Below are 56,137 nucleotides of genomic sequence, written 5' to 3'. Positions count from 1 at the left end.
CTGGCCCAGCTCGCGGTGGAGCGCCGCCGCGCGCAGCTGGGCGTCGCGGACGCCGTCGTGGAGGGCCGCGCGCAGCCCGCCCTCGGGGCCCCGACCCGCGAGGCGCCCCAGTTCACCGGCGTGCGCCTGCCCCACAAGGTGCAGCACGACGAGGCCGACGCCCAGGCCGCCCTGGACTTCGTGGACGCCGACCGCGAGGTGACGATCAACATCGGCGACGCCACCGACGGCCTCGCGGCGGCCTTCGCCGCGGGCGTCGGCGAGGAGATCTCCGACTTCGACAAGGGCAACGTGAAGGCCCGGCTGCGCATGACCGCGCAGTACGCCGTGGCCGGCGCGCACGGGCAGCTGGTGATCGGCACGGACCAGGGCGCGGAGTCCACCACGGGCTTCTTCACCAAGTTCGGCGACGGCGGTGCGGACATCCTGCCGCTGTTCGGCCTCGACAAGCGCCAGGTGCGGGCCCTCGCGAAGGAGATGGGCGCCCCCGAGCACCTGTGGGACAAGGTCCCCACCGCGGACCTGCTGGACGGCAAACCGGGCCAGACGGACGAGACCGAGCTGGGCACGAGCTACGAGCACATCGACGACTACCTCGAGGGACGGGAGATCCCCGAGGAGGTCGCCGAGCGGCTCGAGGGCATCTGGCTGCGCTCCCGCCACAAGCGGACGACGCCGGTGACCATCCACGACGACTGGTGGCGCTGACCCCTTCGTTAGGCTGGCCGGGTGAAGATCGCGACCTGGAACGTCAACTCCCTCCGTGCCCGCGCCGACCGCGTCGAGGCCTTCCTCGAGCGCCAGGACATCGACGTCCTGGCGATCCAGGAGACCAAGTGCAAGGACGAGAACTTCCCGTGGGAGCTCTTCGAGCGTGCCGGCTACGAGGTGGCCCACAACGGGATCTCGCAGTGGAACGGCGTGGCCATCGCCTCCCGCGTGGGCCTCACGGACGTGCAGCGCGGCTTCCCCGGCCAGCCGCACTTCGGCAAGGGCGGCGTGGACCCCCAGGAGGAGTCCCGCGCGATCGGCGCGACGGTGGGCACCGAGGCGCGCGACGGCGTCGCACCCGTCCGCCTGTGGAGCCTCTACGTGCCCAACGGGCGCGGCCTGCAGGACGAGCACATGCCCTACAAGCTGGAGTGGCTGCGGGTGCTGCGCGAGCACGCCGCCGAGCGCCTCGCCGCGGACCCCCAGACGCGCCTGGCCCTCACCGGCGACTGGAACATCGCCCCGCAGGACGAGGACGTGTGGGACATCGACCTGTTCGTGGACGAGGGCTACACGCACGTCTCCCCGCCCGAGCGCGCCGCGTTCCACGCGTTCGAGGAGGCCGGCCTCCAGGACGTGGTGCGTCCGCGCCACCCCGGCCCCGGGGTGTACACCTACTGGGACTACACGGGCCTGGCCTTCCCCAAGAAGAAGGGCATGCGCATCGACTTCCAGCTGTGCTCCCCCGCGCTCGCCGAGACGGTCACGGACGCCTTCATCGACCGTGAGGAGCGCAAGGGCAAGGGCGCCTCGGACCACGCGCCCGTCGTCGTCGAGCTGGGCTGAGCCGCCGGCATGCCGCACCGTGGCACCGCGCACCTGCGCGTCTTCCAGCCGCTCACCGCGTACCCGGACGCGGTGCAGGCACGGCTGATCGCCGGGACGCACCGCTCCCGCGTCGAGGTCGAGGCCGAGGCGGACGAGCGGGCGCGGCAGCGCCTGGTGCGCCGCGCCGCGGACCCGTTCCCCGAGCCCGGCGAGGACGAGCTCGTGCGCGTGGTGACGGACTCCCACGGCTCCGCGTTCTACTGCCCGGACGAGCTCGGACTGCGCGCCGAGATGGCGGCCGCCCTGCTCGAGGGCGCCATGACGCCGTCCGCGTTCGAGGCCGCGATCCCGACGGCGGCCCGCGCCATGAACCGCGGCCGCGCGCTCGTGCAGCTCGAGGACGAGTGGGGGCTCTCCCCGGACCCGGACGAGCCGCACGGCGAGGGCGGCCACCACCGCGTGCAGACGCGCACCGCCACGTGGGGCGTGCCGCACGGCTGGCTCGCGGCGTTCGACCCGGAGGAGCCCGTGCAGCGGCTCGTGGACGGGGAGACGGTGGCCTGCCGGCGGGCGCGCGTGACGGTCGCCCGGGAGCGCTGCGCGCACGCGGCCGCGGTGCTCGCCCGGCACGCCCCGGAGTCCGAGCTCCTCGGCGAGCTGACGGTGATGGGCGAGTGGCTGGGCTCCTTCCACCCGGACTCCGTGCTCGAGCTGGACTACGGAGCGCTCACGCCGCACGTCTGGCCGGACGACTCCGTGTACGACCTCTGGACGCTGCTCGACGCGCTCGAGGAGGGCGACGCCGCGACCGGCGGCGTGGCCCAGGAGCGGCTCAACCGGCGTTGGGCGGCCGTCGGGATGCTGGCCCGGGCGAACTGAGCACTCAGGGCCTTGGAACGAGGTGTCATGAATTGTTGGTATCCGGGCCGGATACCAACAATTCGTGACACCTCGACGGCGTGAGGGGGCGGGCGTGGGTGTCGCGGCGGGCAGCTCAGCCCCGCGGCATGCGGGAGAGGAACGGCGCGGGGTCCAGCGGCGGGCGGTGCGAGGAGGCGAGCTTCGCCGTGAAGGCCGGGTCGACGTCCCCCACGTACAGCCAGCCCAGGAGCAGCTCGTCCTCGCCCAGGCCGTGCGCCGCGCGCACCTCGCCGGCGTTCGTGTGCGGACCGGAGCGCCACATCACGCCCCACCCGGCCTGCCACAGCGCGAGCTCGAGCAGGTGCGCGGCGCCCGCGGCCGTGGCGTCCTGCTCCCACGGCGGCACCGCCGGGTGCTCCGTCCGGCTCGCGACGACGGCGATCAGCAGCTCCGCCCGGAACGGCTTGGGGTTCACCTCGCCCGTCGCGCGGGTGACGCCCGCGGCGGCGTCGAGGGCGTCGGCGAGCACGCGCCGGTCCTCCCCGCGCAGCAGGATCAGGCGCCAGGGCCGCAGCGCCTTGTGGTCCGCCACCGGGGTGACGGCGGCCAGCAGGCGGGCGACCTCCTCGTCGGACGGGGTCTGCGGGCCCACCTTGGAGACGGACCGGCGCGAGGCCATGGCCTGCAGGACGGGGTCGTCGAAGAGCTTCATCCGCCCATTGTGGCCGCTAGCGTGGACGCAGTGAGCACCACGGAGAAGATCTACTCATGCCTGGTCACCCGCAGCCCCGAGGCCGAGGCGAGGCTCCCGGAGCAGGTCCGCCGCGACGTCCCGGCCAACGGCCTGCGCCTCGTGGGCGCGAACACCCTGCAGTCCTCGGGCGACCAGATCGTCAACGCCTCCACCGTCCTGCCGTGGCTGTTCGCGGCGCTCGGCGTCCCGCCCGCGCTCACGGGCCTGCTCAAGCCGATCCGCGAGTCCCTCTCCATGCTCCCGCAGGCGTTCCTCACCCCGCTCGTGCTGCGCGCGCGGCGGCGCAAGCGCGTCTTCGCCCTCGGCGCGCTCGTGCAGGCGGGATCCGTCGCCGCGATGGCCGCCACCGCCGCACTCGGGACGGGGCTGGCGGCCGGCGTGCTGATCCTGGCGGCCCTGGCCGTCTTCTCCCTGGGGCGCTGCCTGTGCTCGATCTCCTCCAAGGACGTGCAGGGCCGCGTGGTGCCCCCGGGCGAGCGCGGGCAGATCACCGGGCTGGCGACGACGGCGTCCGGGCTGGTGGCGATCACCCTCGGGCTGGGCATCCGCGGGCTCGGCGGAGGCTCCCTCGACGCCGGGGCCCTCGCGGGGCTCCTGACGGTCGGGGCGGCGCTGTGGGTCGCAGTCGCCGGGGTCTCCCTGACCCTGCGCGAGCCCGCCGGGGACCCCGAGGAGGGTGGCAAGGAGGCCGACGACGACGGGGATGACGGACCCCTCGCCCGCCGCTCCTGGGCCCTGCTGCGCGAGGACCGGGACTTCCGCCACTTCGTCACCGTGCGCTCCCTGCTGCTGGTCTCCTCGCTGAGCCCGCCGTTCATCGTGATGCTGGCCCTCGACGCCGGCACGGACGCGCTCGCCGGCCTCGGCGGCTTCGTGATCGCCTCGGGGGTGGCCTCGCTGGTCGGCGGCCGCATCTTCGGCCGGTTCGCGGACCGCTCCAGCCGGCTGCTCATGGCGGTGACGGCGGCGATCGCGTCGGCGGTGATCGTCGTCGTCGTGGTGCTGGCGGCCCTGCCGGCGTTCCGGGGCGGGAGCGGGGCGGGCGGCGTGCTGCTGGTGAGCGCCTACTTCCTGCTCACGCTCGCGCACACGGGCGTGCGCGTCGGCCGCAAGACGTACCTCATGGACATGGCCTCCGGGGACACGCGCACCGTCTACACGGCGGTGTCCAACACCGCGATGGGCGTGATCCTGCTGGTGGTGGGGGCGGTCAGCGCCGCCCTGGCCGCCGCGAGCGCGACGTGGGCGCTCCTCCTCCTCGCCGCGCTCGGGGCCGCGGGCGTCGTCGCGGGCCTGCGCCTGCCGGAGGTCTCGAGGGGCTGAGACCGACCCGCCGACCGCCGCCGGCTCTAGGCTGGAGCCCATGACCACGCCATCCCCCGCCATGCGCCTGACCACCCCGCCGTCGGAAGCCCGCAACCGCCCGACCACGCCGTGGTGGGTGGACGCCGTGATCTACCAGGTGTACCCGCGCAGCTTCGCGGACGGCAACGGCGACGGCATGGGCGACCTGCCCGGCGTCACCGCGCGCATGGACTACCTGCAGACCCTGGGCGTGGACGCGATCTGGCTCTCGCCCTTCTACCTCTCCCCGCAGCACGACGCCGGCTACGACGTGGCGGACTACCGCGCCGTCGACCCGCGGTTCGGCACGCTCGAGGACGCGGATGCGATGATCGACGCCGCCCACGCGGCGGGGATCCGCGTGATCGTGGACCTCGTGCCCAATCACACCTCCTCCGAGCACGCGTGGTTCCAGGCGGCGCTGGCGACCTCGCCCGGCTCCCCCGAGCGAGCCCGCTACCACTTCGCCGAGGGCCGCGGCGAGCACGGGGAGCTGCCGCCCAGCAACTGGCTCTCCACCTTCGGCGGCGGCGCGTGGTCCCGCGTGACCGAGGCGGACGGGACGCCGGGCCAGTGGTACCTGCACCTCTTCGACACCACGCAGCCGGACCTGAACTGGGAGAACCCGGAGGTCCGCGAGGAGTTCGAGGGCATCCTGCGGTTCTGGCTGGACCGCGGCGTGGACGGCTTCCGCGTGGACGTGGCGCACGGGCTCATCAAGAAGCCCGGCTACCCCGACTCCGAGCACACCCGCATGGGCATGGTGGTGGACGCCGGCGAGGACGACGACCCCACGTTCGACCCGGACACCTTCGAGCCCCTCATGCCGTTCATCGACCAGGACCGCGTGCACGAGGTGTACCGGCAGTGGCGCCGGGTGCTGGACTCCTACGACCACGAGCCCATGATGGTGGCCGAGGCCTGGGTGGCCCCGCTCTCCCGCACGTTCCGCTACGTGCGCCCGGGGGAGATGCACCAGGCCTTCAACTTCACCTACCTCGTGGCCGGCTGGGACGCGGAGTCCCTGTCCTCCGCGATCGAGCGCTCCTTCACGGCGGCCGAGCGGGTGGGGGCGCCCAACACGTGGGTGCTCTCCAACCACGACACCGTGCGGCACACCTCCCGCTACGGCCTCACGGATCCGAGCTCCTACCCCGCCGGGATCACCGCCGACGACGAGCAGCCGGACGAGGAGCTGGGCCGCCGTCGCGCCCGAGCCGCCGCCCTGATCGAGCTGGGCCTGCCCGGCTCGGCGTACATCTACCAGGGCGACGAGCTCGGCCTGCCCGAGCACACCACGCTCGCGGCCGAGCACCGCCAGGACCCGTACTTCTTCCGCACGGACGGGGAGGAGCCCGGCCGGGACGGCTGCCGCATCCCGCTGCCCTGGGAGGCGGACGCCCCCGCGTACGGCTTCTCGGCCACCGCCGATGACGACGGCGCGTCCACCGCGCCCGTCTCCCCCTGGCTGCCCCAGCCGGAGTCCTTCCGGGCGCTGGCCGCGGACCGCCAGGTCGGCGTCGAGGGGTCCGTGTTCGAGCTGTACCGCCGGCTGCTGGAGATCCGCGGCGAGCTGGACCTGGGCACCGGCACGTTCGCGTGGTCCGAGCACCACGACCCGGAGCGCGGCGTGCTCGCGTTCACCGTGACCAACGGCGGGGGCCACCACCTCGGCTCGGGCGAGCCGATCCCGGCCCGGACCGTGCTCGTGATCGCCAACCTCGGCGCCGAGCCCCTGGACCTGCCCGCCGGCCACGCGAAGGCCCTGTCCTCCCTCGAGGACCCGGACGCACTCGCCGACGGCCGCCTGGCCCCCGACTCGGCGGCCTGGCTGCTGCAGGCCTGACCAGCGCAGATCCGAGGGTTGCCGGGGAGTGGCAGACATTTGCCACTCCACTGTGGAGTGAGTCACCATGGCATGTCATCTCATTCACACCCTGAGCGGAGACCCTTCTCGTGAACGCAACCCCCTCCGGCGCGCATGCCGCAGGCGCCGCCCCGGCCGACGGCGGTGAGAGCCAGCTGCACCGCGGGCTGAGCCAGCGCCACATCATGTTCATCGCCCTCGGCACGGCGATCGGCACCGGGCTGTTCTACGGCTCGGCCGGCGGCATCCAGACCGCGGGCCCCGGCGTCATCCTGGCCTTCCTCATCGCGGGCTCCGCCGTGTACCTCGTGATGCGCGCTCTCGGCGAGATGACGCTGCGGGAGCCGGTCTCCGGCTCGTTCGCGGCGTACGCCTCCCGCTACCTCGGCCCCTTCGCGGGCTACCTGACCGGCTGGACCTTCGTGTTCGAGCTGGCCGTCGTGATCGTGGCGGACACCGCCGCCATCACCACGTACATGGCGTTCTGGTTCCCGGACGTGCCCGGCTGGGCGTGGGTCGCGGCCACCATCCTCGTGATCGGACTGGTCAACCTCACCCACGTCGGCAGCTTCGGCGAGACCGAGTTCTGGCTGACGCTCATCAAGGTCGGCGCCATCGTGGCGATGATCTTCGGCGGCCTCATCCTCATGTTCACGGGCGCCTCCTTCACGGACGGCACCCCGGCGGGCCTGAACAACCTCGTGGACCACGGCGGCTTCCTGCCGATGGGCTTCGGCGGCGTCCTGCTGGCGCTGACGATCGTGACCTTCTCCTTCGGCGGCATCGAGACCCTCGGCGTGGCCGCGGGCGAGGCGAAGAACCCGGAGAAGGTGCTGCCGAAGGCCATCAACACCGTGCCCGTCCGCATCCTGCTCTTCTACGTGCTGACCATGGTGGTCATCATGTCCCTCATGCCGTGGACCGCCGTGGACGGCAAGACCAGCCCGTTCGTGCAGATCTTCGAGGGGCTCGGCGTGCCGTTCGCCCCGCATCTGCTGAACTTCGTGGTCCTGACCGCCGCGATCTCCGCCATCAACGCGTGCATCTACGCCGCGGGCCGCCTGCTCTACGCGATGGCGCACGACGGCCAGGCGCCGCGGGCCTTCACCCGCGTCAACCGCGGCGGCGTGCCGTGGCTGAGCATCGTGGTGATGCTCGGGGTCATGGTGCTGGGCGCGATCCTCATCACCGTGAACCCGGACGCGTTCGTCCTCGTGGCCGGCGTCGCCTCCTTCGCCGTGGTCTTCACGTGGGCCATGATCTTCCTCTCGCACCGCGCCATGCAGGCCCGCGTGAAGGAGCAGGGCGCGGCCCCCTCGGTGTACCCGATGCCGCTCGGCGCCCTCGGCACATGGCTCGGCCTGGCCTTCGTGGCCACGGTGGTCATCACCATGGCCACCGTCCCGGAGTCCCGCCAGGCCCTGCTGATCGGCCTCGTGTGGGTCGCGTGCCTCACCGCCGCATGGTTCCTCACCGGCGTCCGCACGTCCGCCGCCGTGCACGACCGCACGGGCACCCTGCCGGTGGTCCGCCAGCACGACTGACCGCCGCGCGGAGCGGCACAGACACAGGCGAGCCCTGCGCCGCCGTCCTCATTCCTTCCGGATGAGGGCGACGACGCAGGGCTCGTCTGCGTGCGGGGTCGGGTCTGCCGCGGGGTCAGCCCGCGGCGGTCGAGCCGCCGGGGGCGTCCGCCGAGGGTCCCCGCGACGGCGCCACCGGCGTGCTGCCGGCCGGCGTGCCGTCGGCGAGTCGGATCTCGTGGTCCGCACCCGGCGAGGCCACCTGCGCGATCCTGTGCTGGCGGTCGCGGCTCAGCGAGGCCCACCACTGCGAGGCGGCCACGGGGCCGCCGTCGACGACGTCCGGATCGTCCGTCTCGAGGCCGAGACGGTCCTTGATGGAGGCCAGCATGGCCGCGCGGCGCACAGCCTCCACGCGGGCCACGGAGTAGCTGAGGATGCGGAACGTGGACAGGCACATCACGAGCATCATGATGCTGAACGGCAGGCCGATCGTGATGGCGAGCGTCTGGATGGCGCTCAGGCCGCCGGCCATGAGCAGCGCGGCCGCCATGAACGCGGTGGCGATCGCGAAGAAGATCCGGATCATCACCTTGGGGTTCACGTCGCCGCCCGTGGCGAGCATGCCCATCACGAGCGAGCCGGAGTCCGAGGAGGTCACGAAGAACACGGCCGAGAGGAGGATGAAGCCGACCATCATGACGCTGCCGGCCGGCAGCTGCTCCACGACCTGGAACAGGGCGGTGTTCGCATCGATCGAGCCGTCGGCGCCGACCACGGACTCGTAGCCCGCGGGGCGGACGGTCTCCATGTAGATGGCGGTGCCGCCGAGGATGCCGAACCACAGGATCGAGATCAGGGTGGGCACGAGCATCACGCCGGCGATGAACTCACGCACGGTGCGCCCGCGGGAGATGCGGGCGATGAAGATGCCGACGAAGGGGGTCCAGGACATCCACCAGCCCCAGTAGTAGGCCGTCCAGCCGGCCTGCCACGCATCGCCCTCCGCGCCGAAGAACGCGGAGACGTTGAGGGAGTTGGCGAAGTAGTTCTGCAGGTACGCGCCGGTGGACTGCACCATCTCCTTGAAGAGGAAGGAGGTGGGTCCCACGATCAGCAGGAAGAGGAGCAGACCCGCGGCGAGGATGAGGTTGAAGTTGGAGAGCCACTTCATGCCGCGCTCCACTCCCGAGACCACCGTGTAGAGGACGACGCAGGTCACGAGGGCGATCATCACGTACTCGAGCCACGCGCTGTCCTCAGGGACGAACCCGAGGGCACGCAGCCCGGCGGCCATCTGGGTCACACCGAGGCCGAGCGAGGTGGCGACGCCGAACACGGTGCCCACGAGGGCCAGGGTGTCGATGAGGTGGCCCCATCCGCCGCGGGTGCGCTTCTCGCCGAGGATCGACTCGAAGGCCCAGCGCAGGGAGAGGGGACGGCCGCGGCGGTGGATGGCAAGGCCCACGGCCACGCCCACGACGGCGTAGATCGCCCAGGGCTGCAGGCCCCAGTGCAGGAACGTGGTCGCCAGGGCGTTCTGCGAGGCCTGGCCCTGGGTGGGGTTGGTCGCCGCGATGTCCGGACGCGGCGAGACGAAGTGCATGAGCGGCTCGGTCATGCCGTAGAACACGAGGCCGATGCCCATGCCGGCGGCGAAGAGCAGGGAGAACCAGGACAGGGTGGAGAACTCGGGCTTCTCGTCCGGCTTGCCCATCGTGATGGCGCCCTTGCGGGAGAACGCGAGGTAGACGCAGAAGAGGACGAAGAACAGCGCGACGGCGGCGTACCACCACGAGAAGTTCGTGATGATGGCGCCCTGGACGGCCGAGATGGCGGTGGTCATCTGGTCCGGGAAGAACAGCGTGGCGAGCACGAATCCCAGGACGATGACAGCGGTGGGCCAGAAGACACCCGGCACGAGGGCGCGCCCCGCGCTGGTGGAGGCGTCGGCGGCGGTGGTGGGAACGGGGTCGTCGGATCGGGAGGCGGTGGGGGCGGACACGCCCGGCGGCGTGCCCCTGGTCGCGGGCGGAGTGTCGTCGATCATGCCGTCCACCCTACGGGGGAGCCGGCGGCTGGGCGCGGAGAGGGACGGAGGATCGTGCCCGCTCTCACGGCAGCTCGTGACGGCGCACACACGACGGCGGGCCTCGCCCCTGGGCTCGAGCGGGCGCCGACCCTACGCTGGAGGGGAGGGAGTCCCGGAGCACCCGGGCCCCCTCGATCCGGCTCCGCACCGGGACCGGGGATCCCCTCACAGGAGGTCAGCCCATGAAGGCCATCGTCTACCACGGTCCCGGCAAGCGCGTGTGGGAAGAGGTCCCGGACGCCACGATCATCGACCCGACGGACGCCGTCGTGAAGGTGGAGACCACCACCATCTGCGGCACCGACTGCACATCCTCAAGGGCGACGTCCCCGCCGTCACGGACGGACGCATCCTCGGCCACGAGGGCGTCGGCGTCGTGACCGAGGCGGGCGCGGAGGTGAAGGACGTCAAGGTCGGCGACCGCGTCATCATCTCCTGCGTCTCCACGTGCATGGACTGCTCGTACTGCCGCGAGGGCCTGACCTCCCACTGCCAGGCCATGGGCGGCATCGGCTGGGTCTTCGGTCACCTGATCGACGGCACGCAGGCCGAGCTGGTCCGCGTCCCGTTCGCAGACAACGGCCTCATCCCGCTGCCCGAGGGCGTCACCGCCGAGGAGGGCGTCATGCTCTCGGACATCCTGCCCACCGGCTACGAGATCGGCGTGCTGGCCGGCCAGGTGGCCGAGGGCGACAGCGTGCTCGTGGTGGGCGCCGGCCCCGTCGGCCTGTCCGCCATCATGACGGCGGCCGCGAAGGGCGCCTCGACGGTCATCGCCGTGGACGGCAACGAGTTCCGCCTCGAGTCCGCGCGGAAGTTCGGCGCCACGCACACCTTCACCCCCGGGGAGGACACCACGGCGAAGGTCAAGGAGCTCACCGCGGACGGTCTCGGCGTGGACGTGGCCATGGAGGCCGTGGGCATCCCCGCGACGTTCTCCGCGTGCCTCGACGCGATCCGCCCGGGCGGCCACGTGGCCAACCTCGGCGTGCACGGCAAGCCGGTGGAGTTCCCCATCGACCGCGAGTGGATCAACAACATCACCATCACCACGGGCCTCGTGAACGCCACCACGGCCCCCGAGCTGCTGGGCCGCATCCAGGACGGCTCCATCAAGCCGGAGGAGTTCGTGACCCACCGCTTCACGTTCGACCAGTGGGACGAGGCCTATGAGACGTTCGCCCACGCGGCGGACGAGAAGGCGCTCAAGGTCATCGTCACCGCCCCGTGACGGGCACCGCCCTCAGACCCCCGAGAGAAGGAGAGCACCATGACCACGGATCCGAACGAGATCGAGCTGGAGGCCGACCTCCTGGCCGATCCCAACGCCGCCGGCGACCCCGACCCGCTGGACGGCCGCGACGGTCAGCCGGCCCCGGGCAGCTCGGACGACCCGCAGGACTGGCCCCTGGACGGCCGCACGCCGGACGACCTCCGCGGCGCCGAGTCCGAGGCGATGCACGTCCTGGACCCGGCCGAGGAGGCCGAGGACCTCTCCTGAGGCCCGTTCAGCCGGTGGAGGCCCCCGCCACGGCGGGGGCCTCCGTCATGCCTCGGCCCTCTCGGATGCCGGCGTGGTGCTGATGGGCGAACGCCTGGATGGCGGTCTGCTCGACGCAGAAGGCCCCCCGCTGCTGCGGGGGGCCTTCTCCACGTGGTGGCTCCGACCGGCGTCGATCCGGTGACCTTACGATTTTCAGTCGTACGCTCTACCAACTGAGCTACAGAGCCCGGCGGGGGTTCCACCGCCTGGACCATGTGTCACCGGACTCCGTTGCCGAATACCGGTGATCGGATGATCCGAGCGACCCTGACGAGACTTGAACTCGCGACCTCCGCCGTGACAGGGCGGCGCGCTAACCAACTGCGCTACAGGGCCTTGCTGTGCTGCTTTCCTTCTCTGCAACGAGTTGAAACTCTATCAGAGCCTCGCGTCGCCGCGCAAATCGGGTGGAGCGTGAGCCTGAGCACACGCCGCGTGGCCGATCCTGCGTACCCCCAACGGGATTCGAACCCGTGTCGCCGCCGTGAAAGGGCGGTGTCCTAGGCCACTAGACGATGGGGGCAGGTCCGGGTCGAGATTCCCGAGGTGGACCCACGAAGTCTAGAGTGGCCCCACACCGCCCGGCAAATTCCTCCCAGGAGCCTCCGTGACCGAGCAGGACCCCGCTGACTGGATGTCCGAGGACGAGTTCGACGCCGCCGTGTCCGCCGCGCTCACCCGTGTCCCGGACGAGCTGGCGCGCCTGCTGACCAACGTCGTCGTGGTGGTGGAGGAGGAGTACGAGCCCCAGCACTGGGAGGACCCGGACACCGAGCTCTTCGGCCTCTACGAGGGCGTGCCCCTCGGGGAGCGGGCTGAGGTGCCGTGGCAGATGCCGGACCGGATCGTGGTGTTCCGCGGCCCCCTCATGCGGCACTGCCGGGACCGCGCCGAGCTCGAGGAGCAGATCACCGTGACGGTGCTCCACGAGGTGGGGCACTTCTTCGGGATCAGCGAGGAGCGGCTCCACGAGCTCGGCTGGGGCTGAGCGGGGACCGGCGGCTCAGGCCTGCGGCTGCTCCCGCACCGGGCCGTGGTCCGCGCGGCGGCTCAGCCGGACGTCCTCCCGGAACGGGACCACCATGACCGGTCCGCGCGCGTGGTGGGCCACGCCCTGGCTCGTGGAGCCGAGGAGGGAGCCGGCGAACCCGCCGAGACCGCGCGTGCCGAGCACCGTCAGGCGCGCCGTGCCGGTCTGCTCCACCATGACGTCCACGGGGCTGCCGTCCACGAGCTCGCCCGTGACCTCGAGGCCCGGGTACTCGGAGGAGAGCCAGCGGGCGCCGGCGTCCACGAGCTCCTGCATGTCCTTGGCCCGTGCCTCCTCGTCCAGGCTCACGGCGAGCCACGCGGCGTTGGCGCTCACGGGCGGCACGGCGACCACGAGGTTCAGGGGCGCGCCGCGCAGGCGGGCCTCCTCGGCAGCCACGAGGGCGGCGGCGCGGCCCTGCTCGGAGCCGTCCACGCCCACGACGACGGGCACCCCCGCCGCGGCGCGGGAGGCCTCCACCCCGGCGGGGATGATGGCCACGGGGCAGTGCGCGTGGCCCGGCAGCGCCGAGGACACGGAGCCCAGCAGGCGGCCGAGGAAGCCCCCGCGGCCGCGGCTGCCCGAGACGAGCAGGGACGCCTGCTCCGAGAGGTCCACCAGCACCCCGGCGGCGTCCCCGACCTCGACCCGCAGGGTGGGCTGCACGCCGTCGGCGTCCAGCTGGCCCGCCACGTCCCGCAGGAGGGCTTCGACGCCCTCGCGCAGGCGGTCGTCGTCGGGGTAGGCCGCACCCGCCTCCGCCCCGTACCCCCAGAAGGTGGGCATGGTGTAGGCCGTGACGAGGGTCAGGGGCTCGCCGCGCAGGGACGCCTCGCGCTGGGCCCAGCGGGCGGCGGAGACGGACTGCTCCGAGCCGTCCACGCCCACCAGGACGCCGAGCGGGGCGGCACCCGTGCCGGGATCGGTGTGCTGGGATGCGGTGGGCATGCGAACCTCCTGGAGTCGCTCCCCGACCCCCGGACGGGGCCGGTTCGATGCCACCAGTCTAGTCCTCGGGGGTCGCCCGGAGCGGGGTCCGGCCGGCGGGGAGCCCGGCGGTGAAGGCCCGCGGATCCTCGGCGAGGCGCGCTGGGAAGGCGTCCATCCGGAGGTCCCGGGCGAGGCCGTCCCGGGGGTCGGCGCCGGCATGGGCGGCCGCGGCGGGGCGGGCGATCGGGGCGTCCGAGGCCGCCACGATCACGTTGCCGCGCCGGCGTCCCTTGAGCATGGGCGGGTCCGCGATCACCTCGAGGTGGTCGAAGGCCCCGACGACGGCGGCCACCTCTGCGCGCACGGCGGCCAGGTCCGGGCCTCCGCCCACGTTGAGCACGTACAGCCCGCCCGGGGCGAGCACGCGCGCGGCGGACTCCGCGGACGCGGCGCCGGTGAGATTCGGCGGCGTGACGTGGCGGGCGCCCGTGGGGTCGTCCGGGTCCGGGGCGAAGACGTCGCGGATGAGGAGGTCGCGGGAGGCCGGGTGGGCCTCGGCGAGGACGTCGGCGGCGTCGGCCACGCGGATCTTCAGCGCGGGGGCACGCGGCAGGCCGAAGTGCTCGCGGGCGAGGGCGGCGAGGCCGGCGTCGATCTCCACCGCGGTCTGGTGCGAGCCGGGGAAGGCGTGGTCCACCCAGCGGGCGAGCGCGCAGCCGGCGCCGCCGAGGTGCAGGGCGCGCAGCGGGACGGGATCGGGCCAGTGCGCCTCGACGGCCGCGGCCGCCCAGCGCATGTACTCGAAGCCCATCCGCTCCGGATGCTCGGGGTCCAGCGGCGAGGACTCCACCCCGTTGACGAGCAGGGTGAACGCACCCGGCGTGAAGGGGTCCTCGACGATCTCGGCCGTCCCCGAGGAGATCGCGTGGACGCCCGGGACGATGTCGGCGTCGACGGCGGCCGTGGCGGGTCCGCGGCGTCGCGGCGCCTGCCCTCGCCTAGCCACGGCGCACCATCAGCTGCTCGTGCAGCCCGGCCCACGCGCCCTCCATGGGCTGGGGGGCGCCGTCCTCCACGAAGCCGTGCTTGCGGTAGAACGCGATCGCGCGGGGGTTCTCCGCCAGGACGCGCAGGACGGCCGGGCCGTCACCGGCAGCGGCGCGCATCAGGCGCGCGCCCACACCGGTGCCGTACGTCTCGGCGAGGATGTAGAGGACCATGAGCTCCCGTCCAGGCATGCTCGGGCTCGCGGGGCCGTCGTCGGAGGCGTGCGAGGCGTCGGAGGCGTGCGAGGCCTCCGGTTCCCCGCACGCCGGACGCTCGATGCGCGACGGCCCGGCGAGGGCGACGCCCACGAGCCGGCCGCCGTCGGCCTCGGCGACCCACAGGTCCTTGTCGGATCCGATGAGCGCGGCCCAGGCGGGGACGTCCTCGGGCACGCGCGCGTCCACGCGGTCGAACACCTCGGCGGCCAGGAGCGAGCCGTACGCCTCGCGCCAGGACCGCGCCTTGACGCGCAGGAGCGCCTCGACGTCCTCGGGGCGGGCGGGGCGGATCACGGCGGCCACGGCGGGCCTCCTCTCGGGGTCGTCGGTTCCCGCTTCGTCCACGAGAGCGGTGGGGGGAGGGGGGGGAACGCCCGTCTCGTCCATGGAACCGGGGGTCAGCGGCCGTCGTCGTCCGCGGTGGCGCGGGCCGAGGCCGCGGTGCCGAGCCCGAGGTCGCCCGCGGCCGCAGCTCGCGGCCCGCCCTGCTCGGCGAGGGCGGCCTCGAGGCGCTCGAGCTTGCCGTCCAGCTCGCCGACGTGGCCCGGGCGGATGTCCGCCTTGAGCACCAGCGAGACGCGGGAGCCGTACGGCTCGACCGCCTCGACCGCGGCCTTCACCACGGCCATGACCTCGTCCCACTCCCCCTCGACCTCGGTGAACATCGAGGAGGTGCGGTGCGGCAGCCCGGAGGCCCGCACCACGGCGACGGCGGCCGCGACGGCGCGGTGCACGGAGGCGGTGTCCCCCTCACCGGGGACGTGGGCGGCGTCGGCGGGCTGGCCGGAGGGGGCGACGGAGAAGGCGACGATCATGGCACCAGTGTGCCGTGCCGTCGCCCTCTCGGGCACCGGCCCGCCGGGTCAGCCGAACAGCGGCTGCAGCGCCTTGACCAGCTCGTTGACGCCGATCGCCACGAACACCAGCGCCGTCAGGCCGAGCAGCGCGTTGCGCAGCCACCCGTTGCGGAACTGCGGGGGCACGTGACGCGCGTTGTTGAGGAACAGCAGCGTGATGGCCAGGAAGGGCATGAAGAGGGCGCCGAGCGTGCCGTAGAGCAGGATCAGGAAGATCGGGCGGTCCAGGAACAGCAGGGACATGGGCAGGATGGTCAGCCACAGCAGGAAGAAGCGGCCGGGCTTCGAGGCGAGCGACGGCGCGTCGTCCTGGTCGATCTCGGCCGCGGGGCGGCGGAAGTTGGTCCAGAAGTCCGCGAACATCAGCGACACGCCGTGCCACACGCCCAGGAGCGAGGAGAAGGACGCCGCGAAGAAGCCCACGAGGAACACCACCGAGTACGTCTCGCCGTAGCGCTCGGCCAGGACGTTGCCCACGTCGAGCAGGCCCGCGTCGCCCTTGGAGATGGCCAGGCCGGCCGAGTGCAGCAGCTCGACGCCCATGATCATCGTGGCGATCACGAAGATGCCGGTGAGGATGTAGGAGGTGGCGTTGTCGAACTTCATGACCCGCATGTACCTGGGGACGTTCCAGCCCTTCTCGCGCAGCCAGTAGCCGTACGCGCCGAGGGTGATGGTGCCGCCCACGCCGCCGGCCAGGCCGAGCACGTAGAACATGGCGTCCGGGTCGTTGCCGGGCAGGCGCGGCACGAGGCCGGAGAGGATCTCGCCGAGGTTCGGGGCGGTCAGGGCGGCGGAGAGCAGCACGGTGACGAACATGATGCCGATCAGCACGGTCATGATCGTCTCGATGAGGCGGTACTTGTTCAGCCACACGAGGCCCAGGCCCACGAGCCCCGCCCCGATCGCGAAGACCTTGCTGTCCACGCCCGGGAAGAGCGCGGCGAGCGGCAGCGCGGTGGAGGACATCGCCGTCGCGCCGTAGACGAAGCCCCAGATGAGGATGTACAGGCCGAAGTACCAGGACGTCCACGAGCCGAGCGAGCGCCAGCCCTGGAAGATCGTCTTGCCGGTGGAGAGGTAGTAGCGGCCCACGCCCTCCACGAGCACGATCTTGAAGATCACGCCGAGGACCACGGCCCACAGCAGCATGTAGCCGTAGCGCGAGCCGGCGGTCAGGGTGGCCACGAGGTCGGCGGCGCCCACGCCCGTCGCGGCGGCCACGATGCCCGGGCCGAGGGAGTTCCACTTGGGGCGGATCGGCGTCTCGTTGAGCTCGGCCTCCGTGAAGCCGACCACCGCCGGGTTGTGCACGGGATGGCGGGGATCCGGGGCGTGCCCGGCGGCGGCGGTGGTGTGGGACATGGTGCCTCATCGGGGGTCGGCGCGCGGGAGGCGACGGCGACGGCCGCCCCGGGTGCACGGGCTTCGGTGCAGTGTGAGTGCGCTCACTATAGCGCGGAGGCCCCCGCCCGCCGCCGCCCAGACCGCGCCGTGGACGGGACGCATCGGTACGGTGGAGGGGACCGCTTGCACGCACGCGAACCGCCACGCGAAAGGGCCCCATGCCGCAGGGAATCTTCGTCTCCACCACCTCGACGGGCGCGGGCAAGTCGCTCGTCAGCCTCGGCCTCGCCGACTCCCTCTACAAGCGCTCCGGCGCCGTGGGCTACTACCGGCCCATCGTCCCGGGGAACGACGTCGAGACCGACCCGATGGTGCTGCTGATGCGGGAGCAGTTCGGCCTGGGCCCCGAGCAGGCCCGCGGCGGCCTCACGGCGGCCGAGGCGCGCACGCTCATGGCCGAGGGCCGCGGCGACGAGGTGCAGGAGCGCTGCGTCGAGCACTTCGACGCGATGTCGCAGGACGCCGTCGTGGTGGTGGAGGGGACCGACCTGATCAGCGCGGACCCGTCCGTGGACCTCGACCTGAACGCCCACCTGGCCCGGAACCTGGGCACCCCCGTGATCGCGGTGGCCTCGGGCGCGGGCCTGACCCCGGCCCAGGCCGCGGACGCCGTGGACCTGGCCCGCCGCTCCCTGGACGAGTCCGGCGTCGACCTGCTGGCCGTCATCGTCAACCGGGCCGGCGCGGGCCTCGCCGAGCAGATCCGTGCCGCGGTGCGCCCGGGCCGCCACGCGTGGCCGGTCTACGTGATCCCGGAGCTCCCCGAGCTCACGCACCCCTCCGTGGCGGAGGTGGCGGACCTGCTCGGGCTGGAGCAGGTGGCCGGCGCGCAGACCCTGGACCGCGACGTCGCCGAGGTCAAGGCCGTCTCCATGGAGGGCGGCAACTTCCTTGAGATCCTCGAGGAGGGCGCCCTCGTGATCGTCTCGGGGGACCGCTCCGACGCGATCCTGGCCACCGTGGCCTCCTCGCTCACCCCGGACTTCCCCACGCCCTCGGGCATGATCCTCACAAACGGGATCCTGCCGAACCGCCAGCTGCAGCGCCTCTACCTGGACGCCTCCTTCCCCGTGCTCGCCACCCACGACGACACGTTCACCGCCGCGGCCAAGGTCTCCCGCGTGCGCGGCGAGCTCTCCAGCGCGCAGCCCCGCAAGACCGCCGCGGCGCTCGGCGCCTGGCACCAGAGGGTGGACGGCGACGAGCTGCTGCAGCGCTTCGACCTCCCCCGCTCCTCCACGGTGACGCCCCTGCGCTTCCTGCACGAGCTGATCTCGCGCGCCCGCGCCGACCGGCAGCGGATCGTCCTCCCCGAGGGCGAGGACGCCCGCGTGCTGCGGGCCGCCGAGATCCTGCACCGCCGCGACGTGTGCGACCTCGTGGTCCTCGGCCCCTCCGCCGCGGTGAGGGAGCTCGCCTCCCGCGAGGGCATCGACCTCACGGGCATCGAGCTCGTGGACCCCGCCGAGTCCCCCGACCTGGAGCGCTACGCCGAGGAGTACGCGCGGCTGCGCGCCCACAAGGGCGTGGACGTGGAGCGGGCCCGCGAGGTCATGCAGGAGGGCGCGTACTTCGGCACGATGATGGTCCACCTCGGCGACGTGGACGGCATGGTCTCCGGCGCCGCGCACACCACGGCCAACACCATCCGCCCCGCGCTCGAGTTCGTGAAGACCAAGCCGGGCGTGTCCATCGTGTCCTCCGTGTTCTTCATGCTCCTGCCGGACCGCGCGCTCGTGTACGGCGACTGCGCCGTGAACCCCGAGCCGAACGCCGAGCAGCTCGCGGACATCGCCGTGGCCTCGGCGGCGACGGCGGCCCAGTTCGGCGTGGACCCGCGCGTCGCGATGCTCTCCTACTCCACGGGCGCCTCCGGCTCCGGCGAGGCCGTGGACAAGGTGCGGACGGCCACCGCGCTGGTCCGCGAGCGCGCACCCGAGCTGAAGGTGGAGGGCCCGCTGCAGTACGACGCCGCCGTGAACGCCTCCGTGGCCGCGTCCAAGATGCCGGGCTCCGAGGTGGCCGGCCAGGCCACGGTGTTCGTGTTCCCGGACCTGAACACCGGCAACAACACGTACAAGGCGGTGCAGCAGTCCTCGGGCGCGGTCGCCGTCGGGCCGGTGCTGCAGGGCCTGAACAAGCCCGTGAACGACCTCTCCCGCGGCACCACGGTGGAGGACATCGTCAACACGGTGGCCATCACCGCCATCCAGGCGCAGGGCTGAAAGGAATCCCCATGACCGACGCGATGAGCTCCGCTCCCGTCACCACCGCGATCCCCACCGTCTCCGCCCGCGAGCTGCCCGAGGAGACCCTCCTGGTGCTCGTGGTGAACTCGGGCTCCTCGTCCCTGAAGTACCAGGTGCGCGAGCTCACCCTCGACGGCGAGGACGCCCCCGATCCCGTGGTGACGAAGGGCCTCGTCGAGCGCATCGGCGTGCCGGGCTCGGGCGTCGCGGACCACGCGGCCGCCCTCGCCCAGGTGGAGGAGGAGATCGCCGCGGTGATCGGGGACCGCCGCCTGGCCGCGGCCGGGCACCGCGTGGTGCACGGCGGGGAGCGCTTCCACGCGCCGGCCCTCGTGACCAACGAGGTCATCCGCGCGATCGAGCGCCTGGCTCCCCTGGCTCCGCTGCACAACCCGGCCGCGGCGCAGGGGCTGCGCGCCGTCGCCCAGCGCTGGCCGGACCTGCCGCAGGTGGTGGTGTTCGACACCTCGTTCCACCAGTCGATGCCGCGGGAGGCCTGGCAGTACGCCCTCCCGGACGAGCTCTACACGGAGCACGGCATCCGCCGGTACGGCTTCCACGGCACCTCGCACGACCTGGTCACGGGGCTCGCGGCGCGGCACCTGGGCATGGAGCGCCGGGCGTTCGACGGCGTCATCCTGCACCTGGGCAACGGCGCGTCGGCGACGGCGATCCGGCACGGCCGCTCGATCGACACGTCCATGGGCTACACGCCGCTGGCCGGGCTCGTGATGGGCACCCGCTCGGGCGACGTCGACCCCTCGATCATCACCCATCTGATCACCACCCACGGCTACACGGCCGAGCAGGTGGACACCCTCCTCAACAAGGAGTCCGGCCTGCTGGGGCTCTCCGGCAACGCGGACATGCGCCAGGTGCTCGAGGCCGCGGAGGCGGGCCACCGCGCGTCCCGGCAGGCTCTGAAGATCGCGTCCTACCGCCTGGCCAAGTACATCGGCGCCTACCACGTGGCCGTGGGCGGGGCGAAGGCGATCGTGTTCACGGCCGGCATCGGGGAGAACTCGGCGCCGTTCCGCGCCCGCGTGCTGGACCGCCTCGAGCCGCTCGGCGTGACGTACGACCCCGCGCGGAACATGGAGCGCGGCGACGACCCCCGGGTGATCTCCGCCGACGCCTCCGCGATCCCCGTGCTCGTGGTCCCCACGGACGAGGAGATGGCGATCGCCCAGCTGGCCCACACCGTGGTGGAGCGCGAGCAGGCCTGGCCGCTGCAGGACTGACCCGGAGCGCGGCAGGTCAGGCGACGTCGCCGATCTGCAGCTCGTTGCCGGGGATCGAGGCCAGCAGCCTCCGCGTGTACGGATGGCGCGCGTTGGTGAAGACCTCCTCGGAGGAGGCGGCCTCGACCAGCTCGCCGTCCTTCATCACGCACACGTAGTCCGAGATGAGCCGCACCACCGCGAGGTCGTGGGAGATGAAGAGGTAGCTCAGCCCCAGCTCCGCCTGCAGGTCCTTGAGCAGGTCCAGGATCTGCGCCTGCACGAGGACGTCGAGGGCGGAGACCGGCTCGTCGCACACGATCAGGTCCGGGTTCAGCGCGAGCGCGCGGGCGATCGCCACCCGCTGACGCTGACCGCCCGAGAGCTCCGCGGGGTAGCGCCGGTGGAAGTGCGCCGGCAGGGCCACCTGCTCCATGAGCTCCAGGGTGCGCGCCCGCCGCTGCCTCGCCCCGCCGCGGCGGTAGGCCTGCAGCGGCTCCTCGATGATCCGCCCCACCGTGAAGGAGGGGTTGAGGGAGGAGAAGGGGTCCTGGAAGACGGCCTGCACCCGCTGACGGAAGTCCTTCAGGTCGGCGCCCTTGAGGGTCAGGACGTCCTTGCCCTCGAAGGTGATGGATCCCGACGTCGGCTCGATGAGCTTGAGCAGCATGCGTGCCGTGGTCGTCTTGCCGGAGCCGGACTCGCCCACGATGGAGACCGTCTTGCCCCGCGGGATCTTGAGCGAGACCTCCTTGGCGGCGTAGAAGTCGTCCTGGCCACGGCTCGCGTACACCTTGGTCAGGTCGGTGATCTCGACCAGCGGGGTGAGGGCGGACTTGTCCAGGGCCACGGTGGTCAGGGCACCGGTGGCGTCCTCGGCCAGGGGCGCCGGCGCGGCCGCGTAGGACTCGGGGAGGAGGCGTGCGGCGGCCACCGACGGCGCCGCCTGCACGAGCGAGCGCGTGTAGGCGTGCTGGGGGTCCTCGAGGATCCGCTGGGCGTCCCCGTGCTCCACCACCGTGCCGCGGTGCATGACCACGAGGTGCTGGGCGCGCTCGGCGGCGAGCCCCAGGTCGTGCGTGATGAGCAGGACGGAGCTTCCCAGCTCCCGGGTCATCTCGTCGATCTGGTCCAGGATCACCTGCTGCACGGTCACGTCCAGGGCCGAGGTGGGCTCGTCCGCGATCAGCAGCTGCGGCCGGCAGGCCAGGCCGATCGCGATCAGCACGCGCTGGCGCAGCCCGCCCGAGAGCTCGTGGGGGTACTGCCTCGCCCGCTTGCGCGGGTCCGGGATCCCCGCCCGCTCCATCACCGCGAGGACCTTCTCCTCCACGTCCTTGCGCGTGGCCAGCCCGTGGGTCAGGAGGGTCTCCCCGATCTGCTGCCCCACGCGCGTCACCGGGTTCAGGTTGGACATCGGGTCCTGCGGCACCAGGCCGATGCTGCGGCCCCGGATGCGGCGCATCTTCGCGTCCGGCATGCCCACCAGCTCCTGGCCCGCGAAGCGGATGGAGCCGCCGGTCACGCGTCCGTTCTGCGGCAGCAGGCCGATGGCCGCCATCGCGGTGGTGGACTTGCCCGAGCCGGACTCGCCCACGATGGCCAGCGTGCCGCCGGCGGGCAGGGTGAACGAGGCGCCCTCCACGGCCTTCACCGTGCCCTGCTGCGTGGAGAACTCCACGTCCAGGCCGCGGATCTCGAGCAGCGGCCCGCCGACGGCGGGCGCGGGCGAAGGTGCCGCGGGCGCGGCAGAGGGTGCCGAGGCCGCGGGGACGGGGCCCTCCGCTCCGGCCACGTGGGAGCCGGAGCCGCGGGCGACGTCGTCGTGCTGGGGGTCCATGGTCAGCGCCTCCGGGAGGTGGGGTCGAGGGCCTCGCGCAGGGACTCTCCCAGCAGGGTGAACCCGAGCGCGGTGACGGCGATGCACAGGCCCGGCAGGAAGGCGAGCCACGGGTTGATGCCCAGCTCGGCCTGGGCGTAGGTGAGCATGCGGCCCCACTCGGCGGTCTCGGGCCGGCCGCCGCCGAGACCCAGGAAGGAGAGGGCGGCGGCGTCGATCACGGCGGTGGCCAGGGTGAGGGTGGCCTGCACGATCACGGGGCCCAGCGAGTTGGGCAGGATGTGGGACATGGTGATGGTGCGCCGCGAGAGCCCGAGGGTCTGCGCGGCCAGCACGTAGTCCGAGCCCTTCTGCGAGAGCATCGAGGAGCGCAGCAGGCGTGCGAACACGGGGACCTGGGCCACGCCGATCGCGATCATCACGGCGGAGGGCGTCTGTCCCAGGATGGCCGCGATGGACACCGCCAGCAGCAGGTGCGGCACGGAGAGCAGGATGTCCACGAGGCGCATCACCACGCTGTCCACCCAGCCGCCGAACCCTCCCGCGAGCAGGCCGAGGATCATGCCGCCCACGAGGCCGAGCGCTGTGGAGACCACGCCGATCAGCAGGGACGCCTGGGCGCCCCACAGCAGCTTGGAGAGCACGTCGCCGCCGAAGCGGTCCAGGCCGAGCGGGTAGCCGGCCACCTCGCCGGGCCCGGGCACGCTCGTCGGGCGGATCTCCCGCATGCCCGGCGTCTCCGTGCCCCCGTACGGGGCCAGGAGCGGGGCGAGGACCGCCACGAGCAGGAAGAGCGCCACGATCACGGCGCCCGCGATGGCCGCGGGGTTGCGGCGCAGCCGCTGGAAGGCGGCCCCCCACACGGAGGTGCCGCGCGCCTCCCCGCCCGGCTCGGTGGTGGCCTGCGTCCGGCCGGGGGCGACGCCGACGGCCTCGACCCCGGGGGTGTCGACGGCCAGCGGGGTGACCGCGCCGTCCGTGGCCGGGTACAGCTCGTCCTCGGCGCCGCGCGCTGCGGGGCCGCCGGAGGCGGGGGGCAGGTTCGCCGTCACTGGACACGCACCCTCGGGTCGATGAGGCCGTAGGAGACGTCCACGACCAGGTTGATGAGCGAATACAACAGTGCGATGAGGATGATGAAGCCCTGCAGCACCGGGAAGTCGAGGTTGAAGATCGCGTCGCGCAGGAACCGGCCGATGCCGTTGAAGGCGAACACCGTCTCGGTGAGCACCGCCCCCGAGATCAGCAGGCCCAGCTGCAGGCCCAGCGTGGTGAGCACGGGGAGCATCGCGTTGCGGAGGATGAAGCGGTTCCGGATGAGCCCGGGGGCCAGGCCCTTGGCGCGCGCGGTGCGCACGTAGTCGGCGTTCTGCACGTCCAGGACGGCCGCCCGCGTGATGCGGGCGATGATGGCCAGCGGGATGGTGCCCAGGGCGATGCCGGGCAGCACGAGGTGCGTCAGCGCATTCAGGGCGGCGTCCCACTCCCCCGTGCTGATGCCGTCCCACACGTAGAGGTTCGTGTAGTGCGTCGCGTCGATCCGCGGGTCCTGGCGGCCGTCCGTGGGGAGCCAGCCGAGCCGCACGGCGAAGACCCACTTCAGCAGGAAGGCCAGGAAGAACACCGGCACCACCACGCCCAGCAGGGAGAGCACGACGGCGAGGTTGTCCTGCCACCGGCCCACGTTGCGGGCCGCCCAGTAGCCCAGCGGGATGCCGAGCACGACCGCGAAGAGGATGGCGAACACGGACAGCTCGATCGTGGCGGGGAAGCGCTCGGCGAACTCCTCCAGGACGGGCCGGTTGGTCATGAGCGAGTTGCCGAAGTCACCCCGGACCAGCCGCCCCATGTAGGTGAGGTACTGCTCCAGGATCGGCTTGTCGAAGCCGTACGCGGCGTTCACGCGGGCCACCGCCTCGGGGGTGGCCCGGTCGCCGAGCAGGGCCGTGGCCGGCCCGCCGGGGAGGCTGCGCACCCACGCGAAGAGCAGGATCGAGAGGCCGAGCAGGGTGGGGATCAGCAGCAGCAGGCGCTTGCCGATGAGTCTGAGCACGGGGAGTCCTTCATCCCAGGCCCGTGGGCCCGTCAGGTCAGGGGACGGCGGCGGCGCAGCGGGTGCGCCGCCGCCGTCGGGTCAGCGAGGGGGCCGGTCAGCCGCGGGGGCGCCGGTTCACTCCGTGAGGTCGACCTGGTTGAAGACCTCGTCGTTGACCGGGCTGGCCGGGTAGGAGGCCACGCGCTTGTCGAAGGCGAGCGACGGCGCCGGGTGCGCCAGCGGGACGGCCGGGACGAACTCGGAGATCTGCTGGTTGATCTCCTCGTACTCGGGCGTCTGCTCCTCGATCGTGGGGATCTGGCGCGCCTTCTCGAGGGCGGTGAAGAGCTCCTCGTTCTCGAAGCCGAACTCGGGCTTCTCCTGGCCGAAGAACACGCCCACGAAGTTGTCGGTGTCGTTGTAATCGCCGGTCCAGCCGAGCAGGTGGATGCCGTGGTCGGCGGTGCCCTGCACCTGGTTCAGGTAGTCCGGGCTCCACTTGGCGGGCTTGGCGTTGACCTTGATGCCCACCTCCGCGAGCTGGTTGGAGATGTTGGAGAAGGCCTGCTCCGGGGTCGGCATGTAGGGGCGGGAGACGCCCGTCGGGTAGTTGAAGTCGATCGTGAAGCCGTCGGGGTAGCCCGCCTCGGTCAGCAGCTGCTTCGCCTTCTCCGGGTCGTAGTCGTAGGTGGTGACGTCGTCGCTGTAGCCGTTGACCGAGTCCGGGATGAACTGGGTCGCGGCCTTGGTGCCCTCCGGCAGGGTCTGCTGGATGAGCGCGTCCTTGTCGATCGCGTGGGCGATCGCCTGGCGGACCTTCACGTCCTTGAGCTCCTCCTGCTCCTGGTTCATGCCCAGGTAGAGGATGGTGAACGGATCGCGCTGGATCACGTTGAACCCGGCGTCGGCGAGGGCCTTGGTGTCCGCGGGGGCCACGAGGTCGTAGCCGTCCACGTCCCCGGCCTCAAGGGCCTGGCGGCGGGCCACCGGGTCGTCGATCACGCGGAAGGTCACGTCCGTGACCTCGCCCTTGTCCCCCCAGTAGTCCTCGAAGGCGGAGAGCTTGATGTCCGAGCCGACGCTCCACGAGTCGAACTTGTACGGGCCCGTGCCCGTGGGGTGCTCGCGGGCGTACTCGGACATCTCCGGGGATTCGGCGGTGCCGCCGATCTCGTCCGCCTTGTACTCCTCCATGGCCGTGGGGGACTGCATGCCGAAGGCGGGAAGCGAGAGGGAGGGGATGAACCCGGCGAAGGGCTGGGCCAGGGTGACGGTGGCCTTGAGGTCCTCGGTGGCGTCGCACGACTTGTACACGGCCTTCTCCGGGGAGTCCGCGAAGCCGCGGAACAGCTTGCCGTAGTAGTAGGAGACGGTCTCGGCCTGCTGAATGCCCTCGAAGTTGTACCAGCGGTCGAAGTTGGCGCACACGGCCTCGGCGTTGAACTCCGTGCCGTCGTGGAACTTCACCCCGTCCTTGAGCTGGAACGTGTGGGTCAGCCCGTCCTCACTCGACTCCCACGACTCGGCCAGGAGGGGGGCCGGGTCCGCCGTGCCGGGCTTGGTGCCCACGAGGCCCTCGAAGATCTGCCGGGACACCCGGAAGGACTCGCCGTCCGAGGCGAAGGCCGGGTCGAGGGTCTTCGGGTCCGAGGAGGCGGCGAAGATGAACGAGCCGTCCACCTGCTGCGCGTCGGAGCCGGCCGCGGAGCTGTCCGCGCCGGTGTCCGAGCGCTGGCTCTGGGCGCATCCGCTGATCAGGAGGGCGCCTGCTGCGGTGAGGGCGGCCGCGGAAAGGAAGCGTCGCTGAAGGGGGGAAGCCATGGGGTCCTCCTGGGGAGAGCTCGAGGAAGGTCTCACGTGCGAGTGAGGCACCTCACAGGGGAGGTGTTGATCGGGAGTGTAACCCTGATCACAGACGGATGCGGCATCGACACGGCGTCCCGTCATCTCCGGGACGCCGGCGGCCTCAGACCCCCGCGCGGTCCCGCCGACTCCGCCGCTCGGCGACGGCGTCGGCCGCCCAGCGCAGCACGTCCTCCGGCCGGTTGGTGGTCAGCTCCTGCACACCCTGGGCCAGGAGGAATTCGACGTCCGCGCGCGCGTCCACGGTCCACACGCGCAGCCGGCGCCCGGCCGCGAGCCACGCCTTCACGTCAGCGAGGTGGGTGCGCACGTACTCCACGGACGGGCCGGCAAGGCTCGCCCGGCCGCGCCACACCATGGCCTCGGAGTCCGCGAGGGTCTGGCGCACCGTGGCGCGCACGGCGGCCCGGGAGAGCGGACCGCGGGCGATGCGGGAGGGGATCTCGGCCGGCATCACGTCCACGAGCGGGCACAGCGCGTCCGGGCCCGTCAGCGGCGCCACGTACTGCAGCGCTCCGGGGTGGAAGCTCATGAGGGAGACGCTCACCTGCCCGAGCAGGCCCGTCTCCGGGTCCCAGCCAGAGGTGAGCAGCTCGCGCAGCACGCGCTCCTCGAGCTCGTGGCCGTACGGCGAGGGGTGCTTGAGCTCCACCGCGAGGCGCAGCGGACGGTCCGCCGCCGTCGCGATCTCGAAGAGCTCCCGCAGGGTGAGCACCTGGTCCTCCGGCGCGCCGTACACCGGGGGGATCTGGCCCGCCTGCGCTCCCGGCCGCGCCCCGTCGCCCGCGCGAGGCCCGCGCGTCGCGTGCCACGAGGTGACGTCGAGGCCGCGCAGCCGCTCCAGGGTGTGGTCCGCGAGCGCGCCGGAGCCGTTCGAGGTGCGGTCCACGGTGGGGTCGTGCCAGCAGACGACCTCGCGGTCCTTCGTGAGCTGCACGTCGCACTCCAGGCCGTCCGCGCCCACGGCGAGGGCGTGCAGCATGGCGGCGCGGGTGTGTTCGGGGAAGGCGGCGGACGCACCGCGGTGGGCGATCACGAGGGGGAGCACGCCCAGAGCGTAGGAGCGGCGGGTGCCCGGAGCCCTGACGCCAGGCGGCGGGCTGGTTAACTGGAGGGGACCATTCGGTTCACCCCGGCGTCCTCTCCGCCCGGTCCTCCGTTCCGCCCGCTCCAGGAGCCGCACGTGTCCCTCTCCGCCGCCTCGGACCAGCAAGTCCTCAGCGCCGCCTCCCTCGAGCGCGCCGCCGGGCTGCGCCGCATGAAGTCGGTGGCCACCGGCCTGCTCGTGGCGCTGGCCGTCGTGTTCGTCATCGCGTTCCCACTCCAGGAGGTCCATCCCGCGTGGGGCTTCGTGCGCGCCGCGGCGGAGGGCGGCATGGTGGGCGCGCTCGCCGACTGGTTTGCCGTCACCGCGCTGTTCCGCCACCCCGCCGGCATCCCCGTGCCCCACACCGCCCTGATCCCTCGGAAGAAGGACCAGCTCGGGGCGGCGCTGCGCGAGTTCGTGCAGGAGAACTTCCTGGACTCGGACGTCGCGCGGGAGAAGGTGGCCGGGCTGCAGGTCGCGCACGCGGCCGGCGGCTGGCTGCGCCAGGACGCGAACGCCCGGCGCGTGGCCGGGGAGGTCGCGACGGCGGCACGGCACACCATGGCCGCCACCGACGATGAGGCCGTGCAGCGCCTGCTGCAGCAGCTGATGCAGAAGCACATGGTGGAGCCGGACTGGTCCCCCACGCTCGCCGGCGTGCTGGACTCCGTGCTGGCCGGCCGGCACCACGACAAGGTGGTCGAGCTCGTGGTGAACCACACGGGCGACTGGGTGGCCGCCCACCCGGAGATGTTCATCGAGACGGTGCGCCGCCGCTCCCCCGAGTGGAGCCCGGACATGGTGGACCGCCTCCTGGCGGAGCGCCTCCACGCCGAGACCCTGAAGTACCTCGCCGGCATCCGCTCCGACCCGGACCACGAGGCCCGCCGCTCGGTGGATGACTGGCTGGACCGCCTCGTCCGTGACATGCGCGAGGACCCGGACACGCGCGCCTCCGTGGAGCGCTTCAAGGCGAGCCTCTTCGCGGACGAGCGCCTGCGCGGCTGGGCCTCCCGCGCCTGGACCACCCTGCGCGACTCCCTGCTGGACGCCCTCGCCGACCCCGCCTCCGACCTGCACCGCGCCCTCGTGGCCGCCCTGCAGGACCTCGGCGGGCGCCTCCAGGACGACGCCGAGGTGCGCGAGCGCGTGGACGGCTACGCGCAGCGCGCCGCCGCCTACGCGCTCAGCTCCTACGGCCCGCAGCTGACCGGCGTGATCGAGGAGACCGTGGAGCGGTGGGACGGCGAGCAGACCTCCCGCACCCTCGAGCTCCTCGTGGGCCGGGACCTGCAGTTCATCCGCATCAACGGCTCCGTGGTCGGTGCGCTCGCCGGCCTGGCCATCCACACGCTGGCCACACTGCTGTTCTGATCGCCCCCGCCCACGACGACGGCGACGCACCCCGCGTGGGGGAGCGTCGCCGCCGCGGGCCGGCAGGAGAGGACGTCAGGACCTCGTCGAGTCCTTGTCCTTGCCGCCCGGAAGGGCGCGCAGCAGGCCGCCGAGGAAGCCGCCGTCGTCGTCCTTCTCCGCCTGCACGGACTCGCCGCGCAGCTCGCCGGGGATCACGGCGGGCAGCGGGCCGAAGAGCTGACGCGCGTTCTCCACCACGGCCTTGCCCATGGCGCGGTTGCCCACGCCGCCGATCACGGCTCCGATGCCGAACGGCACGGCACGGCCGATCATGCCCGCGCCCTGACGCACGAGGAGGCGCTTGAAGAAGCGCCGCTTGAGCTGGTCCATCATCATCGCGCCCACCCCGGCGCCACCGGCCGCGCTCGAGGTTCCCATCAGGGCGTTCAGGCCCGCCATGGAGTCCTGCTTCGCCCCGGCCTTGCCGGCGGCCTCGCGCAGCAGCTCCTTGGCGTCGTCGCCGAGCATGAGCGTCATCACGACGGCCCGGGAGCGCTGGGGGTCCGCGGTGCTGATGCCGTGCAGCTCGGCGAGGGACTGCCCGTAGAGCGCGGTGGCCTCGAGGAAGCCCACGACGGCGGCGGCCGACAGGCCCAGCGCGGCCACGGTGCCGACGCCCGGGATGATCGCGGTGCCGCCGACGGCGGCGCCAGCGCCGGTCACGGCGTTGAGGTACTGCTCGCTCAGGCGCTCCGCGAGCTGGTCCGGGGTGTCGCCGGGGTGCTTCTCCCGGAGACGCTGGATGTTCTTCAGCACCAGCGGACGCTGGATGTCCAGCGTCTTGAAGACCACCTTCTCGAACGCCTCAGTGGGGTTGCCGTCCTCGTCGAGCGCGGACTTGAGGGCCAGGTTCGTCGCCTTGTCCGACGCGAAGCGGCCGATCGTCGAGTTCTTTGCCATGCGGACCACCGTAGTGGCTGCGCACGGTGTGCGTCAGGATCCCGGCGGCGCGGCGGCGAGGGTGTAATCGAGGAAGATCCGCACGTCCCGCACCTCGTCCGGGTGGGTGGCGTGCAGCATGCCGGGGTAGGAGCGCACAGTGAGCAGGGTGTGCGCCTCGGCCCACCCGCGGGTGTGCGCAACGGCGTCCGGGTTGATCACGGGGTCCTCGACGTCCCGGCCCCAGAAGAAGGGGCGGGGGCCGGGGCCTTCGACGGGCGAGTCGAGCATCGCCAGCAGCTCGTTGTCCACGGCGAAGCCACTGAGGCCCACCCCGCACGTGAAGGCCTCGGGGCGCAGCCGGATGACCGTCGTCGCCATGGCCATGCCCTGGGAGAAGCCGAGCACGGAGACGGAGCGGAAGCCCGCGTCGGCCACCTCGGGCGAGCCGAGGACGTCGAAGACGCGGTGGGCGGCGGCGAGCACCTGGGCGAAGTCGGACTGCAGCAGCAGGTCCAGCAGGAACCAGCCGTGCGCGCCCGGGTCTCCCTCGCCCTCCGTGGCGGACGCGTCGATCTCGAAGCCGCCGCGCACGGCCAGGCCGGTGCAGCGCTCCGGGAGCATGGGGAAGAAGGTGCGGGCGGCCCGGCGCTCGTTGGAGCCGTAGCCGTGCAGCACGAGGACGAGGTCCGTGCCGGAGCGCTCGCCCGCCGGACGGGACCACGCCACGGCATTTCCTGAGCTGAGCGTCTCGATGTCTGGCGTGGAGGCGGAGGCCATAGTTCCATCCTAGGTGGGAAGCCCGTCTCCCCGCCGCCGGCGCCCCCGTTCGAGCGCTACGCCGCCGCGCTCGCCGCCCTGCCGGCGGACGAGCGCTCCCGACCCCTGGGCCTCCTGGACCTCGACGCCTTCCGGGCCAACGCCGCCGCTCTGCACGCCCGCGCAGGCGCCGTGCCCGTCCGCGTGGCCACCAAGTCCGTGCGCATCCGCCGCGCGATCACCGAGGCGCTCGACCAGCCCGGCTTCACGGGGATCATGGCGTACTCGCTCACGGAGGCCCTGTGGTGGGTCGAGTCCGGGCGGACGGACGTCCTGGTCGCCTACCCCACCACGGACGAGGCGGCGCTCACCGCGTGGCAGCCGCTGCGCCGCCTGCGCGTGGGGGCCCGGCGCTCGGCCGTGCGCACCCCGGAGCAGGCGCGCGCGCTCGCCGAGCGGATCACGCGCACCCCGGGGCTGCGCCTCTCCGGCCTCCTGGCGTACGAGGGACAGGTGGCCGGCGTGCCCGAGGGGAGCGGCCCGCGCGCCGCCGCGATCCGCCTGGTCAAGTCCCGCTCCATCCGGGACCTCTCGTCCCGCCGACCGGCCATCGTGGCGGCCGTGCGCGCGGCGGCCCGTGCCGCGGGCGCGGACCTGGACTTCGTCAACGGCGGCGGCACCGGCTCCGTGGAGTCCACGGTGGCCGAGGGTGCGGTCACGGAGATCGGGGCGGGCTCCGGGCTCATGGGGCCGGCCAGCTTCGACGGGTTCCGCGGCCTCGGGCTGCGGCCGGCGAGCTTCTTCACGCGCCCCGTGGTGCGACGCCCCGCGGCCGATGTGGTCACGGTGGCCGGCGGCGGCTGGATCGCCTCGGGCGTGCCCGGCGCGGACCGCTCCCCCACGGTCGCGTGGCCGGCCGGGCTCTCCTACTCCAGCCAGGAGGGCGCCGGCGAGGTGCAGACGCCCCTGCGCGGACGCGCCGCCGCGGGCCTGCGCCTCGGCGACCCCGTGTTCTTCCGCCATGCCAAGGCCGGGGAGCCCGCCGAGCACCTGCACGCCGTCGCGGTGTACTCTCGGGGCGAGGACGCCATCGTGGACCTCTGGCCCACGTACCGGGGCGAGGGCAGGATGTTCTCATGACGCGCCCCCTCGCCCTCCGCCGCCCCCGCTCGGGGCGCCCGGGCCTCCCCGCCCGCCGCACGTGGTCCGGCGGCCACGCCTGGAGCCCCGCGCGCGAGGCGCGCCCGGAGTCCGTGCCGGAGCTGGCCGACGTCGTGGGCGCCGCCGCGCAGGCGGGCCTGCGAGTCAAGCCGATCGGGGCGGGGCACTCCTTCTCCCCCATCGCCGCCACCGACGGCGTCCAGCTGGACCTCTCCGCGCTGTCCGGGCTGAGCGCCGTGGATCGGGAGGGCGGGCGGGTGCGCGTGCTCGCCGGCACGCCGCTGCACCAGCTCGGCCCCCTGCTGGGTGCGCACGGGCTGGCCCTGGCCAACATGGGCGACATCGACCGGCAGAGCGTGGGCGGGGCCTTGAGCACCGCGACCCACGGGACGGGGCTGGGCTTCACGGGCTACGGGGGCATGGTCACGGGACTGCGCCTCGTGACGGCCGACGGTGCCGTCCGCTGGGCCGACGCCGACCACGAGCCCGACCTGTTCCAGGCCGCCCGGGTGGGCCTCGGCGCCCTGGGCATCATCACGGAGGTGGAGCTGCGGACGGTCCCGGCGTTCCTCCTGCACGCCCGGGAGCGCAGCGAGCCGCTGGACGCCGTCGTCGAGTCCTTCGTGGAGCGCTCCCGCGCCGCGGACCACCTGGAGTTCTCCTGGTTCCCCGGCACGGACCTCGCGCTCACCAAGGAGAACACCCGGCTGCCGCTCACGGCAGGGATCGACCCTGTGGACCCCGTGCGCACCGCGGTGATGGAGGAGTTCCTCTCCCACGGGGTCTTCGGGGGGATGTGCCGCCTCGGGGCGCGCGCTCCCCGTCTCGTGCCCCTGCTGAACCAGGTGTCCGCGCGCGGCGTGGATCAGCGCACCTACACGGACGTCTCCTACCGGGTGTTCGTGGCCGAGCGCGCCGTGCGGTTCCGCGAGATGGAGTACGCGGTGCCGCTCGAGCGGTTCGAGGAGGCCTTCGCGGGCCTGCGGCGCATCGCGGCCGAGCGGGCCGCGGCCGGGGACGCCGTCTCCTTCCCCGTGGAGGTCCGCACCGTGGCCGCCGACGACGTCTGGCTCTCCACCGCGCACGGGCGCGAGTCTGCGTACCTCGCGGTGCACTGCTACCACCGGGAGGACCCCACCGCGTACTTCGCGGCGGCGGAGGAGCTCTTCGTCTCCCTGGGCGGGCGCCCCCACTGGGGCAAAGAGCACGACCGGGACGCGGAGTGGGCCGCCCGCGCTTACCCGCGGTTCGCGGACTTCACCGCCCAGCGCGACGCCGTGGACCCGGGACGCGTGTTCGCCAACCCCTACCTGGAGCGCGTGCTGGGGGCGTGAGGAGGGCCCGGACCCTCCGCGGACGCGCCGGGCCCCGTAGACTCGCCCCGCACGCCCACCCGCACGCGCGACGCACCAGCATGGAGGACGCCCCGTGGCCATCATCATCTCCGGAGGTCGAGGACGCCGCAGCGGCTGCGGCTGCCTCGGCTGCCTCGGCCTGATCGGCCTCGCGCTGTTCCTCCTGTCCGTGCTCGGCGTGTTCGCCGGCGGCATCAGCACCGTCCCGCCGAACACCCCGCCGGACCCGTCGCCCCGCTCGCAGAGCGGTCCGCCGAACCCGTTCACCGCCACGCCGACGCCGAGCGCCACGCCCACCGCCCAGCCGGGCTCCGGGTCCGCGGCACCGACATCGGGTGCCGGGTCCGCGGCACCGACGTCGGGCTCCCCGGCGTCGGGCTCCCCGGCCTCCTCCTCGGCCTCCGCCACCTCCGGCCCGGCCACGTTCGACCCGTTCCCCACCGAGACGGCGGGCTCCCCCACCCCGTCGGGCACACGGTCCTGGAGCCTGTCCACGCCGTGATCCGCGGGGGCCCGCACCCCTAGACTGACGGCATGAAGCGCCTGCCCCCCACGCTCGTCGCTCGTGTCCGCACCGCCTCCAACCGCGTCCGCAGCCGCGCCACCGGCGCGGACATCCACCCCACGGCCTGGGTGAAGGCCGGCGCATGGATCGAGAAGGGCGCGGTCATCGGCGCCTACACGTTCGTCAACCGCCGCGTGGAGATCGACAACGGGACGACCGTCGGCGAGCACGTGGCCATCGCGCCGGGCGTGCGGATCGTCACGGCCTCGCACGAGCTCGGGCCGGCCCGCCAGCGGGCGGGGAAGTTCAGCATGACGCCCGTGACCATCGGCGACGGCTGCTGGCTCGGCGCGGGCTGCACGATCCTGCCCGGCGTGGACGTGGCCCCCGGCTGTGTGGTGGCCGCGGGCGCCGTGGTCACCAAGAGCACCGAGCCGAATGGCGTGTACGCGGGCATCCCCGCCCAGCGCATCCGCGACCTGGGCTGACGGGCTCCGCTGCCCTGAGGGGTCACGGCACGCCGCGTCCCGTGACGGCGAGACGGCGTGCCGTGACCACCCCGGGCGAAGCGAGGCGGGACTGCGCGTCCGGTGGGCCCCGCGGGGATCGAACCCGCGACCGGCGGATTAAAAGTCCGATGCTCTGCCAGCTGAGCTAGAGGCCCTCACCCGCTCGTCCCCTGGGCGGCACTCGGCCGGCGTCGGCGACCCTCGCGGGTGCCCTGCCATGGTAGCCGAGGCCTCGCGGGTCTACCGTGGCGTGCGTCCCGCCGCCGTCTGCCCCGGAAGGAGCAGCACACCCATGCCCCATCACCGCTCCCCTGCCGGACGCGGCGCCAGCTCGAGCGCCTCCGGCCTCACGCGGCACCATCGCCCCCGCGTGTCCCGGCCCGACGAGCTCGCGCACTTCGCCGGGGGCGAGGAGCCGCAGGAGGTGGCCGCCGCGGCCTCGCGCCTGGCCCACGCCCTCGTGACGGGCGGGCGGGCGGAGGAGGACCCCGCCGTCGTCGCCCGCCTCGTGGGGCTCGTGCGCGAGCTGGGCGTGGAGACCCTCGCCGAGCTCTGGTCGGACGCGCCCGCCGTCTCCCTGGCCGGGGCCCTGTGGCGCCTCTACGCGCTCCAGGAGGCCACGGCCCGCGACGGCGAGCGCTGGGCGGCCTGGTACCGCGCCGGGCACGGGGCCCACGCCGCGCGCGCCGTGGCCGGCGCCGTGGAGCCGCCCGGGCCGGAGGAGCTGCGGCGCCTCACCGACACCATCCTCACGGGGGCCTACCGCTCCGATCTGGATGTGGCGTTCGAGCGGGCGGCCGCCTACGCGCGGGTGGCGGCTCTGGGGCAGGTCAACCACGCGGAGGCCGCCGAGGCGGCGGACCCCGCGCACGCGGCGCGGCTCACGGCGCGTGCCGCCCGCCTGGTGTCCACCGCCGATGCCCTGGAGGCGGCCGCTCGAGGCTGGCGCGACGGCTCGTTAGACTAGGAGGCGACGGCGTCGGGCCGCTGGTAACCCCGGGCTCCAACACATAGCCGCCACGAGCGGCCTTCCGCCGAGAGGCGTTCCCGGTCCGGCGTCGTCGTGACACCTCCCCCGACCTCCGATCCCGGCGGCCGCGCCGCCCGCCACACCGCCGGACCGCCGCTCCCGCGCGCAGAAAGCACGGTGCCCGATGTCCCCCCGCCTGCCCTGGCTCACGACCCGGGACACCCCCGCCCTGCGCCACATGGCGGACCTCACCCTCGCGCTCGGCAAGGCCGTGCAGACCGTGGCCCAGGTGCCGGGGGCGAAGGGCGAGGAGCTGGACCGCATGGAGCGGGACCTCATGGAACTCGACGCGTCCTCCTCCGCCTCGCTCATGGCCTTCCTCACCGCCCTGCGCAGCGCGTACGTGACGCCGCTCCCCCGCCAGGACCTGTACCTGCTCGCCGGCGGCGTGCACACGGCGATCCAGCGCGTGGTGGGCGCCGGCCTGCTCATCCAGCGCGCCGGCCTCGACGAGCTGCCGCCCCACGCCCTGGACGTCCTGGAGACCGTGGGGCGCCACTCGGACCTGCTGCGGCGCGCCACGGGCGAGCTGCGCGACCTGGATGCCCTCGAGGACACGTGGATGCAGCTGCTGCGCGCCTCCCGTCGCACCGACCGGATCATGGTCAGCTGGCTCGCCGACCTCGGCCGCGACCTCCTGCAGCGCGACTTCCACCGCCAGCGCGAGGTGGCCTGGGCGCTGCAGTCCGCCCTGGAGGCCCTTGCCCGCGTCAACACCGACCTCGGCGTGGTGCTCGTCCGTGAGTCCTGAGGCGGGAGCGGCCCGATGACGGCGGGTCTCGGCATCGTCTTCGCCCTCCTCTGCCTCTTCGGCGTGGTCATGGGCTTCCGCGACGCACCCAACTCCGTGGCCCTGCCCGTGCGATTCCGCGCCCTGACGCCGCGCCTGGCCCTCGTCATGGCCGCCCTGCTGAACGGGATCGGCGTGGTGCTGGGCATGGGCCTGATCACCCTCAGCGTCTCCTTCTTCACCCCCCACGTGATGTCCGGGGTGGTGGGGCACATCACCGTGGCCACGGCTGTCCTCGTGGCGGTCGCGTGGGGACTGCTGATGTGGTGGCGGCGCATTCCCGGCTCCACCACCCATGCCCTGCTCGCCGCGCTGGCCGGGGCCCACCTCGCCTCCCACCTCGAGCTGGGGCACGAGCTCGAGCTGGTGGTCATGGACCGGGTGGGATGGGAGGTCGCCGTGGGTCTGCTCCTCTCACCCCTCCTGGCGTGGGGGCTCGCCCGCGTCCTCACCCCGCCGCTCGTGCGGCTCGGCACCACGGGCTCCACGGTGAACGTGCAGCACCGCGCCCGGATCGCCCTCGCCGTCTCCGGGGGCGCGACGGCGGTGGGCCACGGCGTGCAGGGCGGGCAGCGCCTGGGGCTGCTCTGGGCCATCTTCTTCATGGGCGCAGGCGTGCCGCCGGGCGCCCCCACGGCGTCCTGGGTGTTCGGGCTGAGCGCCGCGGTCTTCGCCCTCGCGATGGCCATGGGGACGCTGGGCGGGGCATGGCGGATCGCCTGGACCCTCACGGAGCGCCTCGTGGCCCTGGACCCGCTGCGCGCGGCCGTGGCGGCCGCCGTGCCCGCGGGCCTGCTCTTCGTGGGCTCCCTCGTCCTCCACCTGCCGCTGTCCTCCACCCACACCCTCACCGCCGGCATCGTCGGCGCCGGGCAGACGCAGACCTACGCGTCCGTGCGCTGGCCCCAGGTGCTGCGCGTGGTCGCGTGGTGGCTGCTCACGCCGCTGGCCTGCCTCGGCGCGGCCCTGCTTCTCGGCCTGGCACTCCTCCTGCTGGTCTGAGACCGCACACGGAGACGACGAGACCCCGCCCGGGTGGCCCAGGCGGGGTCGCGACGCAGCGGGAGCGACTCAGCCGAAGCGGCCGGAGACGTAGTCCTCGGTCTGCTGGTTCGAGGGGCTGTTGAAGATGAGGTTCGTGTCGTCGTACTCGATCAGCTTGCCGGGCTTGCCGATGCCCTGGATGTTGAAGAACGCGGTCTTGTCCGCCACGCGAGCGGCCTGCTGCATGTTGTGCGTGACGATGATGACCGTGTACTGCTCCTTCATCTCGTTGATGAGGTCCTCCACCGCGAGGGTGGAGATCGGGTCGAGCGCGGAGCAGGGCTCGTCCATGAGGATCACGTCCGGGGACACGGCCACGGAGCGGGCGATGCACAGGCGCTGCTGCTGGCCGCCGGAGAGGCCCGAGCCCGGCTTGTCCAGGCGGTCCTTCACCTCGTTCCAGAGGTTGGCGCCGCGCAGGGACTTCTCCACGATGGCGTCCGAGTCGGCGCGGTTGAGCTTGGTGCCGTTGAGCTTGTAGCCGGCCAGCACGTTGTCGCGGATGGACATCGTGGGGAACGGGTTCGGGCGCTGGAACACCATCCCGATCTGCGAGCGGATGGACACGGGGTCCACGCCGGAGCCGTACACGTTCTCGCCGTCGAGGAGCAGCTCGCCCTCGACGTAGGCGCCGGGGAGCACCTCGTGCATGCGGTTGATGGCGCGCAGGAACGTGGTCTTGCCGCAGCCGGAGGGACCGATGAACGCCGTCACCGTGCGGGGGGCGATGTCGATGTTGACCTCCTCCACCGCCTTGAACTTGCCGTAGTAGACGTCGACGTCTTTGGCCTGGATGCGCTTGGACATGAGAGCTGGTCTTCCTTTACGAGGATCGCTGGGGAGCGGAGGTCTGGGTGGGCCGTTCGGCCGCCCCGGCACGGATGTCCGGGGCGGCCGAGGTTCAGCGGCCCGTCTTGGGGGCGAACGCCTTGGCGATCATGCGCGCGATGAGGTTCAGCGCCATCACGATGATGATCAGGACCAGGGCCGCGGCCCAGGCACGGTCGGTGGACACGTCGTACGCGGTCGGCGACGTCGGCGAGACGAGCTGGCGGTAGATGTACACCGGCAGGGCCGTCATCCAGTTGTCCATCGGGTTCCAGTTCATGGTGGTCGCGAAGCCGGCCGTCACGAGGATCGGCGCGGTCTCACCCGTGACGCGGGCGATGGCCAGGGTGATGCCCGAGAGGATGCCCGAGATCGCGGTGGGGATGACCACCTTGGAGATGGTGCGCCACTTGCGCACGCCCAGGGCGTAGGAGCCCTCGCGCAGCTCGTTCGGGACGACGCGGAGCATCTCCTCGGTGGAACGGACCACCACGGGGATCATCAGCACAGTGAGGGCGACGGCGGCCGTGAGGCCCATCTTCACCGACTGCAGCGCCTTGGGGCCCTCGCCCATCACCAGCTCGAGGAGCAGGGACATGGCCGCGAAGGCGAAGAGGCCGGCCACGATCGAGGGGATGCCGGTCATCACGTCCACGAAGAAGATGATGGACCGCGAGAGCCAGCCGTCCCGCCCGTACTCCACGAGGTAGATGGAGGTCAGGAGGCCGATCGGCACCGCGATCAGGGTCGCGATGAGCGTGATCATCAGCGTTCCGACGAGGGCGTGGGCGAAGCCGCCGGGCAGGCCGCCGAGGGGCTGGCCGTCGTTGAGGTAGGCGGCGTCCGTGGTGCCCGTGACGCCGTCCATGTCGTTCCACAGCACCTGCGGGTTGCCGAACAGCGTCGGAGCGCCGTCCGAGATCACCGACCAGATGACGGAGATCAGCGGAACGAGGGCGATGAGGAACGCCGCCCACACGAGGTTGCGCCACAGGCCGTCCGTGGCCTTGCGGCGGTTCTCCAGCAGACGCGTCACGATGTACATGCCCACCACGTACGAGATGAGGGTCATCACGGCGAGGCGGGCGACCCGGAACTCCTCGCCCTTGATGAGGAGCTCGAGGCCCAGGGCCACGAGAAGGGCGGCTGCGGCCACCACTGCCCACACCCAGCGGGGCATCTGCCCGGCGGTGAGGGAGTTCTGCGTGTGCTTCGACGACGGGATGTGCTCCCGCGTCGGCGAGTCGTTGAGTGCGGTGCTCATCAGTTGGCTCCCGAGAATTCCTTGTGCTTGTTCACGATCCACCGGGCGACCATGTTGACCACCAGCGTGATGATGAACAGCATGAGGCCGGCGGCGATCAGTTCGTTCAGTCGGATGCCGTAGGCCTCCGGGAAGTTCAGGGCGATCTCCGAGGGGATCGTCTTGTTGCGACCCTCCTCGATCAGGGACGAGCTGAACTTGCCGGGCGAGAGCACCATGGTCACGGCCATGGTCTCACCCAGCGCGCGGCCGAGGCCGAGCATGATGGAGGAGATGATGCCGGCGCGGGCGAACGGGAAGACGGTCATCTTGATCATCTCCCAGCGCGTGGCGCCGAGCCCGAGCGCCGCCTCCTCGTGGAGCTTCGGCGTCTGGGTGAAGATCTCGCGGCAGAGGGCCGTGATGATGGGGAGCACCATGACGGCCAGGACCACGCCCGAGGTCATGATGACGCGGCCCGTGCCGGTCACCGGACCGCCGAAGAAGGGCAGCCAGCCCAGGTACTGGTTCAGCCACGTGTAGATCGGCACCATGAGCGGGGCGAGCGTGAGCCAGCCCCAGATGCCGTAGATCACGGAGGGGATGGCGGCCAGGAGGTCGATGACGTAGGCCACCGGCTGGGCGATCCTCGGCGGAGCGTAGTGGGAGATGAAGAGGGCGACGCCCACGGCGACCGGCGTGGCCAGGATCAGCGCGACGATCGCCGCCATGAGGGTGCCGGCCATGAGCGGCCCGACGTACCCGAAGAAGGAGTCGGCCGACTTGAGCTCTTCGCCGTAGGCCTCAGGGAAGAGCGCCGGGAGGGACTCCGTCACCAGGAAGATCGCCACGAAGGCCAGGATGAGCAGGATCAGGATGCCTGCGGCCAGGGAGAGGCCGGAGAAGACCTTGTCCCCGGCGGCGCCGCCCCGGGCGGATTTCTTGACGGAGGTGCTGGGCGCAGCCTCGGTTGCGGATGTTGACACGATGCCTTCCCTCAGGACTGGGGTGATGGTGGCCGGGTTCACCGCCCGGCCGGGATGCCGTCATGGGCTCACACACCGGCCGCCGACCCCCGTGGGAGCCAGCGGCCGGTGTGCGGATGACTGCTCACGCGTCAGTGGACGGTGATCAGCCCGCCACAGTGATGGCGTCGATGCGCTCCTTGGCGGAGGTCGCCATCTCGGCGTCGATCGGGGCGGAGCCGGCGGCGTCCTGGGCGGCCTTCTGGCCGTCCTCGGAGATCACGTACGAGGCGAAGGACTTCACCTGGTCGACGGTGTCCTGATCGGGGTACTGGTTGCAGTAGATGTGGTAGGAGACCAGCACGATCGGGTAGGTGTTCTCGCCGGTCTTGGTCCGGTCCAGCTTGACGGAGCCGTCCTCGTTCTGCTCGGACTCGGCCACGATCTTGGCGGCGGCCTCCGGGGAGAGCTCGGAGAACGCGCCGTCCGCGCCGATCTTGGCGGTCTTCAGCGAGCCGACGCCGGAGGCATCGGTGTAGGTGATCGCGCCGTCGGTCTGAGCGGCCTGGGAGACGACGCCCTTGGTGCCCTGAGCGGACTCGGCGGTGATCTCGGAGGGCCACTTCTTGTCGGCCTCCCAGGTCCAGGACTCGGGAGCGGCCTCGGCGAGGTAGTCGGTGAAGTTCTCGGTGGTGCCGGACTCGTCCGAGCGGTGCACCACGGTGATCGCGGTGTCGGGCAGCTCGGCACCCTCGTTGAGGGCGGCGATGGCGGGGTCGTTCCAGGTGGTGATCTCCTTGGAGAAGATCTTGGCGACCGTGTCGGCGTCCAGGTTCAGCTCGTCGATGCCCTCGACGTTGTAGGCCACGGCGACCGGGGAGACGTAGGCCGGGACGTGGAAGGCGCCCTTGTCGCCGCAGACCTCCTTGGCCTGCTCCTTCTCGTCGTCCTTGAGGGCGGCGTCGGAGCCGGCGAAGGTGGAGGAGCCGGCCAGGAAGGCCTCGCGACCCGCGCCGGAGCCGTCCGGGGAGTACTGGACCTGAAGGTCCGGGGAGACGGTCTTGACGCCATCAGTCCAGGAGGTCATGGCGGCCTCCTGCGAGGAGGCGCCGGAGCCGATCAGGGTGCCAGAGGCGGTGGGGACGTCGATGGCGGCCGGGGCGGCAGCGGCCGAGGAGGACTCGGAGGCGGAGCCGGAGGCCGACGTCGAGGCGGAGGCCGACGCAGAGGTGGAGGCGGCAGCCGAGGTGGTCGCGGCGGCGGAGGTGGCCGAGCCGGCGGCGGAGGTGGCGGAGGACGCGGCGCTGTCGCCGCCGTTGCCACAGGCGGTCAGGGCCAGGGCGGCCACGGAGAGGACGGCGGCGGAGCGGCCGATGCGGAGAGCCTTCATGGAAGTGCCTCTTTCATTCTGGATGACGATGCCGGCAGGAGCCGGAGTTCCGGGACCTGCACCGTCGCTGACGTTAGGGGCCCGAAGTGAATCCACAGCCCGCCGGAGGTGAACACGGGGTGAACGCATGCGTCCGAGCGCGCCCCGGGGCGTGTCGTCGGTCACTCCGCGACCCGCGCGGCCCCCCTGCGGGTCGCGCGGCATAGGGTGTGCGGCATGACGGAGCGCTTCGCCACCGCGACGGGGACCCTGCCCGCCGTGCCTCCGGCGACCCGGCGGGGACGGGTCGGGGTGTTCGTGCGCCGCCGCGCCCGGTCGGGCTGGGCCCGCGTGCGCTCCTCGGCCTCGCACGCCGCTCTCATCGCGCTGTGCGCCGTGGGCGCGTACGCGTTCGCCGAGACCGTGCTCGGCCATGACCAGCCCCTCTTCGCCTCCACCGCCCTGCTCATCGCGCTCGGCTTCAACCGCGAGCCGAAGGTGCGGAAGGTGGCCGAGGTGGCGGTCGGCTGCACGCTGGGCATCCTCATCGGGGACCTCCTCATGCTCGGGCTGGGCCGCGGGCTGTGGCAGGCCGCCGTCGTGGTGTTCGTCTCCGTGATGGTGGCCCGCTTCCTCGACTCCGGCTCCACCTTCACCATGCAGATGTCCCTGCAGTCCGTCCTGGTGGTGCTCCTGCCCATCGGCGAGGGCGGCCCCTTCGCCCGCAGCGGGGACGCACTCGTGGGCGGCGCGCTGGCGCTCGTGGTCACGTTCCTCTCCCCGCAGGACGCGCGCCGCGGCACCGTGCATCAGCTCCAGGGGCTCTTCGACGCCGTGGCCACGGTGCTGCGCGACCTCTCGAGGAGCCTGCGGGAGGAGGACTCCCGGGCGGCGTGGATGGCGCTCGTGGCATGCCGCGGCACGCACTCCACCCTGGAGGAGGTCCGCAAGGAGCTGAAGGTGGCCGAGGAGCAGGCCACCTTCAATCCCCTGCAGCGCTCCTCCCGCTCGTTCGTGGAGGACGTCTCCAACGCCGCGGACCGCTCCGACCTCGCGGTGCGCTCCCTGCGGATCGTCGCGCGGCGCGTGGTGACCGCGCTGGACTCGGGCTCGTTCGACGACGAGCACCGCGAGCGGCTGGCGGCGTGGTTCGACGAGGCGGCGGACGCCGTCGACGTGCTGCACCGCTCCCTCGTGGAGCCGCAGGAAGAGGGCCGCCATCGCTCTCTCTCGGGCGCCCGGGACGCGCTCGGTGCCGCGGCCGCCCGCCTCGACCCGGCGCAGCTCGGCGGGGGCTCGATCCACGGCGAGGCCCTCGTGATGCTGCTGCGCCCGATGATGGTGGACCTCATCGAGGCCACGGGGGCGTCGCACCAGGCGGCCGTGGGGTACCTGCCCCGGGTCTGAGCGCCGGCGGGGCCAAGCGCGTCCGGGGGCCGTCCTAGAGTGATCGGCATGGCCACGAAGACCCCCGCCAAGCGCGCCCCCGGATACCGCTGCACCGAGTGCGGCTGGACCAGCGTGACGTGGGTGGGCCGCTGCGGGGAGTGCCAGGCGTGGGGCACGGTCGAGGAGGCCGGGGGCGCCTCGACGACGGGCCGCACCCGCGCGTCCACGGTCGCCTCCCCCGCCCCGCGGATCGCAGAGGTGGACGCCTCCGCGGCGTCGTTCCGCTCCACCGGGGTGCGCGAACTGGACCGCGTGCTCGGCGGCGGGCTCGTGCCGGGTGCGGTGATCCTCCTGGCCGGCGAGCCGGGGATCGGCAAGTCCACGCTCCTGCTGGACGTGGCGGCGCAGACGGCCCGGGGTGCGGACGCGGGCGGCGAGGGGGGCGGTGCGGCCGAGCCCCGCACCGTGCTGTACCTGACGGGCGAGGAGTCCGCGGCGCAGGTGCGCATGCGGGGAGACCGGATCGGGGCCCTCGCCGAGACCCTGCACCTGGCCGCGGAGACCGACCTCGGCCGCGCGCTCGGGCAGATCGAGCGGATCAGGCCCTCCCTCGTGATCGTGGACTCGGTGCAGACCCTGCAGTCCGCGGAGGTGGACGGCGTGGCCGGCGGCGTCACCCAGGTGCGGGAGGTGGCCGCGAGCCTCATCCGCACGGCCAAGGAGGAGGGCATCACCACCATCCTCGTGGGGCATGTGACCAAGGACGGCACGATCGCCGGGCCCCGCCTCCTGGAGCACCTCGTGGACGTGGTGTGCCAGTTCGAGGGGGACCGCCACTCGCGGCTGCGGCTGGTGCGCGCCGTGAAGAACCGCTTCGGCCCCACGGACGAGGTGGGCTGCTTCGACCTGCGCGAGGACGGGATCGAGTCCCTCGACGACCCCTCGGGCCTCTTCCTCTCGGGCGTCTCTGACCCCGTGGAGGGCACGTGCGTCACGGTCACCCTCGAGGGGAGGCGCCCACTCGTGGCCGAGGTGCAGTCCCTCCTCACCCCCTCGGCCGGCGGGAGCCCCCGGCGCACCGTGTCCGGCGTGGACGCCGCACGCGTGAACATGCTCCTGGCCGTGCTGCAGCGCCGGGCCCGCTTCGCCCTCGCCCAGGACGACTGCTACGTGGCGACCGTGGGCGGCGTGCGCCTCTCCGAGCCGGCCTCGGACCTCGCGGTGGCCGTGGCCGTGGCCTCGGCCAAGCTGGGAGCACCCGTGCCCCAGGGGATGATCGCCGTCGGCGAGCTCGGCCTCGCCGGCGAGGTCCGTCCCGTGCCCGGCGTGGGCCGGCGCGTGCGCGAGGCCGCCCGCCTCGGCTTCACCCGCGCGCTCGTGCCCCGCTCACCCGAGCCGCTCGGGGAGATCCCCGCCGGGTTCACGGTGGCCGAAGTCAGCTCCCTCAGCGAGGCCCTCGGCACCATCCCCTCGTGGACGGGCGGGGCCCCCGCGCGGCAGGACTGAGCCGGACCGCGCGGCTCGGGACTCAGCGCGACGGCGTGGCGGTCGCCGAGGACGTGGCTCCCGCCGAGGACGCGGCCGGACGCCCCGAGGCCGGCGGCGAAGGAGGACGCGTGGTCGGCGTCGGGCGCGCCGACGTCGTGGGCGAGCTCGCCGGAGCCCGGCCGGACGGGGAGGAGACCGTGCCGGAGGGTGCCGCGGACGGCGCCGGGAGCGGAGTGCTCGAGTCCGACGGGGAGGGCGAGGCCGAGGCGGAGGTGCTTGGCCGCACCTGGAACGAGACCGGTCGGGACGTCAGGTCGCCCAGCGCCACCGTGAGGAAGTGCTCCCCCGGGGCGGGGTCCGCGCCGGGCGTCCCGCAGGCCGACGGCGAGCGCCGCACGTCCCAGCGGTACACCGCCGACTGCTCCTCGTGGGGGTCGAGCAGCATGTCCTGATGCGTCGGCTCCTGCTGGCACACGCGCGTGCTGAAGACGTCCGCTCCTGCGGCGTCGCGCACGGTGAACTCCTGCTGGGCCGTGCCCACGTCCAGCTTGCAGGGCGTGGAGGAGAGGTTGGTGATGCCCAGGCGCAGCTGCGCCTCGTCGCCGGGGTGGTAGCGCCCCTTGTCCACCGCCGCCGCGAGCCGCAGGTCCGAGGGCTCGCAGGCGGTGGCGCTCGCGAGGGCCGGATCGGGCGTGGGGGACGCGCTCGCAGCGTCGGACGGCGGTGCCGAGCTCGCCTCCGTGGGCGAGGCGGCGGTGGAGCTGGACTCGGCCGGCGCGGACGACGACGGCGCCGGGCTCTGCGACGGGGATGCGGCGTCCGACGCGGCGGGCTCGCCGCCTCCCACCCCGGAGCCGCGTCCGATCAGCGCGCCCACGGCCACCGCCGCCATCAGGAGGGTGAGCAGCAGGGCCGCCCCCACCACGAGGCGCCGGCGGCGGTACACGGCGGCGGACGGCTTCGGTCGCGGGGCGTCGGAGGGGTGGGAGGGCATGCGTTCCAGGGTAGGCCGCGGCGCCGTCCTAGAGTGGACGCCATGCCCAGCCACACCCCGCAGACCGCGCCGGTCGCCGACCCGGCAGAGCTCCATGCGGCCGTGCTGGACTGGTTCGCGCAGCATGCCCGGGACCTGCCGTGGCGGGACCCGGACTGCCCGCCGTGGGGCGTGCTCGTCTCCGAGATCATGCTCCAGCAGACACCCGTGGTGCGCGTGCTCCCGCGGTGGCGGGCGTGGATGGAGCGCTGGCCCACGCCGGCAGACCTCGCCGCCGCCCCCACCGCGGACGTGCTCACCGCGTGGGACCGGCTCGGCTACCCGCGGCGGGCGCTGCGGCTGCAGGAGGCGGCGCGCGCCGTCGTCGAGCGCCACGGCGGCGGCGTGCCCGCGGACCCCGTCGCGCTCCGGGCCCTGCCCGGTGTGGGCGAGTACACGGCCGCGGCGGTCTCCAGCTTCGCGTTCGGCATCCCGGAGACCGTGGTGGACACCAACGTGCGGCGGGTGTTCGCCCGCGCTGTGGGCGGCATCGCCCTGCCGCCGAAGGCCCTGACCCGCGCCGAGATGCGCCTGGCAGGCGCCCTCATGCCCGCCGATCCCGACGACGCCAACCGCTGGAACGCCGCCGTCATGGAGCTGGGCGCCCTCGTGTGCACGGCCCGCTCCCCCGCGTGCGAGCGGTGCCCGCTGCTGGAGCGCTGCGCGTGGGTGGCCGCCGGCTCCCCCGCGCCCCAGATCGCGCCGAAGGGGCAGGTGTGGGCGGGCACGGACCGCCAGGTGCGGGGCGCCGTGATGGCCGCCCTGCGCGCCGACGGGCTGCTCCCCCCGGACGCGGTGCGCGAGCGGGCCGCCGCCGTCGGACGCCTGGGCGCACACGCGCCCACGGACGAGCAGTGGGAGCGGTGCGTCGCCGGGCTCGTGCGGGACGGGCTCGCCGTGGCGGACGACGACGGCGCCCTCCGGTTCCCCTAGTCCGCCCGCCCGGGCCGAGACCCCTCAGAGCGCACGGATCATGCGCGTGTTGCCGAGCGTGTTCGGCTTCACGCGGGCCAGGTCGAGGAACTCGGCCACACCCTCGTCCGTGGAGCGCAGCAGCTCGGCGTACACCTCGGGGTCCACCGCGCTCTGGTCAGCCATGACCTCGAAGCCGTGCCGGCGGAAGAACTCCACCTCGAAGGTGAGGCAGAAGACCCGGGACACGCCGATCCCCCGCGCCCGCTCGAGGAGGGCGCCGAGCAGGCGGTGGCCCACGCCCGTGCCGCGGAAGCCGTCTGCGACCGCGAGGGTGCGCACCTCGGCCAGGTCCTGCCACATCACGTGCAGGGCCCCGAACCCGGCGAGGGCTCCCGCCTCGTCCTCGACCACCAGGAACTCCTGGATGGCCTCGTAGTACGCCACCGCCTCCTTCTGCAGGAGGACGCGCTCCTCGGCGAGGGGCTGCACCAGGGCCTGGATGGCGGGCACGTCCTGCGTGCGCGCGGGGCGCAGGGTCAGCTGGGGGTCGGCGGGCATGGGGTCCAGTCTAGGACGCACGTCGGCCCCCGCCCGGGAGTCCCGGGTGGAGGCCGACGCGGAGCGGAGGAGCTCAGGCGGGGGTGCCGCCGGACTGCTCCTCGGAGTCGTTCAGGAACTTCTCCTGGGCGCCGTCGACGCCCTTGTTCACCAGGCCCGCGTGCTCGCCGAGCTTGTCGGCGTGCTGCTCCTGGGCGCCGTCCACGGCGCTGTTGACCTTGTCGGAGTGCTGGTTGGCGAGGTCGGCGATCTTGTTCATGTCCATGGTGTTCTCCTTCGGGGATGAGCCCGACGGGCGAGTGCCCGTCAGTGATCTGTCGTGGCCGAGTCAGAGGTCGCCGTCGGTCTGCACGGTGGCGGCGCTCTGGCTCAGCACCTGCTCCTGCACGGCGTCGATCGTCGAATCGGTGTCGGAGTGCGGCGCGGACAGCCTGACCGCCGGATCGCGTCAGCGACCGTCGGTCAGGCCGTCCTTGATGCCCTGGGCGGCACCCTTGAGCTTGTCGCCCGCATCCTGCACGGCACCCTTGGCGTCGGCGGCGGTGGACTGCGTGGTGCCCTCGGCGCGCATCTCGTCGTCACCGGAGACCTTGCCGAGGCCCTCCTTGGCCTTGCCCGCCGCCTTGTCCATCGAGTTCTGGATGTCAGCCATGTGTCTACTCCTCCTGGTCATCCTGCCGGCCGGCCGCCTCATGCGACGCGCCCTGTGATCAGCCAGTCAACGGGGTGGCACAGAACGGGTCAAGAGGTCCCGACCGACTCTCCGGAAGCCCACAGGAAGGACCGCCGCGGTCCGAGGCGGCGCCGGCGGCCCCGTTCGAGCCCCCGCGCGACGACGGCCGCCCCCGCGCGTGCGGGGGCGGCCGTCGTCGTGGCGTCCGCGGACGGCGCCGGAGGACCGTGTCAGTCCGTGCCGGTGGAGCCGAGGCCGGCCTCGAGCGCGGCCAGCTCCTCGCCGTCGAGTGCGGCGCGGCCGCCGGTGAACTCGAAGGTCAGCTCGGCGGACTCCCCCTCGCCGGTCACCCCCACGTGGATCGTGGAGCCGGCCGGGATCTCGCCGAAGAGGATCTTCTCCGAGAGCTGGTCCTCCACCATCTGCTGGATGGTGCGGCGCAGCGGGCGGGCACCCATGGCCGGGTCGTAGCCTCGCTCGGCGAGCAGGTCCTTCGCCGCCTGGGAGAGCTCCACGGTGAGGCCCTTCTCGTCCAGGCGCTTCTGCAGCCGGGCCACGAAGAGGTCCACGATCTGGACGATCTCCTCCTTCTTCAGCTGCGGGAAGACGATGACGTCGTCCACCCGGTTGAGGAACTCGGGGCGGAAGTGCTGGCGCAGCTCCTCGCGGACCTTGCCCTTCATCCGCTCGTAGCCGGTGGAGGTGTCCGCGCTGGACTGGAAGCCCGTCATGACGCCCTTGGAGATGTCCCGGGTGCCCAGGTTGGTGGTCATGATGATCACGGTGTTCTTGAAGTCCACCACGCGGCCCTGCGAGTCGGTCAGGCGGCCGTCCTCGAGGATCTGCAGCAGCGAGTTGAAGAGGTCCGCGTGGGCCTTCTCCACCTCGTCGAACAGCACCACGGAGAACGGACGGCGCCGCACCTTCTCGGTCAGCTGGCCGCCCTCCTCGTAGCCCACGTAGCCGGGAGGGGCGCCGAAGAGGCGCGAGACCGTGTGCTTCTCCTGGAACTCGGACATGTCCAGGGTGATGAGCGCGTCCTCGTCCCCGAAGAGGAACTCGGCGAGGGACTTGGCCAGCTCCGTCTTGCCCACGCCCGTGGGGCCGGCGAAGATGAACGACCCCGAGGGGCGGTTCGGGTCCTTCAGGCCGGCGCGGGTGCGGCGGATCGCGCGGGACAGGGACTTGATGGCCTCGTCCTGGCCGATGACGCGCTGGTGGAGCTCGGCCTCCATGTTCTTGAGGCGGTCGGTCTCCTCCTCGGTCAGCTTGAACACGGGGATGCCGGTGGACTTGGAGAGCACCTCGGCGATGAGGTCCTCGTCCACCGTGGCGACGTCGGCGTCGGCGCCGGTGCGCCACGCCTCCTCCTTCTGCCTCCGCTCGTCCTCGAGCTGCTGCTCCTGGTCCCGCAGGCGGGCCGCGCCCTCGAAGTCCTGGCCGTCGATGGCGGCCTCCTTCTGGGTGCGCACCTCCGCGATCCGGGACTCGTAGGCCTTGATCTCCGGCGGCACGGTCATGCGGCGGATGCGCAGGCGCGCGCCGGCCTCGTCGATCAGGTCGATCGCCTTGTCCGGCAGATGGCGGTCCGAGACGTAGCGGTCCGCGAGGGTGGCGGCGGCCGAGAGCGCGCCGTCGGTGATCGAGACCTTGTGGTGCGCCTCGTAGCGGTCCCGCAGTCCGCGCAGGATCTCGGTGGCGTCCGCGACGGACGGCTCGGGGACCTGGATGGGCTGGAAGCGGCGCTCGAGCGCGGCGTCCTTCTCGATGTGCTTGCGGTACTCGTCCAGCGTGGTGGCGCCGATGGTCTGCAGCTCGCCGCGGGCCAGCATCGGCTTGAGGATGCTGGCGGCGTCGATCGCGCCCTCCGCGGCGCCCGCGCCGACGAGGGTGTGGATCTCGTCGATGAACAGGATGATGTCGCCGCGGGTGCGGATCTCCTTGAGCACCTTCTTGAGGCGCTCCTCGAAGTCGCCGCGGTAGCGCGAGCCCGCCACGAGGGAGCCGAGGTCCAGCGAGTAGAGCTGCTTGTCCTTGAGGGTCTCCGGGACGTCGCCGCGCTCGATCGCCTGGGCCAGGCCCTCGACGACGGCGGTCTTGCCGACGCCGGGCTCGCCGATCAGCACCGGGTTGTTCTTGGTGCGGCGGGAGAGCACCTGCATGACCCGCTCCATCTCGCCGGCGCGGCCGATCACCGGGTCCAGCTTGCCGTCGTGCGCGGCGGCGGTGAGGTTGCGGCCGAACTGGTCCAGCACGACGGAGCCGGCGTTCTGGCCGGCGTCGCTGCCCGCGCCCACGCCGGCGCCCGCGGTCTCCTTGCCGCCCTGGGCGCCGCCCTGGTAGCCGGAGAGGAGCTGGATGACGGTCTGGCGCACGCGGTTGAGGTCCGCGCCGAGCTTCACGAGGACCTGGGCGGCGACGCCCTCGCCCTCGCGGATCAGGCCGAGCAGGATGTGCTCCGTGCCGATGTAGTTGTGGCCCAGCTGCAAGGCCTCGCGCAGCGACAGCTCGAGCACCTTCTTGGCGCGCGGGGTGAAGGGGATGTGGCCGGGCGGGTTCTGCTGCCCCTGGCCGATGTCCTCCTGGACCTTCTCGCGGACGGCGCCCAGGGAGATGTCCATGGACTCCAGCGCCTTGGCGGCGACGCCCTCACCCTCGTGGATGAGCCCGAGCAGGATGTGCTCGGTGCCGATGTAGCTGTGGTTCAGCATGCGCGCCTCTTCCTGGGCGAGCACCACGACGCGCCGGGCGCGGTCGGTGAATCTCTCGAACATGGGGCACACTCCTCGTCTGGTCGAGCACGACACTACGCACCGCGGGAACGCCGACGGGCGGCTGTTCGCCCCTGGGAGAAGCGAGACGGCCGCCCGTCGTCGTCGGGGTCCGGCGCCGCGTGCGCGGGGCCGGGTCGCGGTTCACCGCGGGATGCGGATCACTTGCGCTTCGAGTTGCGGTAGGCCTCCACGACGTCGCGGTGGAGGCGACCGCGGCTGGAGACCTCGTAGCCGTTGTCCGCAGCCCACTTGCGGATCTCCGCGGCCTCGACCTTGGGCGACGGCGGGGCCACCGCCCGGCCCTTCTTCATGTAGGGCTTCAGGAAGTCGCGCAGCTCGCGAGCGTGCTCCTCCGAGAGGTCCACCTCGTAGTTGCGCCCGTCCAGGGCGAAGTTCACGGTCTCCACTGCGGCCGAACCATCGAGATCATCCACGAGAACTACTTCTACCTTCTGTGCCATTGCCGATTCCCACTTCCTGATCGCTTGCTCTCGTGCATCCGACACCGGATTCAGCCATCCGCCGGGATGTTCCGCCGACGATGGGGACACGCCTCCGGGCACGCGAGATGGCAATAACAATAGCCCAAGCCGACGGGTCGGCCTCGCCCATTGTCCGGATTCATGGCGGACGCCCAGGGAGTGGGATTCTCGGGCAGGAAATGTCGATGCGCGGTGGTGGGAGCCACGGCCGGCGCCGCGCTCAGCGCGGCGGGTCGGAGCGCCGGCGGGCGGCCCACTCGGCGGCCTCCTGCTCCTCGCGCGCCGCACGGGCGTCACGTCCGGTCACGCGCCGGGCCATGGTCTCGCGCTCCGCGGAGTCGGCCCGCAGGAGCGAGCGCATGACGAGCCAGAAGATGAGCGCGAGCCCCACCGACGGGGCGAGGACCGAGAAATACTCCCAGAAGACCTCCACGGGTCAGGCCTCCGGCTTCAGCAGCGGGAAGAGGATGGTCTCCCGGATTCCCGCGTCCGTGAAGAGCATCACCAGGCGGTCGATTCCCAGACCGATTCCGCCCATCGGCGGAGCGCCGTATTCGAGGGCCCGGAGGAAGTCCTCGTCCAGCTGCATGGCCTCGTCGTCGCCGGCGGCGGCCTTGACGGACTGCGCGGTGAGGCGCTCCCGCTGGACCACGGGGTCGATCAGCTCGGAGAACGCGGTGCCGCGCTCCATGCCGCCGATGATCAGGTCCCACGCCTCGATCACACGGTCGTCGTCCCGGTGGGGCCGGGCCAGCGGCTGGGCTGCCGGCGGATAGTCGTACACGAACGTGGGGTTCATCAGGGTGGGCTCCACGATCTCGCCGAAGAGCTCGATCACCAGCTTCTGGGCGTCCCACTTCGGGTCCACCTTGACCGCGTGCTCCGCGGCGATCGCGCGCAGGGTCTCGGCGTCGGTCTCCGGGGTGACCTCCCGGCCCACGGCCTCGGACAGGCCCGGGTACACGGAGACCCACGCCCACTCGCCGTCGAGGTCGATGACGCCCTTGGCGGTCTCGAGGCGCCGGCCGGCGCCCACGGCGTCCGCGGCGTTGAGGATGATCTCCTGCATGCGCTCGGCCATCACGTGCATGTCCGCCCACGCCTCATAGGACTCGAGGGTGGTGAACTCAGGGGAGTGCGTGGAGTCCACGCCCTCGTTGCGGAACACCCGGCCGATCTCGTAGACGCGCTCGATCCCGCCGACCACGGCGCGCTTGAGGTAGAGCTCGGTGGCGATGCGCAGCGTCATCGGCTGGTCGAACGCGTTGAGGTGCGTCTCGAACGGGCGGGCCTGGGCGCCGCCGTGGACGAGCTGGAGCATGGGGGTCTCCACCTCCACGTAGCCGTGGCCCTCGAGCGTGCGGCGCACGGCGGCCGTGACCTTGGCGCGCCGGTAGACCATCTCGCGGGCCTCGTCGCGCACGATCAGGTCCGCGTAGCGCTGGCGCACGCGGGTCTCCTCGTTGAGGTCGGCGTGCAGCACGGGCAGCGGACGCAGCGCCTTCGAGGCCATCTCCCATGCGGTGGCCTGGATCGACAGCTCGCCGCGGCGCGAGACGATCACGCGCCCGGTGACGGAGAGGAAGTCGCCGAGGTCCACGGCCTTCTTCCACTCGGCCAGGGACTCCTCGCCCACCTCGGCCAGGGACACCATGACCTGCAGGCGCACGGCCGCGCCGGTCTCCCCGGTCTCCTGCAGCGTGGCGAAGCACAGCTTGCCCGTGTTGCGCAGGAACACCACGCGGCCGGTGACGGAGACCTCGGGTCCCTCCTCCCACCCGGCCTCGTGCTTGCCGTCGAACTCGGCCCGGACGGCGGCGAGGGAGTGCGTGCGGGGCACCTGGACCGGGTAGGCCTCGCGGCCCGCGGCCAGCAGCTGCTCGCGCTTGGCGGCGCGGACGGCCTGCTGGTCGTGGTGGTCGACGGCGGCGGGCTGCGAGGGCGTGGAGTTCTGGGAGGTCACAGTCGTCCAGTCTACTGTCGCTCAGCGGCGCGCCTCCGGGTTCACGAGCGCCGGGATCTCACCGCCCGTGGCCATGCCGATGGCGTTGCGCGCGGTCAGCTCCGCCATCGCGGCGCGCGTGCCCCGCGTGGCGGACCCCAGGTGGGGCAGGAGCATGACGTTGCTCAGGTCCGCGAGGCCCTCGGCCATGGCCGGCTCCTCCTCGTACACGTCGAACCCGGCGCCGAAGAGCCGGCCCTCGCGCAGGGCCGCCACGAGCGCCGCCTCGTCCACCACGGGGCCGCGGGCGGTGTTGATCAGCACCGCGTCGTCCTTCATCCGCCGCAGCACGTCCGCGTCCACGAGGTGCCGGGTGTCCTCGGTCAGGGGGACGTGCAGGGAGAGGTAGTCGGAGCGCTCCACGAGCTCCTCCCAGCGGACCTGCTCCACCTTCCCGGCGAACTCCCCGAGCTCGGCGAAGGCGACCTCGCGATGGGCCGGGGGGCGCGGCGCGAAGACCACGTCCATGCCGAGGGCCAGGCCGCGGCGCGCGACGGCGCGGCCGATCCGGCCGAAGCCGGCCAGGCCGAGGGTCGCTCCGGCCACGTCCTTGCCCACGAGCAGGTCGGCACGCCAGCCCTCGAACCGGCCGCCGCGCATCATGGCCTCACCCTCCACGGCGCGGCGGGCCACGCCCAGGAGCAGGAGCAGGGCGATGTCCGCCGTCGCCTCGGTGAGCACGTCCGGGGTGTTCCCGACGGCGATCCCCGCCTCGGTGGCGGCGGCGACGTCGATGTTGTTGTGCCCGACGGCGTAGTTGGCGATGCCCTTGACCTTCGCGTCGGCGAGCACCTCCGCCGTGAACTTCTGGTCGAGCGCGGCCACGACCACGTCGTAGTCCCCGGAGGCGCACAGCCGGGCGAGGGCCTCGTCCCCGCCGACGTCGGCGCCGTCCACCACCTCGCCGACGTCGCGGAGCATGCCCAGTCCGGGCTCGGGCAGGGCGGTCATCATCAGGAAGCGGGGGCTCATGGGGTGCTCACTCTCGACTCGGGGGACGTGACCAGGCTAACCGCGCGAGGAGGCCCGCGCCCGGCACCCGGTCTCTATAGTTGACACAAGTCAATCATTGTCATCGGTCAACCATCGAAGGATCCCATGACCTCCACCTCCGTCTCGTCCCCCGAGGCCGCGCCGACCACGGGTGGCCCCTCCCTGGGCCAGGCCGCGGCCGACGCCGCCCGGCACCGCGTCGTCCTGCGGGCCCTCACCGGCCTGCTCCTCGGCATGTTCGTCTCCATGATCGCCAACACGGTGGTCTCCACGTCGATGCCGGTGATCATCAGCGACATCGGCGGCGACCAGAACGCCTACACGTGGGTGATCACCTCGGCCCTGCTGGCCACCGCGATCGCCACCCCCATCTGGGGCAAGCTCGCCGACCTCGTGAACCGCAAGGTCCTCTTCCAGCTCGCCCTCGTCATCTTCGTCGCCGCCTCCGCGGCGGCGGGCTTCACCACCGACCCCGCGTTCCTGATCGCCTGCCGCGTGGTCCAGGGCCTGGGCGGCGGCGGCCTGGCCGCCCTCAGCCAGGTCATCATGGCGGACATCATCAGCCCGCGTGAGCGCGGCAAGTACATGGGCCTGTTCGGCGCGGTGATGGCCGTGGCCACCGTCGGCGGCCCGCTCGCCGGCGGCCTCATCACCGACGCGTGGGGCTGGCGCTGGAACTTCTTCGTGGCCGTGCCCTTCGCCGTCCTCGCGCTCGTCATGGTCCAGCGCACCCTGCACCTGCCGCCCCGCGAGCGGCGCACGGTCTCGATGGACTACCTGGGCATCGTGTTCCTCTCCGTCGCCACCGCGCTGCTGCTGATCTGGGTCACCAACGCGGGCCACCAGTTCGAATGGGCGAGCGCCACCACCGCGTGGATGCTGGCCGGCGCCGCCGTCGCCACGGCCCTGTTCGTGGCGACAGAGCTGAAGGTGTCCGAGCCGCTCATCCCGCTCACGCTCTTCCGCGACCGCACCTTCACCCTCGCGACGGTCGCCTCGATCGCCACGGGCCTCGCCATGTTCGGGGCCTCGGTCTACCTGGCGCAGTACATGCAGCTGGCCCGCGGCGCCACCCCCACGCAGGCCGGCCTCATGACGATCCCCATGATCGCGGGCCTGCTGGTCTCCTCGACCGTCATCGGCGGCCTCATCACCCGCACCGGCGTGTGGAAGCGCTGGCTCATCGTCGGCGCGGTCCTGCTCATCGCCGGCACCGCGCTGCTGGGCACGCTCCACTACGACACCCCGTTCTGGCTGGTGTCGGTCTACATGTTCCTGCTCGGCGCCGGCGTCGGCATGACGATGCAGAACCTGGTGCTCGTCGTGCAGAACACCACCGACCCCCGCCAGATGGGCGTCGCCAGCTCCGGCGTCACCTTCTTCCGCTCCCTGGGCGGCAGCATCGGCGTCGCCGTCATGGGCGCCGTGGTGGCCAACGTGGTGCCCACGCAGCTCGACGAGCGCCGCGCGGACATCGGCGCGGCCCTGCAGGGCCTCGGTCCGGCGGGCGCCGAGTGGGCCCAGCGCCTGCAGTCCGGCGGCCTGCCGCGCGTTGCGGAGATGCCGGACGCGCTGCGCGTCATCGTCGAGGACGTCTACGCCACCGGCATCTCCCAGGCCTTCCTCGTGGGCGTGCCGCTCGCGGTGGTGGCGCTGGCCGCGATCCTGTTCCTCCCCGACATCCCGCTGGGCCGCATGACGACGACGGAGCGCCTCGACGCCTCCCGCGCCGACCTGGCCACCGTCAGCACCGCCACGGGCATGCAGGATCTCCCCGCCACCGGCGGCATCCCCGTGGTGCCCGCGGCGCCCGCCACGACGCCGTCCGCCGCGGCCCCGGAGCGGGGCGTCACCGCTGCGGCACCGACCGCACGTCGACACGCGGCGAGGAGCTCCCGGCGCCCCGCCGCCTCCGCGCGCCGGGTGTGGCAGACGGCCGGCGGCGCGATCGCCGCGGCGGTCCTGACCGGCCTCGGCATGGCCGCGGCCCGGCGGGTCCGCCGTGGCTGAGCCCCACGCGCCCGCCGTCCAGGGGCCCGAGGGCTTCGAGGACGCCGTCCAGGAGCTGGAGGGGGCGTTCACCCACCTCGTCCGGCAGCACCGCAGGATCCTGGCCCGGCAGGCCGAGGCCCTCAGCCCCGGCATGTCGCCGGGGGCGATGAAGGCGTTCGCGGCCATCTGCCACACGGGTCCGCTGACGCCGTCGGCGCTGGCCGAGCACATGCTCCTGGACCGCGCACAGGTCTCTCGCCTGACGCGAGAGCTGGAGGCGGAGGGGCTCGTGCGGCGCGAACCGGATCCGCAGGACCGGCGATCGGCCCTGCTGAGCGCCACGGACGAGGGACGCGCCCGCCTCGACGAGGTCCGCGGCGGGCCGGCCGGGGGCGGGATCCGGCAGGACCTGCGGCGGTGGGACCTCGAGGAGATCCACACCCTCACCTCCCTGCTCCTGCGCTTCGTGGACGAGCGCGAGACCCGCTGAACGGCGCGGCCCCCCCGTTACCTTTCTCGTGGCTCCTCCATCGATCAGGATGAGCAGGTGCTGGCCAGCCGGTCCTCGGCATGATCGTTGCCCCCAGTCGACTGCATGATCCGGGGGGTGTTGTCACCGAGGACCGGTCTGGTGACCACGGATCGCTAATAGAGGCGCGAGCCCCTCACCGGGGCCCTT

At 72.7% G+C, this 56,137-nt stretch carries 50 protein-coding genes, 4 tRNA genes and 1 pseudogene (1 of these 55 cut by a window edge); 24 read left to right on the top strand and 31 right to left on the bottom strand.

The window, feature by feature from the left end; all coding sequences use genetic code 11:
* The 3 genes in view from nadE to KZX60_RS09695 are tightly spaced (at most 21 nt apart) and all read left to right on the top strand, a layout consistent with a single transcriptional unit that may run on beyond the window.
* Positions 1-708 carry the 3' portion of an ammonia-dependent NAD(+) synthetase gene (gene nadE / locus KZX60_RS09705; RefSeq protein ID WP_248117910.1) on the top strand. 174 nt of this gene lie to the left of the window's left edge, so 708 of the gene's 882 nt are visible here — the last part of the coding sequence; its start codon lies off the left edge, out of view; its stop codon occupies positions 706-708.
* A 21-nt stretch (positions 709-729) separates the two neighbouring features.
* Entirely contained in the window at positions 730-1,557 is an 828-nt protein-coding gene (locus tag KZX60_RS09700) for an exodeoxyribonuclease III (protein ID WP_248117908.1), read from the top strand.
* Positions 1,558-1,566: 9 nt separating this feature from the next.
* Entirely contained in the window at positions 1,567-2,418 is an 852-nt protein-coding gene (locus KZX60_RS09695; RefSeq protein WP_248117906.1) for a hypothetical protein, read from the top strand.
* A 115-nt stretch (positions 2,419-2,533) separates the two neighbouring features.
* Here KZX60_RS09695 and KZX60_RS09690 read toward each other — a convergent pair whose 3' ends face one another.
* Positions 2,534-3,112, bottom strand: coding sequence for a nitroreductase family protein (locus KZX60_RS09690; protein WP_248117904.1), 579 nt, complete (start codon positions 3,110-3,112; stop codon positions 2,534-2,536).
* A gap of 30 nt (positions 3,113-3,142) precedes the next feature.
* On the opposite strand from KZX60_RS09690, the gene KZX60_RS09685 reads away from it, so the two are divergent.
* From KZX60_RS09685 to KZX60_RS09675, 3 genes are all read left to right on the top strand, one after another.
* Positions 3,143-4,477 carry an MFS transporter gene (locus tag KZX60_RS09685; protein ID WP_248117902.1) on the top strand — a complete coding sequence of 445 codons (1,335 nt, stop codon included), beginning with the start codon at positions 3,143-3,145 and terminating at the stop codon, positions 4,475-4,477.
* Between the two features lie 61 nt (positions 4,478-4,538).
* Entirely contained in the window at positions 4,539-6,344 is a 1,806-nt protein-coding gene (locus KZX60_RS09680; protein ID WP_248117918.1) for a glycoside hydrolase family 13 protein, read from the top strand.
* Between the two features lie 110 nt (positions 6,345-6,454).
* On the top strand, positions 6,455-7,909 hold the full coding sequence (locus KZX60_RS09675) for an amino acid permease (RefSeq protein ID WP_248117900.1): 1,455 nt from the start codon (positions 6,455-6,457) through the stop codon (positions 7,907-7,909).
* 115 nt (positions 7,910-8,024) lie between these two features.
* On the opposite strand, the gene KZX60_RS09670 is transcribed toward KZX60_RS09675, so the two are convergent.
* Positions 8,025-9,938, bottom strand: coding sequence for a BCCT family transporter (locus tag KZX60_RS09670; protein WP_248117897.1), 1,914 nt, complete (start codon positions 9,936-9,938; stop codon positions 8,025-8,027).
* A gap of 224 nt (positions 9,939-10,162) precedes the next feature.
* Here KZX60_RS09670 and KZX60_RS09665 point away from each other — a divergent pair.
* A pseudogene (locus KZX60_RS09665) lies at positions 10,163-11,211 on the top strand (alcohol dehydrogenase catalytic domain-containing protein).
* Positions 11,212-11,250: 39 nt separating this feature from the next.
* Positions 11,251-11,481, top strand: a complete 231-nt coding sequence (locus tag KZX60_RS09660; RefSeq protein ID WP_248117894.1) for a hypothetical protein — start codon at positions 11,251-11,253, stop codon at positions 11,479-11,481.
* A gap of 154 nt (positions 11,482-11,635) precedes the next feature.
* Here KZX60_RS09660 and KZX60_RS09655 read toward each other — a convergent pair.
* From KZX60_RS09655 to KZX60_RS09645, 3 genes are all read right to left on the bottom strand, one after another.
* Positions 11,636-11,711, bottom strand: a tRNA-Phe gene (locus tag KZX60_RS09655).
* Positions 11,712-11,785: 74 nt separating this feature from the next.
* Positions 11,786-11,859, bottom strand: a tRNA-Asp gene (locus KZX60_RS09650).
* A 114-nt stretch (positions 11,860-11,973) separates the two neighbouring features.
* A tRNA-Glu gene (locus KZX60_RS09645) sits at positions 11,974-12,046 on the bottom strand.
* An 84-nt stretch (positions 12,047-12,130) separates the two neighbouring features.
* Between KZX60_RS09645 and KZX60_RS09640 the strand changes: the two genes are divergently transcribed.
* Positions 12,131-12,511, top strand: coding sequence for a metallopeptidase family protein (locus KZX60_RS09640; protein ID WP_248117892.1), 381 nt, complete (start codon positions 12,131-12,133; stop codon positions 12,509-12,511).
* 15 nt (positions 12,512-12,526) lie between these two features.
* Here the strand turns inward: KZX60_RS09640 and KZX60_RS09635 are convergent, their stop codons facing one another.
* From KZX60_RS09635 to KZX60_RS09615, 5 genes are all read right to left on the bottom strand, one after another.
* Positions 12,527-13,501: a universal stress protein gene (locus tag KZX60_RS09635; RefSeq protein WP_248117889.1), complete on the bottom strand. Its 975-nt coding sequence runs from the start codon at positions 13,499-13,501 to the stop codon at positions 12,527-12,529.
* 58 nt (positions 13,502-13,559) lie between these two features.
* Positions 13,560-14,489 carry a fused MFS/spermidine synthase gene (locus tag KZX60_RS09630; RefSeq protein ID WP_248117887.1) on the bottom strand — a complete coding sequence of 310 codons (930 nt, stop codon included), beginning with the start codon at positions 14,487-14,489 and terminating at the stop codon, positions 13,560-13,562.
* A complete protein-coding gene (locus KZX60_RS09625) occupies positions 14,482-15,051 on the bottom strand; it encodes a GNAT family N-acetyltransferase (RefSeq protein ID WP_248117885.1) in 570 nt (189 codons plus the stop codon). Before KZX60_RS09625 ends, KZX60_RS09630 begins: the two co-directional genes overlap by 8 nt.
* A gap of 95 nt (positions 15,052-15,146) precedes the next feature.
* Positions 15,147-15,563 (bottom strand): thiamine-binding protein, encoded by a 417-nt coding sequence (locus KZX60_RS09620; RefSeq protein ID WP_248117883.1) that lies wholly within the window; start codon positions 15,561-15,563, stop codon positions 15,147-15,149.
* Positions 15,564-15,611: 48 nt separating this feature from the next.
* Positions 15,612-16,970: an Nramp family divalent metal transporter gene (locus KZX60_RS09615; RefSeq protein WP_248117881.1), complete on the bottom strand. Its 1,359-nt coding sequence runs from the start codon at positions 16,968-16,970 to the stop codon at positions 15,612-15,614.
* Positions 16,971-17,170: 200 nt separating this feature from the next.
* Here KZX60_RS09615 and pta point away from each other — a divergent pair, with 200 nt between their 5' ends.
* Together pta and KZX60_RS09605 are read left to right on the top strand one after the other, a co-directional pair.
* Entirely contained in the window at positions 17,171-19,237 is a 2,067-nt protein-coding gene (gene pta, locus KZX60_RS09610; RefSeq protein ID WP_248117879.1) for a phosphate acetyltransferase, read from the top strand.
* Between the two features lie 11 nt (positions 19,238-19,248).
* Complete coding sequence (locus KZX60_RS09605) at positions 19,249-20,502, top strand: acetate kinase (protein WP_248117877.1); 1,254 nt, start codon at positions 19,249-19,251, stop codon at positions 20,500-20,502.
* Between the two features lie 16 nt (positions 20,503-20,518).
* Here the strand turns inward: KZX60_RS09605 and KZX60_RS09600 are convergent, their stop codons facing one another.
* The 5 genes from KZX60_RS09600 to KZX60_RS09580 form a co-directional block, all read right to left on the bottom strand.
* Positions 20,519-22,321 carry an ABC transporter ATP-binding protein gene (locus tag KZX60_RS09600; RefSeq protein ID WP_248117875.1) on the bottom strand — a complete coding sequence of 601 codons (1,803 nt, stop codon included), beginning with the start codon at positions 22,319-22,321 and terminating at the stop codon, positions 20,519-20,521.
* A 2-nt stretch (positions 22,322-22,323) separates the two neighbouring features.
* Positions 22,324-23,280: an ABC transporter permease gene (locus tag KZX60_RS09595; protein ID WP_248117916.1), complete on the bottom strand. Its 957-nt coding sequence runs from the start codon at positions 23,278-23,280 to the stop codon at positions 22,324-22,326.
* 89 nt (positions 23,281-23,369) lie between these two features.
* A complete protein-coding gene (locus tag KZX60_RS09590; RefSeq protein WP_248117872.1) occupies positions 23,370-24,374 on the bottom strand; it encodes an ABC transporter permease in 1,005 nt (334 codons plus the stop codon).
* A gap of 117 nt (positions 24,375-24,491) precedes the next feature.
* Positions 24,492-26,177, bottom strand: coding sequence for an ABC transporter substrate-binding protein (locus KZX60_RS09585; protein ID WP_248117870.1), 1,686 nt, complete (start codon positions 26,175-26,177; stop codon positions 24,492-24,494).
* Between the two features lie 145 nt (positions 26,178-26,322).
* Entirely contained in the window at positions 26,323-27,267 is a 945-nt protein-coding gene (locus tag KZX60_RS09580) for a glycerophosphodiester phosphodiesterase family protein (protein WP_248117868.1), read from the bottom strand.
* 135 nt (positions 27,268-27,402) lie between these two features.
* Between KZX60_RS09580 and KZX60_RS09575 the strand changes: the two genes are divergently transcribed.
* Positions 27,403-28,680: a DUF445 domain-containing protein gene (locus KZX60_RS09575; protein ID WP_248117866.1), complete on the top strand. Its 1,278-nt coding sequence runs from the start codon at positions 27,403-27,405 to the stop codon at positions 28,678-28,680.
* Positions 28,681-28,755: 75 nt separating this feature from the next.
* Here the strand turns inward: KZX60_RS09575 and KZX60_RS09570 are convergent, their stop codons facing one another.
* Together KZX60_RS09570 and KZX60_RS09565 are read right to left on the bottom strand one after the other, a co-directional pair.
* Positions 28,756-29,622: a hypothetical protein gene (locus KZX60_RS09570; RefSeq protein WP_248117864.1), complete on the bottom strand. Its 867-nt coding sequence runs from the start codon at positions 29,620-29,622 to the stop codon at positions 28,756-28,758.
* A gap of 33 nt (positions 29,623-29,655) precedes the next feature.
* Positions 29,656-30,381 carry an alpha/beta hydrolase gene (locus KZX60_RS09565; RefSeq protein WP_248117862.1) on the bottom strand — a complete coding sequence of 242 codons (726 nt, stop codon included), beginning with the start codon at positions 30,379-30,381 and terminating at the stop codon, positions 29,656-29,658.
* 183 nt (positions 30,382-30,564) lie between these two features.
* On the opposite strand from KZX60_RS09565, the gene KZX60_RS09560 reads away from it, so the two are divergent.
* The 4 genes from KZX60_RS09560 to KZX60_RS09545 all read left to right on the top strand — a co-directional run bounded on the left by KZX60_RS09560 (position 30,565) and on the right by KZX60_RS09545 (position 33,869).
* Positions 30,565-31,500: an amino acid deaminase/aldolase gene (locus KZX60_RS09560; protein WP_248117860.1), complete on the top strand. Its 936-nt coding sequence runs from the start codon at positions 30,565-30,567 to the stop codon at positions 31,498-31,500.
* Complete coding sequence (locus tag KZX60_RS09555) at positions 31,497-32,855, top strand: D-arabinono-1,4-lactone oxidase (protein WP_248117858.1); 1,359 nt, start codon at positions 31,497-31,499, stop codon at positions 32,853-32,855. The genes KZX60_RS09560 and KZX60_RS09555 overlap by 4 nt, the downstream gene beginning before the upstream one ends.
* A 94-nt stretch (positions 32,856-32,949) precedes the next feature.
* Positions 32,950-33,378 (top strand): hypothetical protein, encoded by a 429-nt coding sequence (locus KZX60_RS09550; RefSeq protein ID WP_248117856.1) that lies wholly within the window; start codon positions 32,950-32,952, stop codon positions 33,376-33,378.
* A gap of 32 nt (positions 33,379-33,410) precedes the next feature.
* On the top strand, positions 33,411-33,869 hold the full coding sequence (locus KZX60_RS09545; RefSeq protein ID WP_248117854.1) for an acyltransferase: 459 nt from the start codon (positions 33,411-33,413) through the stop codon (positions 33,867-33,869).
* Positions 33,870-33,972: 103 nt separating this feature from the next.
* Here the strand turns inward: KZX60_RS09545 and KZX60_RS09540 are convergent.
* Positions 33,973-34,045, bottom strand: a tRNA-Lys gene (locus KZX60_RS09540).
* Between the two features lie 137 nt (positions 34,046-34,182).
* On the opposite strand from KZX60_RS09540, the gene KZX60_RS09535 reads away from it, so the two are divergent.
* The 3 genes from KZX60_RS09535 (at position 34,183) to KZX60_RS09525 (ending at position 36,712) form a co-directional block, all read left to right on the top strand.
* Positions 34,183-34,857 (top strand): hypothetical protein, encoded by a 675-nt coding sequence (locus KZX60_RS09535; RefSeq protein WP_248117852.1) that lies wholly within the window; start codon positions 34,183-34,185, stop codon positions 34,855-34,857.
* 187 nt (positions 34,858-35,044) lie between these two features.
* Positions 35,045-35,671 (top strand): hypothetical protein, encoded by a 627-nt coding sequence (locus KZX60_RS09530; RefSeq protein WP_248117850.1) that lies wholly within the window; start codon positions 35,045-35,047, stop codon positions 35,669-35,671.
* Positions 35,672-35,686: 15 nt separating this feature from the next.
* Complete coding sequence (locus KZX60_RS09525; RefSeq protein ID WP_248117848.1) at positions 35,687-36,712, top strand: inorganic phosphate transporter; 1,026 nt, start codon at positions 35,687-35,689, stop codon at positions 36,710-36,712.
* Between the two features lie 69 nt (positions 36,713-36,781).
* On the opposite strand, the gene pstB is transcribed toward KZX60_RS09525, so the two are convergent.
* The 4 genes from pstB to pstS all read right to left on the bottom strand — a co-directional run bounded on the left by pstB (position 36,782) and on the right by pstS (position 41,180).
* Entirely contained in the window at positions 36,782-37,561 is a 780-nt protein-coding gene (gene pstB, locus KZX60_RS09520; protein ID WP_248117846.1) for a phosphate ABC transporter ATP-binding protein PstB, read from the bottom strand.
* Positions 37,562-37,655: 94 nt separating this feature from the next.
* A complete protein-coding gene (gene pstA / locus KZX60_RS09515; protein WP_248117844.1) occupies positions 37,656-38,846 on the bottom strand; it encodes a phosphate ABC transporter permease PstA in 1,191 nt (396 codons plus the stop codon).
* Positions 38,846-39,811, bottom strand: coding sequence for a phosphate ABC transporter permease subunit PstC (pstC, locus tag KZX60_RS09510; protein WP_248117842.1), 966 nt, complete (start codon positions 39,809-39,811; stop codon positions 38,846-38,848). Before pstC ends, pstA begins: the two co-directional genes overlap by 1 nt.
* A gap of 145 nt (positions 39,812-39,956) precedes the next feature.
* Positions 39,957-41,180 carry a phosphate ABC transporter substrate-binding protein PstS gene (gene pstS / locus KZX60_RS09505; RefSeq protein ID WP_248117840.1) on the bottom strand — a complete coding sequence of 408 codons (1,224 nt, stop codon included), beginning with the start codon at positions 41,178-41,180 and terminating at the stop codon, positions 39,957-39,959.
* A gap of 216 nt (positions 41,181-41,396) precedes the next feature.
* Here pstS and KZX60_RS09500 point away from each other — a divergent pair, with 216 nt between their 5' ends.
* Both KZX60_RS09500 and radA read left to right on the top strand, forming a co-directional pair.
* Positions 41,397-42,566: an FUSC family protein gene (locus KZX60_RS09500; protein WP_248117838.1), complete on the top strand. Its 1,170-nt coding sequence runs from the start codon at positions 41,397-41,399 to the stop codon at positions 42,564-42,566.
* Positions 42,567-42,614: 48 nt separating this feature from the next.
* Entirely contained in the window at positions 42,615-44,054 is a 1,440-nt protein-coding gene (radA, locus tag KZX60_RS09495; protein WP_248117836.1) for a DNA repair protein RadA, read from the top strand.
* 22 nt (positions 44,055-44,076) lie between these two features.
* Here radA and KZX60_RS09490 read toward each other — a convergent pair whose 3' ends face one another.
* Positions 44,077-45,030, bottom strand: coding sequence for a hypothetical protein (locus KZX60_RS09490; protein ID WP_248117834.1), 954 nt, complete (start codon positions 45,028-45,030; stop codon positions 44,077-44,079).
* Between the two features lie 42 nt (positions 45,031-45,072).
* On the opposite strand from KZX60_RS09490, the gene KZX60_RS09485 reads away from it, so the two are divergent.
* Complete coding sequence (locus KZX60_RS09485; RefSeq protein WP_248117832.1) at positions 45,073-46,002, top strand: A/G-specific adenine glycosylase; 930 nt, start codon at positions 45,073-45,075, stop codon at positions 46,000-46,002.
* Positions 46,003-46,026: 24 nt separating this feature from the next.
* On the opposite strand, the gene KZX60_RS09480 is transcribed toward KZX60_RS09485, so the two are convergent.
* From KZX60_RS09480 to KZX60_RS09445, 8 genes are all read right to left on the bottom strand, one after another.
* Positions 46,027-46,542, bottom strand: coding sequence for an amino-acid N-acetyltransferase (locus KZX60_RS09480; protein ID WP_248117830.1), 516 nt, complete (start codon positions 46,540-46,542; stop codon positions 46,027-46,029).
* A gap of 73 nt (positions 46,543-46,615) precedes the next feature.
* Complete coding sequence (locus KZX60_RS09475) at positions 46,616-46,807, bottom strand: Rv0909 family putative TA system antitoxin (RefSeq protein WP_248117828.1); 192 nt, start codon at positions 46,805-46,807, stop codon at positions 46,616-46,618.
* A 183-nt stretch (positions 46,808-46,990) separates the two neighbouring features.
* Complete coding sequence (locus KZX60_RS09470; RefSeq protein ID WP_248117826.1) at positions 46,991-47,194, bottom strand: CsbD family protein; 204 nt, start codon at positions 47,192-47,194, stop codon at positions 46,991-46,993.
* 251 nt (positions 47,195-47,445) lie between these two features.
* Positions 47,446-49,989: an ATP-dependent Clp protease ATP-binding subunit gene (locus KZX60_RS09465; RefSeq protein WP_248117824.1), complete on the bottom strand. Its 2,544-nt coding sequence runs from the start codon at positions 49,987-49,989 to the stop codon at positions 47,446-47,448.
* A 158-nt stretch (positions 49,990-50,147) separates the two neighbouring features.
* Positions 50,148-50,450, bottom strand: coding sequence for an Lsr2 family protein (locus KZX60_RS09460; protein WP_248117822.1), 303 nt, complete (start codon positions 50,448-50,450; stop codon positions 50,148-50,150).
* Positions 50,451-50,691: 241 nt separating this feature from the next.
* A complete protein-coding gene (locus tag KZX60_RS09455) occupies positions 50,692-50,904 on the bottom strand; it encodes a hypothetical protein (protein ID WP_248117820.1) in 213 nt (70 codons plus the stop codon).
* Between the two features lie 3 nt (positions 50,905-50,907).
* Entirely contained in the window at positions 50,908-52,434 is a 1,527-nt protein-coding gene (gene lysS, locus KZX60_RS09450) for a lysine--tRNA ligase (protein ID WP_248117818.1), read from the bottom strand.
* A gap of 21 nt (positions 52,435-52,455) precedes the next feature.
* Positions 52,456-53,445 (bottom strand): D-glycerate dehydrogenase, encoded by a 990-nt coding sequence (locus KZX60_RS09445; protein ID WP_248117816.1) that lies wholly within the window; start codon positions 53,443-53,445, stop codon positions 52,456-52,458.
* Positions 53,446-53,571: 126 nt separating this feature from the next.
* On the opposite strand from KZX60_RS09445, the gene KZX60_RS09440 reads away from it, so the two are divergent.
* Complete coding sequence (locus tag KZX60_RS09440) at positions 53,572-55,476, top strand: MDR family MFS transporter (RefSeq protein WP_248117814.1); 1,905 nt, start codon at positions 53,572-53,574, stop codon at positions 55,474-55,476.
* Positions 55,469-55,948 (top strand): MarR family transcriptional regulator, encoded by a 480-nt coding sequence (locus tag KZX60_RS09435; protein WP_248117812.1) that lies wholly within the window; start codon positions 55,469-55,471, stop codon positions 55,946-55,948. The genes KZX60_RS09440 and KZX60_RS09435 overlap by 8 nt, the downstream gene beginning before the upstream one ends.
* The last annotated feature ends 189 nt before the right edge of the window (positions 55,949-56,137 follow it).

Source organism: Micrococcus sp. EYE_212 (assembly GCF_023147585.1).
GTDB lineage: Bacteria > Actinomycetota > Actinomycetes > Actinomycetales > Micrococcaceae > Micrococcus.
Note: the sequence above shows the minus strand (reverse complement) of the source record. Positions and strands in the feature narration are given on the sequence as shown.

Coding starts and splice junctions, on each gene's coding strand:
- KZX60_RS09600 (WP_248117875.1), bottom strand. CDS start 22,321: ATGGACCCCCAGCACGACGACGTCGCCCGCGGCTCCGGCTCCCACGTG.
- KZX60_RS09500 (WP_248117838.1), top strand. CDS start 41,397: ATGACGGAGCGCTTCGCCACCGCGACGGGGACCCTGCCCGCCGTGCCT.
- KZX60_RS09585 (WP_248117870.1), bottom strand. CDS start 26,177: ATGGCTTCCCCCCTTCAGCGACGCTTCCTTTCCGCGGCCGCCCTCACC.
- KZX60_RS09605 (WP_248117877.1), top strand. CDS start 19,249: ATGACCGACGCGATGAGCTCCGCTCCCGTCACCACCGCGATCCCCACC.
- KZX60_RS09530 (WP_248117850.1), top strand. CDS start 35,045: ATGTCCCCCCGCCTGCCCTGGCTCACGACCCGGGACACCCCCGCCCTG.
- radA (WP_248117836.1), top strand. CDS start 42,615: ATGGCCACGAAGACCCCCGCCAAGCGCGCCCCCGGATACCGCTGCACC.
- KZX60_RS09490 (WP_248117834.1), bottom strand. CDS start 45,030: ATGCCCTCCCACCCCTCCGACGCCCCGCGACCGAAGCCGTCCGCCGCC.
- KZX60_RS09570 (WP_248117864.1), bottom strand. CDS start 29,622: ATGGCAAAGAACTCGACGATCGGCCGCTTCGCGTCGGACAAGGCGACG.
- KZX60_RS09485 (WP_248117832.1), top strand. CDS start 45,073: ATGCCCAGCCACACCCCGCAGACCGCGCCGGTCGCCGACCCGGCAGAG.
- pstS (WP_248117840.1), bottom strand. CDS start 41,180: ATGAAGGCTCTCCGCATCGGCCGCTCCGCCGCCGTCCTCTCCGTGGCC.
- KZX60_RS09660 (WP_248117894.1), top strand. CDS start 11,251: ATGACCACGGATCCGAACGAGATCGAGCTGGAGGCCGACCTCCTGGCC.
- KZX60_RS09445 (WP_248117816.1), bottom strand. CDS start 53,445: ATGAGCCCCCGCTTCCTGATGATGACCGCCCTGCCCGAGCCCGGACTG.
- KZX60_RS09465 (WP_248117824.1), bottom strand. CDS start 49,989: ATGTTCGAGAGATTCACCGACCGCGCCCGGCGCGTCGTGGTGCTCGCC.
- KZX60_RS09635 (WP_248117889.1), bottom strand. CDS start 13,501: ATGCCCACCGCATCCCAGCACACCGATCCCGGCACGGGTGCCGCCCCG.
- KZX60_RS09555 (WP_248117858.1), top strand. CDS start 31,497: ATGACGCGCCCCCTCGCCCTCCGCCGCCCCCGCTCGGGGCGCCCGGGC.
- KZX60_RS09545 (WP_248117854.1), top strand. CDS start 33,411: ATGAAGCGCCTGCCCCCCACGCTCGTCGCTCGTGTCCGCACCGCCTCC.
- KZX60_RS09460 (WP_248117822.1), bottom strand. CDS start 50,450: ATGGCACAGAAGGTAGAAGTAGTTCTCGTGGATGATCTCGATGGTTCG.
- KZX60_RS09475 (WP_248117828.1), bottom strand. CDS start 46,807: ATGGACATGAACAAGATCGCCGACCTCGCCAACCAGCACTCCGACAAG.
- KZX60_RS09480 (WP_248117830.1), bottom strand. CDS start 46,542: ATGCCCGCCGACCCCCAGCTGACCCTGCGCCCCGCGCGCACGCAGGAC.
- KZX60_RS09440 (WP_248117814.1), top strand. CDS start 53,572: ATGACCTCCACCTCCGTCTCGTCCCCCGAGGCCGCGCCGACCACGGGT.
- pstA (WP_248117844.1), bottom strand. CDS start 38,846: ATGAGCACCGCACTCAACGACTCGCCGACGCGGGAGCACATCCCGTCG.
- KZX60_RS09620 (WP_248117883.1), bottom strand. CDS start 15,563: ATGATCGTCGCCTTCTCCGTCGCCCCCTCCGGCCAGCCCGCCGACGCC.
- pta (WP_248117879.1), top strand. CDS start 17,171: ATGCCGCAGGGAATCTTCGTCTCCACCACCTCGACGGGCGCGGGCAAG.
- KZX60_RS09680 (WP_248117918.1), top strand. CDS start 4,539: ATGCGCCTGACCACCCCGCCGTCGGAAGCCCGCAACCGCCCGACCACG.
- KZX60_RS09525 (WP_248117848.1), top strand. CDS start 35,687: ATGACGGCGGGTCTCGGCATCGTCTTCGCCCTCCTCTGCCTCTTCGGC.
- KZX60_RS09615 (WP_248117881.1), bottom strand. CDS start 16,970: ATGTCCCACACCACCGCCGCCGCCGGGCACGCCCCGGATCCCCGCCAT.
- KZX60_RS09695 (WP_248117906.1), top strand. CDS start 1,567: ATGCCGCACCGTGGCACCGCGCACCTGCGCGTCTTCCAGCCGCTCACC.
- KZX60_RS09470 (WP_248117826.1), bottom strand. CDS start 47,194: ATGGCTGACATCCAGAACTCGATGGACAAGGCGGCGGGCAAGGCCAAG.
- KZX60_RS09565 (WP_248117862.1), bottom strand. CDS start 30,381: ATGGCCTCCGCCTCCACGCCAGACATCGAGACGCTCAGCTCAGGAAAT.
- KZX60_RS09690 (WP_248117904.1), bottom strand. CDS start 3,112: ATGAAGCTCTTCGACGACCCCGTCCTGCAGGCCATGGCCTCGCGCCGG.
- KZX60_RS09670 (WP_248117897.1), bottom strand. CDS start 9,938: ATGATCGACGACACTCCGCCCGCGACCAGGGGCACGCCGCCGGGCGTG.
- pstB (WP_248117846.1), bottom strand. CDS start 37,561: ATGTCCAAGCGCATCCAGGCCAAAGACGTCGACGTCTACTACGGCAAG.
- KZX60_RS09535 (WP_248117852.1), top strand. CDS start 34,183: ATGCCCCATCACCGCTCCCCTGCCGGACGCGGCGCCAGCTCGAGCGCC.